35 protein-coding genes, 1 pseudogene and 1 riboswitch are annotated in these 43,385 nt (G+C 54.0%); of the genes and pseudogenes, 6 read left to right on the top strand and 30 right to left on the bottom strand.

What is annotated here, in order from left to right; all coding sequences use genetic code 11:
* Positions 1–44 precede the first annotated feature (44 nt).
* From VE009_RS14035 to VE009_RS14065, 7 genes are all read right to left on the bottom strand, one after another.
* Positions 45–1,877, bottom strand: a complete 1,833-nt coding sequence (locus VE009_RS14035; RefSeq protein WP_325008604.1) for a DUF2264 domain-containing protein — start codon at positions 1,875–1,877, stop codon at positions 45–47.
* A 14-nt stretch (positions 1,878–1,891) separates the two neighbouring features.
* A complete protein-coding gene (locus VE009_RS14040; RefSeq protein WP_414694856.1) occupies positions 1,892–3,034 on the bottom strand; it encodes a glycoside hydrolase family 88 protein in 1,143 nt (380 codons plus the stop codon).
* Positions 3,031–4,878, bottom strand: a complete 1,848-nt coding sequence (locus VE009_RS14045) for a heparinase II/III domain-containing protein (RefSeq protein ID WP_325008606.1) — start codon at positions 4,876–4,878, stop codon at positions 3,031–3,033. Before VE009_RS14045 ends, VE009_RS14040 begins: the two co-directional genes overlap by 4 nt.
* A 16-nt stretch (positions 4,879–4,894) precedes the next feature.
* Entirely contained in the window at positions 4,895–6,514 is a 1,620-nt protein-coding gene (locus tag VE009_RS14050) for a response regulator transcription factor (RefSeq protein WP_325008607.1), read from the bottom strand.
* A 105-nt stretch (positions 6,515–6,619) separates the two neighbouring features.
* Entirely contained in the window at positions 6,620–8,014 is a 1,395-nt protein-coding gene (locus VE009_RS14055; protein ID WP_325008609.1) for a sugar ABC transporter substrate-binding protein, read from the bottom strand.
* 112 nt (positions 8,015–8,126) lie between these two features.
* Positions 8,127–8,960, bottom strand: coding sequence for a carbohydrate ABC transporter permease (locus VE009_RS14060; RefSeq protein ID WP_325008611.1), 834 nt, complete (start codon positions 8,958–8,960; stop codon positions 8,127–8,129).
* A complete protein-coding gene (locus tag VE009_RS14065) occupies positions 8,960–9,835 on the bottom strand; it encodes a sugar ABC transporter permease (protein ID WP_325008691.1) in 876 nt (291 codons plus the stop codon). Before VE009_RS14065 ends, VE009_RS14060 begins: the two co-directional genes overlap by 1 nt.
* 384 nt (positions 9,836–10,219) lie before the next feature.
* Here VE009_RS14065 and VE009_RS14070 point away from each other — a divergent pair, with 384 nt between their 5' ends.
* Positions 10,220–11,377, top strand: coding sequence for an MFS transporter (locus tag VE009_RS14070; RefSeq protein ID WP_325008613.1), 1,158 nt, complete (start codon positions 10,220–10,222; stop codon positions 11,375–11,377).
* A 75-nt stretch (positions 11,378–11,452) separates the two neighbouring features.
* Here the strand turns inward: VE009_RS14070 and VE009_RS14075 are convergent, their stop codons facing one another.
* The 5 genes and pseudogenes from VE009_RS14075 to VE009_RS14095 all read right to left on the bottom strand — a co-directional run.
* Positions 11,453–12,214, bottom strand: a complete 762-nt coding sequence (locus VE009_RS14075) for a GTP cyclohydrolase II (protein ID WP_325008614.1) — start codon at positions 12,212–12,214, stop codon at positions 11,453–11,455.
* 99 nt (positions 12,215–12,313) lie between these two features.
* Entirely contained in the window at positions 12,314–13,609 is a 1,296-nt protein-coding gene (locus tag VE009_RS14080) for a hypothetical protein (protein ID WP_325008616.1), read from the bottom strand.
* A gap of 115 nt (positions 13,610–13,724) precedes the next feature.
* Entirely contained in the window at positions 13,725–14,495 is a 771-nt protein-coding gene (locus VE009_RS14085) for a class III extradiol ring-cleavage dioxygenase (RefSeq protein WP_325008618.1), read from the bottom strand.
* Positions 14,492–15,163 (bottom strand): alpha/beta hydrolase, encoded by a 672-nt coding sequence (locus VE009_RS14090; RefSeq protein WP_325008620.1) that lies wholly within the window; start codon positions 15,161–15,163, stop codon positions 14,492–14,494. The genes VE009_RS14085 and VE009_RS14090 overlap by 4 nt, the downstream gene beginning before the upstream one ends.
* 25 nt (positions 15,164–15,188) lie before the next feature.
* Positions 15,189–15,518, bottom strand: a pseudogene (locus VE009_RS14095) (DoxX family protein); the annotation flags it as partial.
* Positions 15,519–15,615: 97 nt separating this feature from the next.
* On the opposite strand from VE009_RS14095, the gene VE009_RS14100 reads away from it, so the two are divergent.
* A complete protein-coding gene (locus VE009_RS14100; RefSeq protein ID WP_325008622.1) occupies positions 15,616–16,167 on the top strand; it encodes a helix-turn-helix domain-containing protein in 552 nt (183 codons plus the stop codon).
* A gap of 55 nt (positions 16,168–16,222) precedes the next feature.
* Here the strand turns inward: VE009_RS14100 and VE009_RS14105 are convergent, their stop codons facing one another.
* The 5 genes from VE009_RS14105 to VE009_RS14125 form a co-directional block, all read right to left on the bottom strand.
* Entirely contained in the window at positions 16,223–17,056 is an 834-nt protein-coding gene (locus VE009_RS14105) for an SPL family radical SAM protein (protein WP_325008624.1), read from the bottom strand.
* Between the two features lie 130 nt (positions 17,057–17,186).
* The gene (gene uidA / locus VE009_RS14110; protein WP_325008626.1) at positions 17,187–18,983 is read right to left on the bottom strand and encodes a beta-glucuronidase; all 1,797 of its coding nucleotides are present in this window, start codon (positions 18,981–18,983) and stop codon (positions 17,187–17,189) included.
* Positions 18,984–19,056: 73 nt separating this feature from the next.
* On the bottom strand, positions 19,057–20,427 hold the full coding sequence (locus VE009_RS14115) for an extracellular solute-binding protein (RefSeq protein ID WP_325008628.1): 1,371 nt from the start codon (positions 20,425–20,427) through the stop codon (positions 19,057–19,059).
* A 27-nt stretch (positions 20,428–20,454) separates the two neighbouring features.
* On the bottom strand, positions 20,455–21,285 hold the full coding sequence (locus VE009_RS14120) for a carbohydrate ABC transporter permease (RefSeq protein ID WP_325008630.1): 831 nt from the start codon (positions 21,283–21,285) through the stop codon (positions 20,455–20,457).
* Between the two features lie 12 nt (positions 21,286–21,297).
* On the bottom strand, positions 21,298–22,242 hold the full coding sequence (locus tag VE009_RS14125) for a carbohydrate ABC transporter permease (protein WP_414694859.1): 945 nt from the start codon (positions 22,240–22,242) through the stop codon (positions 21,298–21,300).
* A 332-nt stretch (positions 22,243–22,574) separates the two neighbouring features.
* On the opposite strand from VE009_RS14125, the gene VE009_RS14130 reads away from it, so the two are divergent.
* The 3 genes from VE009_RS14130 to VE009_RS14140 all read left to right on the top strand — a co-directional run bounded on the left by VE009_RS14130 (position 22,575) and on the right by VE009_RS14140 (position 27,228).
* Positions 22,575–24,233: a cache domain-containing sensor histidine kinase gene (locus VE009_RS14130; RefSeq protein ID WP_325008634.1), complete on the top strand. Its 1,659-nt coding sequence runs from the start codon at positions 22,575–22,577 to the stop codon at positions 24,231–24,233.
* Complete coding sequence (locus VE009_RS14135) at positions 24,226–25,830, top strand: response regulator transcription factor (protein WP_325008636.1); 1,605 nt, start codon at positions 24,226–24,228, stop codon at positions 25,828–25,830. The genes VE009_RS14130 and VE009_RS14135 overlap by 8 nt, the downstream gene beginning before the upstream one ends.
* A 120-nt stretch (positions 25,831–25,950) precedes the next feature.
* On the top strand, positions 25,951–27,228 hold the full coding sequence (locus tag VE009_RS14140; protein ID WP_325008638.1) for an acyltransferase: 1,278 nt from the start codon (positions 25,951–25,953) through the stop codon (positions 27,226–27,228).
* A 14-nt stretch (positions 27,229–27,242) separates the two neighbouring features.
* Here the strand turns inward: VE009_RS14140 and VE009_RS14145 are convergent, their stop codons facing one another.
* A complete protein-coding gene (locus tag VE009_RS14145) occupies positions 27,243–28,982 on the bottom strand; it encodes a Rieske (2Fe-2S) protein (protein ID WP_325008693.1) in 1,740 nt (579 codons plus the stop codon).
* A gap of 176 nt (positions 28,983–29,158) precedes the next feature.
* Here VE009_RS14145 and VE009_RS14150 point away from each other — a divergent pair, with 176 nt between their 5' ends.
* Entirely contained in the window at positions 29,159–29,707 is a 549-nt protein-coding gene (locus tag VE009_RS14150; RefSeq protein ID WP_325008639.1) for a TetR/AcrR family transcriptional regulator, read from the top strand.
* Here VE009_RS14150 and VE009_RS14155 read toward each other — a convergent pair.
* From VE009_RS14155 to VE009_RS14210, 12 genes are all read right to left on the bottom strand, one after another.
* Positions 29,702–29,971 carry an SDR family NAD(P)-dependent oxidoreductase gene (locus VE009_RS14155; protein ID WP_325008641.1) on the bottom strand — a complete coding sequence of 90 codons (270 nt, stop codon included), beginning with the start codon at positions 29,969–29,971 and terminating at the stop codon, positions 29,702–29,704. The genes VE009_RS14150 and VE009_RS14155 overlap by 6 nt on opposite strands.
* A 14-nt stretch (positions 29,972–29,985) precedes the next feature.
* A complete protein-coding gene (locus tag VE009_RS14160) occupies positions 29,986–31,035 on the bottom strand; it encodes an NAD(P)-dependent alcohol dehydrogenase (protein WP_325008643.1) in 1,050 nt (349 codons plus the stop codon).
* A gap of 253 nt (positions 31,036–31,288) precedes the next feature.
* Positions 31,289–32,302: a biotin-dependent carboxyltransferase family protein gene (locus VE009_RS14165; protein ID WP_325008645.1), complete on the bottom strand. Its 1,014-nt coding sequence runs from the start codon at positions 32,300–32,302 to the stop codon at positions 31,289–31,291.
* The gene (gene pxpB / locus VE009_RS14170) at positions 32,303–33,037 is read right to left on the bottom strand and encodes a 5-oxoprolinase subunit PxpB (RefSeq protein ID WP_325008647.1); all 735 of its coding nucleotides are present in this window, start codon (positions 33,035–33,037) and stop codon (positions 32,303–32,305) included.
* A gap of 34 nt (positions 33,038–33,071) precedes the next feature.
* The gene (locus VE009_RS14175; protein WP_325008649.1) at positions 33,072–33,494 is read right to left on the bottom strand and encodes a gamma-glutamylcyclotransferase family protein; all 423 of its coding nucleotides are present in this window, start codon (positions 33,492–33,494) and stop codon (positions 33,072–33,074) included.
* A gap of 45 nt (positions 33,495–33,539) precedes the next feature.
* A complete protein-coding gene (locus tag VE009_RS14180) occupies positions 33,540–34,754 on the bottom strand; it encodes an MFS transporter (protein WP_325008651.1) in 1,215 nt (404 codons plus the stop codon).
* Positions 34,755–34,898: 144 nt separating this feature from the next.
* Positions 34,899–34,994: riboswitch (cyclic di-GMP riboswitch) on the bottom strand.
* Between the two features lie 269 nt (positions 34,995–35,263).
* Positions 35,264–36,760 (bottom strand): SH3 domain-containing protein, encoded by a 1,497-nt coding sequence (locus tag VE009_RS14185; RefSeq protein WP_325008653.1) that lies wholly within the window; start codon positions 36,758–36,760, stop codon positions 35,264–35,266.
* Positions 36,761–36,890: 130 nt separating this feature from the next.
* On the bottom strand, positions 36,891–38,192 hold the full coding sequence (locus VE009_RS14190; protein WP_325008654.1) for a glycoside hydrolase family 1 protein: 1,302 nt from the start codon (positions 38,190–38,192) through the stop codon (positions 36,891–36,893).
* A gap of 447 nt (positions 38,193–38,639) precedes the next feature.
* The gene (gene uidA / locus VE009_RS14195; RefSeq protein WP_325008656.1) at positions 38,640–40,460 is read right to left on the bottom strand and encodes a beta-glucuronidase; all 1,821 of its coding nucleotides are present in this window, start codon (positions 40,458–40,460) and stop codon (positions 38,640–38,642) included.
* A gap of 29 nt (positions 40,461–40,489) precedes the next feature.
* Complete coding sequence (locus VE009_RS14200) at positions 40,490–41,374, bottom strand: carbohydrate ABC transporter permease (protein WP_325008658.1); 885 nt, start codon at positions 41,372–41,374, stop codon at positions 40,490–40,492.
* Positions 41,375–41,386: 12 nt separating this feature from the next.
* Positions 41,387–42,352 carry an ABC transporter permease gene (locus VE009_RS14205; protein WP_325008660.1) on the bottom strand — a complete coding sequence of 322 codons (966 nt, stop codon included), beginning with the start codon at positions 42,350–42,352 and terminating at the stop codon, positions 41,387–41,389.
* A gap of 198 nt (positions 42,353–42,550) precedes the next feature.
* Positions 42,551–43,385 (bottom strand): ABC transporter substrate-binding protein (locus VE009_RS14210; protein WP_325008662.1); only part of this gene is annotated, 835 nt, incomplete at its 5' end.

The raw sequence follows: 43,385 nt of genomic DNA on the forward strand, positions 1-43,385 counted from the left end.
TGTCGCTCGCGACTAGGATCGGCTTTTTTATTCGCCCGCCAAGTTTACGGCACTCTCACTTCAGACGCGGAAGGACTCATTTTCACGACCCATTCGTTCCCTTCGGCCCGAAGGACGGGAACGCGGCTCCACTCCGTCAAGCAGTCCTCGCCGCCGGGCTGACCGTAAACCGCGCTTGCCAGCCAGTGAATCCCAGGATCGATCTTTGTCATGACCGTCGGAATGACCGTCCGGGCGTGGATCAAATTCGTGTTGGCCTGCGGATACACCAGCTTCGCTTCGCCGCCAAGCAGCGGGACGATCCCGCTCGCGCCGTGCGGGGATATCGCTGCGACCCCGGGCTGCGCCGCCGCCGTCGAGGCGCGGTCCTCGATGCCGAGCGCGAAGCCCCCGTCGGCGAGGTGCAGCTCCCGCTCCGAGCGGATGCAGTGCAGGCGAACATGCCAAGGCGTTCCGACGATCAGCCAGGTTTGAACTTCGACGTCGCGCCACGGCTCCCACTTGATGTAGATCATATTGTCGCGGACGTGCCGCTCTTTCGCAATTCTTTTCGCCCGGTATAAATTATCGCCTTCGCTGAGCGCTAGCATCGAATCGAAAGCACCCTGCGCGAGGCCCCATTCCGCGCGAGGCACGCTGAAGCCGAAAGCGTTCGAGTAGACGAATTTCTCGTACTTCGCGGCCGCATGCGTATGATCGTTCGTCGCTTCGTGGCCTGCGTTGAATACCGCTACGTGATCCCGGTCGCCTTGCCGGCGAACGATCATGCCAGGCTCGCGTTGAACGACGGATTCGGGCAATGGGGGCAGCGGCAGCTCCTCCGCCTGCCAGAACGGATGCTCCGGCGGGAGCGCCAGCGGCAAGAATGCCTTCAACGCCCAATACGGCGAACCGGGAGCATTATAATTCTCGGCCATAATCAGGTTCGGATACGTATATCCGATCGTCAGGGTGCCGTCCGCTTGGAAGATCGGCTGCCGCACCCACCAGCGCAAATTGCGCAGAACGATTCCCTTGATCACGCCCATCGGGAACGGCTCCACGCCCGCGTAAGCCAAAGCGCTCCAGAACGCCGATTGGGAAAACCGGTACGTAAGACTTCGCCCATAGGGCAAAGCGCTCCCGTCCGCGGCGAACCAATGGATGAACGACTTCGCGAAGATCGCCGCCCTTTCCTTATATAACCGGGCGCGGTCCGGATCCTCGGTTTCCATTAGCACTGCATAAATCAACCCGCAATAATGGATTGCGAATGCGCCGTAATAATCGCAGTGACCCTTCACCCCGTCCGCGTACCACCCGTCCGACAAATACATGTCGTCGATTCGATCCAGGCAACGATTCATCGCTTCCCGATCCCAAGGGAGACCTACCCGCTTAAAACCTAAATTCACAAGGACGCGGAACAGCAGCCAGTTGCAGTCGTGGAGCGATTTTTCGTTGATTTGACGAAGCCATCGCGCGAAGCGCTCCCGTTCCCGTTCGCTCAGCGGCGTCCATACGTTCCCGGGCGCGTGCGCCAGCGCAAACCCCATGGCGGCCATTTCGACCAGTTTTTGATCGTAATCCTCCGCATCCCCCCAATATTCCTCGTGTTCGGGATCGGTTCCGTTCCTAATGCCCTGCCGGATAGTTTCCCACAGCTCGCTGTCCGCGCCGCCGGCGGCATGCGGAACGAGTCCCCACAGCAGTCTCGAGAAACCTTCCAATTCGGAAGTATGATCCGGACAGCCTGAACTCGTCGCCCCGAGCCGCACTCTCGTCTTGCCCGGCGTAACGTACGGCAGCAGCGGCCGGCATAGCTGCTCGACCGCAAGCTGAACATCCTCTCTCGTCCGCAGCGGATTTTGTTGAATCGGCAACGTCCATCGATGCATGCGGCGCTCCTCCTCTACCAAAACAATTCGCCGTGTCCCAACAACTGCGAGAGCCCTTCCGCGAAATAATAGTCCCCGTAGATTAGCGGCACGTCGATATTTTTGCCCTCCGGCACGTGGCTTGTGCCGCTCAGCACCAGACCTTCCTCGTCACGATCCCATGCGCCGTAGTTCGTATATAAAGAATGAAGCATCCGCGCTGCCGCAGACCGGTACCCCTCGGATCGCTCGCCCTCGACATGCTTCGCCAACAGCAACAAGCCGCAGGCGGCGATGGCGCCGGCCGACGAATCCCTGTATTTCGGCGCGTCCTCCGGGAGGCGGAAATCCCAATGCGGCACGCTATCCGCCGGGAGGCTGGCCAGGAAGAAACGCGCCACCCGCTCAGCCGCCTCGAGATGCCGTTCGTCGCCCGCATTCATGTAACTCAATGCCATGCCGTACAGCGCCCAAGCGGCGCCGCGGGACCATGCCGAGTCCGCGGAATAGCCCTGCCCTCCGTGATAGCCGACTCTTTCGCCGGTACCCGGATCGAAGATGACGATATGCCGGACCGAACCGTCCGGGCGGATGAAATGCTCCAGCACCGTATCCGCATGCGCGGCCGCGATATGCGCAAACCGCGGGTCGCCGGTAACGGATGAGGCCCAATGGAGCAGCGGCAAATTCATCATGCAGTCGATGATGGCCCAGCCCGAGTTGTTCTCGCCCGGCTTCCAAGGGTTCCACGCCCGGATGAATCGGCCCTTCGCATTAAACCGCGCGGCCAGCAAATTGGCGGCGAGAAGCGCGCGGCGCTTGGCATCCTCGGCCCCCGTCAGCTTGTAACGCGCGACGCTGGTCAGCGTCCACATAAAGCCGATATCATGGTCTAATTTGTAATAATCCATAACGACTTGATCGAGCTGCGCTTCGCACGATTCGGCGATCGCACGGAACTTGTCTTCTTTGGTGTCGCGGTACAACAGCCATAGAAGTCCTGGCCAAAATCCGGCCGTCCACCAATGCGACGGCTCCAACGTATACCGTCCATTCACGCTGGCGTGCGGGAAGCGATCCCCTATGCGCTCGCTGGTGACGGATATTTTCGCCGCAATGCGATCCCAAGCTTCCTGCGTCCAGTCTGCACGCCAATCCGGAGAAGCCATCTTCATCATCCTTTCTTCTTCAGTTTATAGCACTCGAACCGCGCATGCATCGTGAAAGAGAGCCGGGCGGCAGGCTGCCTGAGCCCTAAATCTATGGCATATACGGTAACGCGCTCCGAGTGTTTGTTCACGAATTCGAACCGCCGCGCGACCGGCCGCCACGCTTCGTCGTCGAACGCGATCCGCACGCCGCTTTGTTCTCCTTCGATCTGCACGATGCCGTCGATGAACCGCGGCTCATATAACGTGATCCACCGGCTCGTCACGCTCGACGGCGCCGTTCGAAACTCGTACGCGTCCTCGATGTCCAAGACGAAATTTCTTTCCAGACGAACCGTAAACTCGCGCACCAACGACACCAATTTCGGAACGTCGTATGCTTTCGTCAAATCTACGGCGAACGAACGGTGTCGCTCCCCTTCCTCGACCCTGAGAATTTGCGCGCGAAACGAGTCGCCGGTTCCTTGAAAGCAGCCTTCGACGATCGGAACGGAGTGTCCTTGCGAACCGTTGCATAAGTACGAGAACCGTTCCTCCCCGAAATACCCTTTCGTATACTCGCCGGAACCGAGGTCGCACAACAACGACTCCCCGTCGATATGCAGCACGAAACTGCCGATATCGTTGTGGTTGTGCGGCTCGCCGTTATGCCCGCCTTTCGCGGCCAAAGCCAGTCTCGAGCCGTCCGACGTCATCCTCGCAACGAACCACTGGGCGTCCGGCAAAACATACGTCGCGTCGGGCCAATCCTCGCCCTGCCAAGCGGCTTCGCTCCAGACGAAGTCGCGAATGAACGGCCCCCATCGGCCGATCGGATCGGATGCGATATCGGAGCGTTGCGCGTAAGGCGGCACGTGCACGTCCGGGAACCTTCGCTTTAATGCATGGATCAGCCCGGGGGAATATCGAGCCGTCGTTTCGCAGTCGGAGAAAGGAACCGTGAACATGCCGCTTAAGTAACAAGCCTCATGGAACAGCGCGATCGGCTTCGCCTTCTCATGGCTCATCAGATCGATCGTACCCGCCGTGCGTTGTCTCAGCAGCTCGGCAAAGTACATATAAAACCCGAACCCGTACATCCAGTAGCCTACGCCTTCCGTGCAGGCGCCGTCGTCGCCGAATCCTTCCAAATAGCTGTCGAACGTGCCGAGGAGTCTGTGCACGATCGGGGCCAGTTCGTCCGCGTTCGGGATCAAGTATAACGCCGAAGCGCCGACGGAGGCCGCGCAGACGCTCGCCCAGTTGTTGTCCGCCGTTTCCCACCAGAACGCGGAGCCCAAAGCGCAGTACGGCTCTAATACGCGCTCTCGAATTTCGTTCTCGGCCCGGTGCGCGACCGCGGCGCTCAACCGTTCTCTTAATAGAGAAACGATTTCCGCCAAAGCGAAGGCGGTTTCCGCTGCGAACAAATCGATCGTACACCGATGCCGCTTCGCTTCCGGGGGCAGCAGCGACGTACCTCCCAAATGCGCCGGAAGCGCCCACGCATATTCGTCGCAGATCGCCCAGATCGCATCTTCGACGGCTTCCAGCCACTTCGGTTCCCCGTCGAGCAAAGCCAGGAACGCCAAGACGGACAGCCGCTTCCGGCGCGAGAAATACTGCCGCTCGAACTCGATGCGAGAGCCCTTCGTGTCGAAAAGCTTATAGGCGGAGAACGTCAACGCCTCGATCGGCTCCGTTACGAGCCGTTCCCCTTCCGCTCGCACGTCCTCGATCCATGGGCGATACGCGGACGACGTTCTCAGCTCGTTCCATTTCCGCTCGTCTCGAGCTTCCGAAAACAACCGGTCGCCGAACGCTCCGGCGGCATCGCCGTTGCGCAGCGCGCGTTTTACTTCTGCGTAATGCAAACTCGGTACGCCTCCCTTAGCCCGCGTCTCCTCCCCGATTCCGGTAATCCATCGGGGTCATGCCGGTGTACCCTTTAAACAACTTAATGAAATAGCTTTGGCTGTCGTATCCGAGCAGTTCGCATATTTTCAAGACCGGGTACGCGGTTTCGTCCAGCAGCTGTTTGGCGCGCTCCATTTTCGTACGAATGACGTATTCGATGAATGTCTCGCCGGTCTCCCTCTTAAACAGTCTGCTGAAATAGCTGGCGTTCAGGTGCAGATGCTCGGCGACTTCTTCGAGGCCGATTCGCTGGTCTAAACGAAGGGACACGTATTCGTACGCGTCCACCACTTCCTTGCGAACCGTTCGTCCTCCGGTCTCTTGAACGGAAGCGACCGCCGAAAGCAAATGTTCGATCAACCAGTCTTTCAATTCAACGAGCGAACCGATCTCGGCAACATCTTTATGCAGGCTGTCCGCCGACTGCGTCGTTCGGAAATAGTGGAGCGATTGGTGCTTCAGCCGGATATCCAGCAGCAGCTTTAACGCCCAATCTTTTACGGACTCCGGCGCGTACCTTCGATCGTTGAACGCTTTCATCCATTCCTCCGCTTTCGCCTTAACCCCTTCCGCATCCCGTTTGATAACGCCCTCGCGGAACGCTTCGATCGCCTCATCGTACAGCGCGAACGGATCGCCGTCCCCGGACGACGACGGCCGGGCGGCGGCGATCTCGCCCGGCAGCATGTAAAACCGCTGCCGATGGCTGGACAGCAGCGTTCGTACGCAGTGTTTTACGGCCTCGCCGGATATGCAGCGTTCCCCGACGAGGAAAGACATCGTGAGCTTCAAGGCGCGGCGGAGCTCTGCCTGCATGCGCTCCACCAACCGGCGGGCTTCCTCGTGCCCGTTCACGGACAGCGTCGGACGGTAGGAATGAAGCAGCACCCATTCTTTCACGCTATAAGGGAACACAACCGCTTCCGCCCCGGTTTGTTCCATCACCTCGTCCAGCACGTTGGTAACGGCGAATCGAAGCACATCGTCCGATACGTAACGGCCGCGAGCCCCCCGCAGATCGTCTAAGAATGCAACGACCGGCAGGATCACCCTGCCTTCCATAGGCAATCCGTATCCTTCCAATTCGGACTGCCAGACTTCGCTCCGCAGCAGCGGCTGCTGGACGAAGCCGTGAATCCACGTCTCGCGCATCGCGTTGTGTGATCGGTCCACGATGCGGCGAAGCCGGTGCTGCTCCATATCGAGCTGACGCTCCGCGGTAAGCCCCGCCGCCATTCGCTGCAGCACCGCCGCAAGATCGTCCGGGTGCAGCGTATCCTTGACGATATAGTCTTGCACGTGAAGCTGCATCGCCCGCTTCGCATACTCGAACTCGCTGTGACAAGACAAGATGACGGTACGCAGGTTGGACTTTCGTTCCCGCAGCCGACGAATGAGCTCGAGTCCGTCCATCTTCGGCATGCCGATATCCGTTACAAGAATGTCCGGCGCTTCCCGTTCCGCCGCTTCCAGAGCGGCGAGCCCGTTCTCGCAGCACCCGGAGAGGGTAAGACCGAGGCTCTCCCAGTCGATCGCTTCCGACAACAGCTCCAACACCGGATAATCGTCATCCACCAACAACACTTTATACATGGGGCTCGTCAACCTCCTGCAGCGGAGCTCGCATGATGGTCCTCGCGGGAAGACGGAAAGAGGCGCGGAAAATCCGCCGCCTCTTTCTCCCCATGCATCCGCTGCTTATTTATTGTTATCGATGATCTCTTGCACGGCAGCCTGCATATTGGCAAGTGTCGTATCCAGATCCTGTGAGCCGAGAATGAGGAGCTCGTATTGCTCGTTCAGCGCTTTATACACTTCTGCTTGGTACGTGACGGGCGGTATGATTTTGCCGGACTTCGAATTTTTCAGCACATTGATCAAGGAAGCCTTGTCGACGTTCTCCGGCTTTTGCGTACCGCTTAGAATCGAATCGACGATTGTTTCGAGGTCGTTCTCGGAAACCTTGTTCCAGGACGGGATATTGCGTCCGTATTTCGCAAGTCCTTCCGTCGTATACCAACGGATGAACTGGTAGGCTTCCTTCTGATGCTTGGACTTCGCCGCGACCGCCATGAAGTCGGTCGTGACCGGCGTGTACCCGATTTGGTCGGATTCGCCGTTCTTCGGATACGGCGCGATCGCTACGTTAAAGTTCAACGGATTTTGCTCCGTCCCTCCCAGCTCGCTGTTCATCCAGCTGCCGATCAACACCATGCTGGCCGATTGGTTAAAGAACTGCGTCCGGTAATGGAGCTTCTGCGACAGCATATCCGCGTACGGCGTGGAAGAGCCGTCTTCCCGTTCCATCTGGAGCCGCAATTCGAGCGTCCGTCTGAACATCGGATCGTCGAGATTCGACGTACCGTCCGCCTTCAGAAAGTCCGTGTTTTCCGAGCGATTCGCAAGCGCGAGTCGAAGGAATTCCATCCATCCCCCGTTCTGCGGGCCGTGGAAATACGTGCCGTACCGCTTCGACGCGCCTTCGCCCGTTGTAAGCGCCTTCGCGTAAGCCATGAAGTCGTCCCACGTCCAATCCGTCGGCACTTCCAGCCCGGCGGCATCCAAATGATCCTTGTTCAGCATGACGTACCACGGATTGAACTTGCCGGGCAGCGCGTAATACTGACCGTTCATCTGCGTGTCGACCTTATATTCCTCGGCGACCTTGAACCCGTCCTCACCGATGAACGAATCGATCGGCGCCACCATGCCGAGACCGACGCGCTGCGCGTACGAAGCGGGGTCGCTGAACATCAGCACGTCCAGCTGCTCGCCGGACGCTGCGGCCAGGTCGAGCTTCTGCGTCGCTTCGTTCGTATCGCCCTTCTCGCTGAGCGGAACGAGCTCGACACGGATGTTCGGGTACGCTTCTTCGAACGCCGCGATGGTCGCTTCCCAGTTGTACTGCGCTTCCGTGCCGTGCGTATGGAATTTAATTGTAACCTTCTCGGCCGCGGCCGGCTCCTCGGCGCCGTTGTTCGTCGGGGTCGGCGTTTGGGCTGCAGGCGCATCCGCGCTTCCGCCGGAGCATCCGGCCAATAAACTGAGCGTCAATCCGATTGCGGCGAAGCTTCCAAACCCATATTTTCTCATTGTGCCCCTCCATGTGTAACCGTTTTATTTTTGGTTCGTGTCGATTGTAACAAGAGGGCCAAGGCCCATTATACGCCTAATTTTACTTTTCTTATCATTATTTTTACTTTTTCTACCCTTTCACCCCGCCCATGGCGATGCCCTCGATGACGCGTCTCTGCCCGGCGATGAACATAATAAGCAGCGGAACGATCGCCGAAACGGCGGCCGCCATAATTAAGGACCAAAACTCGCCGTTAATCGATGTAAACTTTTGCATCGCAAGCTGGATCGTAAAGAGCGAATCCGTACGCAAAAAGATAAGCGGATTTTGGTAATCGTTCCACGTCCAGATGAAGCGAAGAATCGCGTACGTGGCGATCGCGGGCTTCACAAGCGGCAGCGCAATCATGGTAAAAATGCGAAAATGCCCCGCGCCGTCCATTTTGGCCGATTCGATGAATTCGTTGTGCACGCCCATGAAAAATTGACGCAGCATGAAAGTTCCCAATACGCTGAAGCTATTTAACAAAATGAGGCCCCAGTGGCTGTCGAACAAGCCGATCAAGCGGTACAAAATGAACTGCGGCACCAAGATCGCCTGCTGCGGAACCATGAACGTAGCAAGAACGATGAAGAACAACCATTTCCCCGCGGGGAACTGAATTTTCGAAAACCCGTACGCCGCCATGGCGGAAACCGTACAAGAGATCAACGTCGTCGCCGCGGTCACCTTGATCGTATTCCAATAATACACCCAAAACGGGTGATCCCCGAACCACACTTCGCGGTAGTTGCTGAACCCGACCCCGTTCTCCGGAATCCATTGAATGGGATACGCGAATACGTCGCCCTCCAGCTTGAAGGAAGCGGAAATCATCCATGCGAACGGCAGCACGAACAAGACGCCGACAACCAACAAAGCGATCGTCGTTATCGATTTTCTTAGATCGAACGCCTTCGGCATCAGTAATTCACCCACTTTCTTTGACCGATCCATTGAAGGAACGTTATCGCCATTACGCATAGGAACAAGATCATCGCTTGCGCCGAAGCGTATCCGATTTTCAAATTCAGGAACGCCGTATCGTACATATAGTACACGATCACGTTCGTGGAGCCCGCCGGGCCTCCCTGCGTCAGCACGGCAATAAGATCGAACACTTTGAACGTATAAATAATACCCGTAATCATCAGGAAGAAGGTCGTCGGCGAAAGCATGGGCAACGTAATGCGGAAGAAGCGCACCAGTCCGTTCGCCCCGTCGATTTCGGCCGCCTCGTACAAATCTCTCGGAATCGACTGCAGCCCCGCCATGTATACGATCATGTTGTACCCTATGGAGATCCAGACCGAAATCATCATGACGGAGATCAAAGCGAACTCCGGATCCGCGATCCAAGCGGGCGGGCGATCGACGCCGATCGATCGTAAAAACTGATTGACCGGCCCCATCGACGGATGAAACAATACGCGCCAGACGGTCGCTACCGCGACGACGCTCGAAATATAAGGCAAGAAGTAAATGACTTTGAAGAAATCTTTCATATATACGAATTTATTGATCAACACGGCCAGGACGAGCGAGATCGCGAGGTACGCGGGAACCGTCAGCAAAAATATGGCGTTGTTCCCTAGCGTTTTGATGAATTTAGCGTCTTGAAAAAGTTTATCGTAGTTTTCCAACCCGATCCATTTCACGCCTGCCAGCCCCGTAATCATGCTCCATTCCGTGAAACTGAGGTACGCGGCCGCGCAAATCGGCAGCAGTACCATCACCCCGACGCCAAGCAGCATCGGCAGAACGAAGATGAAGCCGGCGATCGTTTCGCTTCGCTGCATGCTGCCGGCGCGGCGAAGCTTTGGCTTCGATACTTGTTTCGTTAATCCGGACACGGATTGCACCTGAACCACCCCATCGGTTTTTCTAAACTTAAGTTCGTGTCCTTATTCTAAAAGAAAATACCGTTACTTCCGTAACGGTATTTTGATCAATATAAAATTATTTTGACTTTTTGTTTCAGGACGGTCAATTGCGAGAATGCACCTTCTCCCCCTGTGGAAAATGTCGTACAGCGGCGGTTCATCGTCCTCATAGATAGGAAATTTCGCGTTGGATGATGCGGTCGTATCGATAATCTTAAAAAAGATTGGCAAACTCGGACGCAATGCCCCATAATTATGTTCGCACGTATGCGTTTCCAACCTAGGCAAAGAGGGAGAGCCATGTTCCGAATCAGCTTGTTTATGTTTCTGTTATTTTCCACGTACAGCATCGTCGGGTTCTTCCTGCCGCCTTACCTTCTAAGTAAGGGCTTAGACGCAAGTCAGATTGGAACCTTGCTTGCCGTCGGATCGTTCGTAACGATCATCGCCCAGCCGATCTGGGGGTACGTCAGCGATAAGAAACAGGCGGTAAAGCCTGTGATAACGCTCCTTCTGTTTTGCGGCTTGCTAATCAGTTCAGGCTTCTTCTCGGCGACGGCGTTCGGACTCATCCTATTCTTTTACGGCTTGTTCGCCTTCTTTAACAGCGCTACGGGCCCCCTTTCCGAGGCGCTTTGTATCTCCTACGCGCAGGACAATAATAAAAATTTCGGGCGTATTCGTCTTTGGGGAGAAATCGGGGTCGGCTCCTCCGCGTTGATCCTCGGGATCGTCGTCGACCGCATCGGAATTCAATCCCTTGGCTTCCTCTATGCGGGAACGATGAGCGTCGCGTTAGCCGCTACGTTCTTGCTGCCGAAATCCAAATCCACGGCTCCGTCCGTTCGCCTGTCCGATTTCGGCAGGTTGTTTACGAAGCGCAAGCTGCTATGGTGTTTGCTGCTCGCCTTGATCATCGGCATCCCGCATAAGATGAACGACGGCATGCTTGCCATCCACCTGCAAGGGTTGGGCGGGACCGATACGCAGCTAGGCATGGCCTGGCTCGCCGCGACGTTCAGCACGGTACCGGCCTTCTTCTTCATCAGCAGGCTGATCGCGAAATGGAACGAGCTCGGCATCTTATTCGTCGCCGCGACGGCATACGCCGTCCGCTGGCTATTGTACAGCCAAGCGGATCGTCCTGAGCTCCTGATCGCTGCCCAAGTCCTCCACAGCCTAACGTTCCCGCTGTTTTTCGTAGCCTCTATCCAATATTTGTCTAGAGTCGTTCCGACCGAGCTGCGCGCGTCCGGACAATCGCTGTTCGCCGTTACGTTCAGCGGCCTCGGCGGCATCATCGGCAGTTCCGGAGGCGGCTTCGCCATCGAACGAATCGGAGTGCAATGGACGTACTTAAGCGGCGCTTTCCTCGCGTTTCTCGGAGCTGTCGCCGTGTTCGTCATTTATGTGGCGGAGAAGAGGAAGGATGGCGGCGCGATGTCGCACACGATGTAATTCCTGGGTTTTCACATATTCGCACGAGGTACAAATAAGAGGGGACATAGGTCCCCCCTTTTTGCCATTTCATCGTTAATCGTTGTCGCAGCAGCCTTCGCCTTCGTTCAAGTGTCCGGACCGCTCGATTTTCGTTTTTAAATAGTTTTCGTTGTACTCGGAAACGTCGCCCCAAAGCTGCACCCGATCCTTAACATCCAATCCTGCGTTACGAAGCGCATCCAATTTTCTTGGATTGTTCGTGACCAGGGTGACCGGCTTCGTCCGAAGCGCCTTCAACACCTTGATCGCATCGCTGTAATCGCGCGAATCGTCGACGAATCCGAGCTGCAAATTGGCGTCTACGGTATCGTAACCGTTCTCTTGAAGAATGTAAGCGAGCGCTTTGCTGAAGAGCCCGATCCCTCGCCCTTCGTGATTCGCCAAGTAAAACAACGCGCCGCTTCCGTGCTCGGCGATATGCTTCATCGACTGTTTGAGCTGGTATCCGCAGTCGCAGCGCTTGCTTCCGAAAATATCCCCGGTGTGACAAATGGAATGAAACCGAATCAAGGCATTCTCGGCATGTTGAAAGTCTCCGTGAACGAGGACGCTCGACTGTTGAAGTTCCGCTAAATTCGCGGACGATAACTTGGCTACGATGCGTTCGAAATCTTCCGTCACCTCGCTGCAATTTAACCAGCAGTACCACTGAAACTCGACGGTTTCCCCAAGTAAATTTACTGGCAGCTTGATCGGGCCGACCAAATAAATAGCCCCTTCATCGCTCTTGATGAGTTGTATTTTTTTCTCCAGAATCGATATGACTTGGGGATCGAAGCTTTTCGTCGCGGGCATAAGGTTCATCTCCTTGTGGGTTGGCAAAACAGACAAAAGTTGTATGTCTTATATTGCGCAAAAGCCGTTCTCCTTATCGGCGGCGACGCCGGTAACGAATTACCGTCCCGAACCTGCGATGCTTGACCCGGCGGTAACATAAATCAGCAGAGCGATCGCCATCCAGCCGGCAAACCTGTAGTTCCGAGACGCCAGCTCCAGCACCGGTTTCTGAAACAGGCCCGCCAGAAGATTATTCACGGCCGACGCCGGCGAAATAGGATTGGATAACCCCCAGCTTCCAAGCAAAAGCACCGCAAAGTACGTCGGGCTCATGCCGACGGCCGGCGGATCGATCCCGCTCGCCAGGATGGCGACCGGCACGATCGGATGAAGTCCGATGAGGGAAGATCCTGCGATCAACGCCACCGCGAATAGCGAAAATGCGAAAGAAATCGGCAGCAGCGGGATATGCTCCAGCAGTGCCGGGACGGCGGCCCCGAAGCCGGTCGTGCCGATGGCGCCGCTAAAGAAGCCTGCGGCCAAAAACAGCGTCATTTCTTTCTGCAGAGCCGGCACCGTGACGGTCAGATGGGTTTTCAAGCCGCTCCGGTATACCGGCAAAGCCCTCTTCCCTACGCACCAGATCAACGGGAATACGACTGCGGCGAGGCAGATCAAGATCGCCATCGGCAGCTCGACCGCCCGCTCCAACGCCAAGACGACGATCATCGCAGCGGCCAAATAAGCCGCGAGTCCGAACGGGAACGCAGCGTTCCGGTCCCGCGCTGCCGACTCCCGTTCGGCGGGCTCCCGCTCAGCGGGCTCATGTTCCGCGGGCTCCGTTTCCGCAAGGGACAGCTCCCGAACGTCGACCGCCCAGCTGACAACCAGGCTAAGTACCGCCAAACCGAGCAAGGAAGGAAGAACGGACGACCAAGGCAGCGCCAGCGCCGTCGTTACGAGCGCCATGGCAGCGAAATACGGCGACCATAAAATCGCCCCCGCGAATCCGCGATTCAGCGCATTGGCGAGCAGCCGAGACATGCCTTGCCTCGGTCTTACGAAGACCAACTCATAGACGACTGGGATCGATCCGACGTTAATGAATACGCCCATGATTTGCGTAAGAAGCTGCGTCCCTACGAACAACTCCGTCTTGCTTCGAAGTTTCTGTTGATAGAACCTTTTTAATGACGCCACGTAGTCGGGAATTCGAACCGGAATGCCGAACAGCGGAGCGAACAGAAACAAGGTTACGATCGTCACGTTCATCCCGGCCGCCTCGAACCATTGCCAAGCCGTCGCCTTTTGGAACGCAAGGAGAATCGCCCCGATCGCGGCGAAGCCGGTCGTCAGCCACCGCGTCATTCCCCTCAGCTTCGGCAGCTGCATGGCGATGAAAATAAAAACCAAGCTCCCTCCTAAAGGAGTAAGCTCCAGCGGAGTCAACTGCTGTGCAACGTAAACCGCGGCAATAGAGAATAATAACGCCTTCTCCATTGCCGCCTTCATCGCGGACGTCATCGAACTAATGAAACTGCCAGCAGCTGAGGCTCAAGCTGCCGTATTGGTAGCTGCGATGCAGCAGCTTCGCCCGACGGTTCGCATCCCCGGTCCCCATCGCGAGAAGCAGCGGAATGAAATGCTCGTTCGTCGGTACCGCCTCCTGAGCGTGCGGAGCCAATTCGCGGTATTGAAAGAGCGCCTCCGTATCCCACGCTTCGAGCTTGCTCTGGAGCCAATCGTCGAATTCCTCCGCCCAGTCGTCGACGCCTTCGGACCGCCAGTTCAGCCTTCTCAAGTTGTGGACCGTTCCCCCGCTTCCGATGATGAGCACGTCCTGCTCCCGAAGCTCCGACAACGCCGCGCCGATGTTGTACTGCTGCTCGTTCGACAGCGTCCGGTTCACCGACAATGCGGCGACCGGAATGTCCGCTTCCGGATACAGCAGCTTCAAAATTGCCCAGGCCCCATGATCAAGACCCCGCTTCACGTTCAGCACGCTCGGAATCCCGTGCTTCGAAAACGTCGACTGCACATACTCGCTTAGCATGCGATCGCTTTTAGCCGGATACGTCATGCGGTATAGCTCGTCTTGGAAGCCTCCGAAATCGTATATCGTTTCGTACGATTCGGCAGCGCCGATGTGCTGCACCGGCTCCTCCCAATGCGCGGAGAAGAGCAAGATGGCTTTCGGCCGAGGCGTATGATCTTTAAAGCTTTTCAACAGCCGCGTATATTCGTTATCCTCGAGCACGATCGACGGGGCGCCATGCGCGAAAAAGTAGGATGGCATCATTTCGTTTCCCCCTCCTCCTTTGGGTTCAACCCGGCATCCTGCCTCACCCAGTTCAGGACGTCGCGCTGATTTTCTTCCGATACGCCATGGTCGGTCGGGTACAATCGGAACGTCAGGCGGGGCGTAAGCTGCTTGAAGTAAGCCGCCGTTTCATGGCCGATCCGAACCGGAAATACCGAGTCGTATTCCCCATGGGAGACGAATACCGAGACGTCGCCGACGCTGCGCAGCGGATACTCCGTCTTCACGAATTCGGGCACGTACCCGTTCAATGCGACGATCCCTTTCAGCCGATCCCCCATCGTGAGCGCAAGCGTCATGGACAAAATGGCGCCTTGGCTGAAGCCGAGCACATACCGCTTGTTCGGATCGATCGGATATTTCTCTGTAGCGTATTGGATAAACGCTTCAAGCTGCTTCGCCGCTTCGTCGAACATGTCCCGAATCGGATGGCCGATGCTCTTCAGATCGTAATACTGATACCCCGCGCCGAGCGGCAAATTGCCGCGAATGCCGATAATAATGAACGAATCGGAGAGCGGAGCGACCAAACCGAACATATTTTTTTCGTTGGAGCCTTTGCCATGCAGCGTAAATACGACCGGGTATTTTCGATTCGGGTCCATCTCGGCCGGCAAGTGAACGTCGTACGGGTATACAGGGTTCATGATTTTCTCATCCCTTCGTCGTAACTTAGGCGCTGCGCTTGTTATTCATTAGACGGTCGATAGAGAGCGAAGTGTCGTTCGCCGCCGCAAGATACAACGTGATCAGGATAAACGCAAGGTCCAGCTCGTAGCCCGCCATTTGCCCGTTGCCGAGAAGTCCCACGGAAAGCTTCGCCGTAACGATCGCGCCGACGAGCATGACGACGAACAAAGCCGAAACATAACGAGTAAACAAACCGACGATCAGCATGATGCCGCCTGCAAGTTCAAGCACCGCCACGACATAAGCCAAAAATCCCGGTACCCCGATCGAGCTGAACCATGCGTCGACATTGCTTAAACCCATTTTAAACTTATAAGTAATTTAAAGTAAGTTGCGCTGGCGTGTCAACAGAAATATTGCTAATATAAAATTATATTCAGTATTACAAATATTCGAAGAGGTGTAATCGATGGACATCGGCTCCACGATCCGGGCGATACGAAAGCGCAAAAACATCACCATCGCCCAAATTTGCGAAGAAACCGGCTTGTCTCAGGGCTTCATGAGCCAGGTCGAAACCAATAAAACGTCCCCTTCCATCTCGACGCTGGAGAGCATTGCGCAAGCGTTGAAAGTGCCTTTGGCTTATTTGCTCCTGAAGAAAGAGGACCGCATGAGGATCGTGCGGAAAAATGAGCGGAAAATAACGACAAGCGGCCCGGAGCAATTAAAAGTGGAACACTTGGGCTCGACGAAGAACGTCCGAATGATGCTGGTGGAGCTGCCCCCCGGCGCTTCGACAGGGGACGAACCTCATGCGCATGAAGGCGAGGAGGTACATGTCGTCATGAAAGGACGGATTTACGCGGAGCAAGGGGAAGACGCGGCCGAATTGGAAGAAGGAGATTCGTTCAGCTGGAACGCTTGCACGCCCCACTTGGTGCGGAACATCGGGGAAGAAACGGCCATCGTGCTCATCTCTATCTACACCGAGGACGATAAGGCGCGTGAGTATCTGTAAACGGAATAAGGGCAGACTGACGCCGCTTGCTCGGTCGGTTCTGCCCTTGCATGGTTTATATCGGAAACGCTTCCTCTTTGGAAACGCGAACCATGTCGCCGGGGAAAAATTTCTTGAAATGCTTCTCCACCTGAAGATGCAAATCTTCGCGATACCACTTCGATACATCATGTTCTTCGAACAACCGAGGCATTCCTAATCGCGCGGAGCGCTTTCCTTTCGAGCCGTCTCCGATATTCAGCGTGTCGATCCAAATTCGGTCCACGATCCCTTCCAGAAGCTTAGGAAAATCCGGGGTGAACGGTAAAACGGGAGAAATCGCGGCTTGGGTGGCGATCCCCGCATGATGCACCTCTTTCAAGACTTTCAACCGCAATCCGATGCCTGGCGCGGCGGGAGCGAAAATTCGCTTCATATCTTCCCGGTCGGTTTCGATCGTCATCGAGACGAGCAAGCCGCACCGTTCCTTCAATTTCGTCAACAAATCGATATCCCTCGCGATCAGCGGACCGCGCGTTTGAATTTGCAGCATGTCCGGCGGATGTTCGATCATCTCCTCTAATAGACTTCGGGTTACCTTGGCCTCCCGCTCCACCGGTTGATAGGGATCCGTTGCGGAGGACATAAATAGGTTCGCCGGCTTCCCGCTCTTCCGCAGCTTCATGATTTCTTTGCGATAAATATCGGCTGCGTTCGTTTTGACGTCTACCCATTCTCCCCAAGGCATGCCCTTAAACTTTTGGATCGGCATCTCCCTGACGTAACAGTACCTGCAAGCGAACGCGCAGCCGCTGTACGGATTCAAGGAATGCGTAAATCCGATATCTAAGTACCCCTTCGCTTCCGTAAGGATGTTCTTCGCAACGATGTCTTTGTACTTGGTGGTCATACGGCTTCATCCCCCCTTACGCAACAATTAAATCATAACGTACATTGTTTCCTTTTTAAAAGTTTACAACAAAACACCCCAATCGGCAGACGATGTCTACGAACGAATTGGGGTGCAAACTTAAGATTCTTTATTTGTAATAAAAATCAGGGATCGAACTCCATCTCGTTCTCAACTCATGCGCGGCGGATTTCGGCTTGCGATCCCGGGTGAAAATCCCTTTCTTGTTCCCTTGAACGCGGATGATGCCTTGACTTGTCTGAAAGTCGGCGAAGTTCCACACGTGTTCCCCGACGAAATTCGGGAACTCGTCGAACACTTGATGGTTCGCCCGCAAGAACTCGACTTGGAATTCCTCGGTGAACATCACGGGATCGACGTCGTGGAAGCCTGCGATCGTATCCGCGCCGTACTCCGTCATGACGATCGGCTTATCGGGGCAGCGTTTGTGCCAACCTTCCAACTCCCGGCGAAGCATCGTTTTGGCAATGTCCCAGTCGCCGCCTTCCACGTACCAACCGTAATATCGGTTTAAGCACAGCACATCTACCAAATCGGATACCTTGCACCCCTCCGGGCTTCCTTCTTGCAAGGTTACCACCGTGACGGGGCGCTTTTGCGGATCGCACTCCTTCGCAAGCCGGAGTAACGGTTCGAAGTACTCGTCAGCCCCGTCCTCGGCCGTCGCCGGTTCGTTCGCGATCGACCACATGACGACGCACGCATGGTTCTTGTCCCTTGCGATTAATTCGCGGATCGCCTCCCGATGCGCTTCGTGCGTCTTGATTTCTTTCCAGGTATTCCTCTTTCGCCCGCCTGAGAAAACGGCCATAAAATTCAAATGCAACCCGACCGCCGCTACCTCGTCGATGACCACGAACCCTTCCCGATCGGCTAACCGCATGAGCTCCTCCGAATACGGATAGTGGGAAGTTCGGAAGGAATTGGCCCCGATCCACTTCATCAAACGGAAATCCATGACGTTCGCCGCTTCGTTAAATCCTCTTCCGTGAATCGGAGAATCTTCGTGTTTCCCGAATCCCTTGAAGTAGAACGGTTTTCCGTTAATCAGGAATTTACCTTCCTTAACTTCGACGGTTCGAATGCCGAAAGGCTGTTCATACTCGTCGATGAACTTGCCGCCTTGCGTTAGCTCGACTTTCAACATATACAAATAAGCGTTCAACGGCTCCCAAAGCTTGGCATCCGAAATCTGCAAACTTCCTTGGGTCCCTTCCCCTTTCGCCACGACGGAACCGGTTTCGTCGATGATGCTCACTCTTGTTTCCGCATCGCCAACAATATCTACTTTGTAATTAACCGATGCGGACCCATCGGGTTGCACATTCGATACGATTTCAATATCCCGAACATACGTCCTGGGCGTCGTGTAAATTTTGACCGGCCGGTGAAGCCCCGCATAGTTAAAGAAATCGAAATTCGGTTTGTTGCGTACGACTTTGCCGAGACCTTCGATTTCACGTTCTGCATAATTCCCGACGGGCAATGTCGATTCGTTCAACACATTATTGACAGCAACGGTCAGGCGGTTTTTCCCTTCGCTCAATAGTCCGTTGATTTCAGCCTCGAACGGGGTAAATCCGCCGACATGTTCAACGGCCAACTTCCCGTTGACGAACACCTTGGCTTCATGCGTAGCCGAACCGAACCGAAGAACGATCCGCTGCGAGACCAATGCATTCGGAACCGTAAATTCCCGCTCGTACCAGACCCACCCGACGTGGTTCCGGATTTCTGCGTTCACGCCTACATCGTTGTACGAAGAAGGCACCGCCATCGGAACGGTGTCGATCAGCGGCCTCTCATACCATGTTTCAATGAATCCTTGGCCGGAATCGAGTTTAAAATTCCATATTCCATGTAAATCGATGACTGCTCGGGAAGCGGTCACGATGGGATAGAGCATATCAATCACTCCGCTTTAAATAAGTTTAAATGAACAGCGCGGAAGTGATCCCGCGCTGTATTGATTCTTATTGTCACTTTTTAGAGTCGATAATTTTTTGAATCCGTTCTTGAGCGGTTTTCACCGTCGTATCGATGTCTTGGCCGGACAGCATCATTTTATCGAATTCTTCTATAAATACTTTTTCTAACTCCGCATGGAACGGGACCGCTACCGCAGGCGTCGTTTGTTTTGTATTCTCAAGAACGTAAAGCAGCGATTCCTTGTCGATCATTTCGGGAGTCTTCGTGCCGGCAATCATTTTATCAACCACTTCGTTCATATTTACCTTCTTCCAGGAAGGGAAGTTTTTCCCTTGGATCACAATGCCCTCTGTCGAAAACCAACGGATAAAGGCGTACGCTTCCTCCTTATGTTTCGACTTGCTGTAGATCCCCAAAATATCGCCGCCTGCATTGCCGGAAATCGGGTCTTCTTTGGCGAATTTCGGAACCGGCGCGAAAACGGTTTTAAACGTGGCCGGCACTTGTTCCGTACCGCCGGTTTCCGGAACCAAGAACGAATGCACGGCAATCATGCTCGTATCTTGGTTGAAATATTGCGGCCGATAGTTCAATTTCTGACTGACGACTTCCGAGTAAGGCGTTGCGGATCCTTCCTTCTCCCCTTGAAGACGAAGCTCCAAAGATTTTCGAACGAACGGGTTACCTACGTTTGCCTTCGTTCCGTCGTCCGTCGATAAATTCGCTCCGGCAGCTTGATTATAAGCCTGAACGAAGTACGCAAACATCGGCCAGCTGTGGAAGTAGGTTCCATACCGGGTTTTGCCGCCTTCGGTTTTCGTCATCGCTTTTGCGTACTGCATGTATTCATCCCATGTCCAATCCTTCGGAAGCTCAAGCCCCGCTTCTTTGAGATGGCTCTCATTGATAAACACCATAGGCATCGTAGATTTCCCCGGGAGGCCGTACGTTTTGCCGCCGATGCGGGTGTCGAATATATACTCGTCTTCAAATACGACTGCCTCTGTCTGGAGGAAGCTGTCGATCTGTTCTAACATGCCCAGCTCCACGCGTTGGTTAAATGCGGTCATGTTGCTGAACATCATGACGTCGAGATCTTCGCCGGAAGCGGCAGCTAGGTCCAGCTTCTTGTAGAATTCGTTGGAATTGTTGTCCTCCGCGGAAACAAACTCCACCTTGATATTCGGATGCTTCTTTTCGAATTCCGCGATCACAATATCCCAATTGTCGGCTTTCTTCGGATACCAGGTGTGTAATTTGATCGTGACCGGATCGGCCGCAGCCGAACCGGATGCCGAGCCGCCGTTCGGCGACGCCGCAGGCGAATCGCTTGCCTTCTGACCCGCGGCGGAGCACCCTGTGCCGACAAGCGCGATCAATGCCGATACAACGAGAAAACGATTCCATTTTTTCGCAAACATTGGACTTCCCCCTTAAGCTTGATAGATTTATCCTTTGACACTTCCCGAGGCCACGCCTTCTATCACCTGTTTTTGGCCTGCGATGAAGATGATCAACAATGGTAAGATCGCGGAGACGGCGCCCGCCATCATCAGCGAATAAAATTCGCCGTTAAAATCCGCAAATTTCCGGATACCGAGCTGCAGCGTGAACAGCGAGTCCGAACGCAGAAACACGAGCGGATTCTGGTAGTCGTTCCATGTCCAAATGAAACGGAGAATCATATAGGTCGCAAGCGCGGGCTTCACCAGGGGCAGCCCGATTCGGAAGAAAATCGTCCAGTGACTCGCCCCGTCCATTCTTGCGGATTCGATTATTTCATTGTGGACTCCCATGAAAAATTGGCGCAACAAGAACGTCCCCAAAACTCCCGATGCAGCCAGTAGTACAAGGCCAAAGTGACTGTCGAATAAACCGAGCCAGCGGTACATGATAAATTGGGGTACAAGAATCGCTTGGTGCGGAATCATATACGTTGCGAGAACTAAGATAAACAGTGCTTCGCGTCCCTTAAACGGTACCTTCGAAAATCCGTACGCGGCCATGGCGGAGACGATCAACGACAAGGCTGTCGCAAGCAACGTTACTTTAATGCTGTTTAGATAGTACAGTGTAAACGGAACCGTTCCCATCCACACTTGGCTGTAATTTTCCACGATTTTCCACGTACTTGGGATCCATTGAATCGGATATGTCATGACTTCAAGCTCAGGTTTAAACGACGCCGACAACATCCACAGGAATGGCATGATAAAGAAAATGCCTGCGCCTCCCATTAGCGCCGTGATGATGACACGGTCCAGACGAACGGATTTCATGGTTTCATCCTCCTAATAATTTACCCACTTCTTCTGCCCGACCCATTGGATTAACGTCAGGACCAGAATCAAGACCAGCAGAACAATGCCCATAGCGGAGGCGAATCCCGATTCCAAATTGACGAACGCTGCCTCGTACAGATAGAAGACAATGACGGAAGTCGATCCGGCCGGTCCGCCGTTCGTCAACACCATGATTAAGTCAAACACTTTAAAGGACCCTACGACCCCCGTAATCAACAAGAAGAAGGTGGTCGGCGATAACATCGGCAGCGTGATGCCGAAAAACTGCCTCAACGGGGAAGCGCCGTCCACATCGGCAGCCTCGTACAAATCTTTAGGAATCCCCTGTAATCCCGCGAGATAGATGACCATGTTAAATCCGAGCGAAGTCCATACCATTATAATCATTACGGCTAGCAGCGCATAATTCGGATCCGCCAACCAAAGAGGAGGGTTTTCGAAGCCGATGGCCCTAAGAAACCCGTTAATCGGTCCGCTGTTCGGATGAAACAGAACTCTCCACAGCAAAGCGATCGCCACAAAACTGGAGATGAAAGGCATGAAATAAATGACCTTAAAGAAATCTTTAAAATAGGTTGCCTTGTTAATGAGAGCGGCCAAAACTAACGCAATGAACATAGCCACCGGGACGACCGCGATCATCACGATGTTGTTTCGCAAAGAGCGATGGAACGCTTCATCTTGAAACAGGTCGATGTAATTCTCAAAACCTACGAATTGCAGTCCGCCGATGCCCGCGATAAAATTCCAGTTCGTAAAACTGATCACGCCTGAAAGCAAAATCGGGATGATGACCAACGTTAACGTCAACAACAGCATCGGTAAAATAAATAAATACCCGGCGATCGTATTGTAAAACGCTTGTTTCTTGGCCCATCTGAGAACGGAGCGGTTCATTCCTCGCTCCAATTTGCCTCCCGCCGCTTGCTCCACTCGAATCACCTCATCGTCCTCTGTGTAAGTTTCATTATAGGCAGGACGTACTCGCAACACATGAAACGAATTTTTCTAAAAGAAAAGGATTTTGCGATATTTTTTCCCTGTTTGCAAAAAATGTTGAATGAATCAATCAGCAAAATGCTATAGTATTGCCTTATAACATGCATGATTCTTTCCTCTAAGGTGGCGGGGACCAAATGGGCATAAGACATATGTCATTACGGCAAAAACTGATTCTTACGTCGATCGCTTGCCTTGTGTTGCCTACGATTTGCATGCTCTACATTACCAGCGTTTACTCCAAGTTAATCATACGGGAACATTCGTTGGGAAAAGCGACGCAGTCTCTCATGATTGTGCAATCCCAAGCGAACGCAATCCTAGAGGAAATGGTGTTCATTTCGAATTTTGTGCAATTCGACCCTGAGATTAAAACACTATTAGAAGAAGCAATAACAAACCCGGTCGCGGCTCGACAGCTTACAACGCGCCTGGAGCAAATTGCCGGAGAAAAAAGCGATTTGCGGCTGACGCTGCTGACTCGGGACGGTCGGGCGTATTCCGACTATTCATTTTACGATTTTAAACCGCAGCGTTTTGTCCAACAGGACTGGTTTCCTGCGGCGAATAAACTATCCGCCTACGAGACCCTGTTTTTAGGCGGTTTGGAAAATTACTTGCCGCCGCAATACCCGGACCAGAAATACGTTTACATGACGGCTCGGGCGTTAACCGAAGCCATCGGTCGCCCGCCTTTCGCTTACTTGATCGTCAGCCGTACGGAAGATTCCTTCCGGAAGCTCTTCGCCGACTTGGAGGAGGAAGTGTTCCTGCTGGATGAGAGTAACAGAATTATATCGAATCGCAATACGCGCTTGATCGGTTCCCGTTTCGAAGACGTGCTGTCCCAAGAACCGCTCGCGTCGCCGAGCATCATTCAACTCCAAGGAGAAAACCAGCTGTACCTTTCCCTCCCCCTCCGTTACGCGAAATGGCGGCTGGTCAGTTTAGCTCCTTATGAACAACTGACGGGAAAATTGAACGGAATTTATCGCTCGGGGCTGTTTCTTCAAGCTCTTTTCGCGGGATGTTTTTTACTCGCGCTAACCTATTTGTTAAGGCGCTTCACGAAACCGGTGCGCGAATTGGGGGAAGCGGCCAAGAAAGTCGAATCGGGTGATTTGAGCGTTCGGTCGAACATCCGCGGCCGCGACGAAATCGGCAGGCTCGGCCGTTCGTTCGACCTTATGCTCGATCGCATTGAGCAAATGCTCAACCAGGTTGAAATGGAGCAAGAATTGAAGCGGCAGGCGGAATTAGCGATGCTGCAAGCTCAAGTCCATCCGCATTTTTTATTTAATGTACTAAGCTCGATCCGATTGAAGTTGTTGATGAAGGGCGACGAAGAAACCGCCTTCATCGTGGAATCCTTGTCCTCGCTGCTTCGCGCCAGCATCTCGAAACAGGAGGAGTTCGTGACGCTCTTCGCGGAAATCGAATCAGCGAAACAATACATGGATTTAATGAGATTTACGCTTCGGTTTCCTGCTGAAACCCGGTTGGAGATTCACGCGGATTTGTTCTCCGTGACGGTTCCGCGGTTCATCCTGCAACCCATTATCGAAAATGCTTACAAGCACGGATTTACTCAGCACGGCGGGATTGTATTCATAAGGGTAGAGAAAACCGATGAATCCCTGAAAATTACGGTCGAAGATAACGGTTTGGGCATGACTGCCGAAACGTTAGCCGAATTAAACAAACGATTGAGATACCGAAAGCGCCAAGTTATCGAGCACATGTCCTCCAATGAACGCGGTCGGATCTCGCCATCCGGCATAGGTCTTTATAATGTCTTTAGCAGGTTGAAGCTGTTATACGGAGATCGTTTTGAGATGAACATTCAAAGCGCCCAAGGCCAACGGACCACCGTTGAACTGCTTTTGCCCGTTGAGCGTACGGAGGAGGGGGAAAATCATGTATAAAGTCGTCGTCGCCGATGACCATTTCCCGGTCTTGGATTATTTAAGTACACGCATCCCTTGGGGGCAGCTTGGGCTTGAATTGACGGCTGTCTGTTCGAACGGAGGGGAAGCTTGGGAAGCTTGTCAAATGAACCGTCCGGATATTCTCGTCACGGATATCGGCATGCCCCTTATGGACGGGCTGGATTTAATCGAGAAGGCGCGCGAGATGAACCCTCAGCTGAAGGCTGTGATCTTATCCTGTCACGAAGATTTTCAATACGCGCAGCGAGCCGTAAAATTAAATGTAAGCGATTATATTCTAAAGGAGAGCCTTCGAATCGAGCAGGTCGTTTCCGTATTGGATCACCTGACGAAACGATTAACTGAAGAGAGACAAGCGGAAGATAACCGCCTCAGCTTACAAAACGTAGTGCTGCAAAATCTCTCCGCCATTCGCACCCGGTTTATCCGGAAGTTACTTGAACAGCCGGTTTGGAACGAAGCGGAATGGGCCGATGAAGCGGAGCGAATGGGGATACGGCTCCGAGACGGAATTCCTTACCTGCCGATCGCCGTATTTCCGGAACGCGCGGCCGAACTGGAGGAAAGATTCGGCGGGGCGATGAACATGCAGTTCGTCATCGATAACGCCCTGCAGGAATCGGTTCGTTACGAGGGACACGTATTATTCGTACCGAACGAGCATCGATATCTCTTTCTATTCCCCTTCCCTCCAACGTTAAAACGGAATCTGCATGAAGAGATTCGGACGGAACTGCTGCGCGTCCAACAACTGATGCACCGGCATCTGCGTATCGCCGTCTCCTTTTACTGCGGCGAAGTCAGCAACGATTTAGTCCAGTTGAAAAAACAAATCCAAGAGCTGTTTGAAGCGAAAACGTTCCGCTTTTATGCGGGCGAAGGAGTGTATACGAAACTGTTCCCCGCGGCCGCCGCGAAAGAAGATATTTTCCTGCACTACTCCAGAGCTTTCCAAGAGTTGAAAGACTGTGTGCTGCACGGCGATTCGGAGCTGATTGCCCGTACGGTTACGGAATGGGGAAAGTTTATTAAAAGCCGATTGTATCCGGTGGAAGCTGTGAAAAGTTGGGTTCTAAAAATAGCCATGGAGATTGAACTGAAATATACGGTCATGCAAAATTTTGTAACCAACTTCAATACCGAACTGCAGCAGCGTACGATCGCCTCGATCGAAACCTTAGATCACCTGCTGGAATGGCTGCACATCTTTGTCAAAGAAAAAGCGGATATTATCAAAAACTTGAGGAATCATTCCGTACGCAGGGAGGTCGCCGAAGCGCAACGGTACGTGCAAACTCATGTGGGGGAGAAGGTCTCCATGGAGGAAATGGCGCTTCGCTTGAATCTGAATCCATCCCATTTCAGCCGAATTTTTAGGCAAGAGACGGGAGTAACGTTCGTCGAATTCGTCACGCGAACGAAAATGGAAAAGGCGCGAGAGCTGCTTAGCCATTCCGACTTGACCGTTGCGGAAATTGCGGAGCAACTCGGGTATGAGCACGTCAGCTATTTCATTAAACTATTCCGGAATCATTCCCGGATGTCTCCGAACGAGTTCCGGAAATCGATGTAAGTTGCGGTTTCCCAAAGTTGTGAAAGAAACACAAAGAAACGGAGAATCCGACAAAAACGCGCACTCGGCGCTATGGTAAGATCAAGCTACATCCACAGGATAAGGCAGGGATCTTAGCCGATGCGAACCCATTTAGCCGGCGCGGACGGACTCCGCGCGATCGCTTGCTTGGCTGTAATCGGCCACCACTTCTCGCAGCGGCTGGCCATGCCGCAGCAGCCGGCATGGCTGCAGGAGCTGCAGGCCTTCGCGCTGCTCGGCAACGTCGGAGTCAGCGTCTTTTTTGTATTGAGCGGTTTTTTGCTGTCCTACCCGTTCTGGAGGAGCTATGTGGAGAACGAGGCATACCCGAGTCTCCGCGCCTACGCGCTTCGTCGGGCTGCCCGCATTATCCCGGGTTACTATGTCTCGCTGTTGTTTTGCGCGGCGGTCGCGGCCGCGATGAATATTCCGGTGGAGGCCTTCTGGACAAGGCTCATTGCGGGCCTTACCTTCACGGCCGGTTTTCACTATACGACGTTCTTTCCATCCGAGCTGAATGGGCCCCTCTGGTCTATTAGCTTCGAAGTGTTCTGCTATTTGCTGATGCCGCTGTTCATGTGGGGACTTTTCCGCGCGTTCGGCCGGCGCCGCTCGTTCCGGACAGCGTTCTTGTACTGGGGCGGTGCACTGACCTTCGTCTTTATCGCCAATCAAGGGGTGCACGCTTGGCTGACGCCGGAGGAGGAGGGGCGCGGCTGGCAGCACGGGCTCATCGGCGGGGCGAAATATTGGATGCCGAATTACAATCCAATAGGGTTCTTTGGCCATTTTGCCTTGGGCATTCTTTCCGCGGGCGCGGCCATCCGTCTAGGCAGGCAAACAACCGAGCGTATGCGGCTGTTTCGGGATCGGGGCGGGATGGATTGGATCGCCGGCGGCGCACTCCTTGCGGCAGGAGCGCTGCTGTGGCTCCTCCGTCGCGAACCTGAATTCAGCTTCAGCCTGCAGCAGCAGCCTTATTACTTTCCGCTGTTCCCAGGACTGGTAGCACTCTTTCTGGCGGCCGCCCCTCATTCGAAACGTGTCGGCGGTTTCCTCGACAATGCTTTTTTCCGGTTTACGGCAAAGCTATCCTTCGGTTTGTATATATGGCATTACACGCTGATCACGCTCGTCGAGCGGTATGCGATGACGGATTACCGGTACATGGGAGTCGTAGAGTGGCACACCTGGCTCGAGGTTTCCCTAGCACTCCTCGGAGTGTCGTATGCGGTTGCCGCTGTATCGTTTTATGCCCTGGAACAGCCATGTATCCGGATCGCCCGCAGATGGGAACATCGTATGCGGCCATTCCGTAAGGATTCGACGGAGAATGCCATGATGCGTACGTCGACAAAGGAGTCAGCCCAAGGCTGACTCCTCCGTAAAATCTACTCCTGCTGCTCTTCCTCGAACAACCGCTCGCCGCGGTACAAGCGCCAGGCGATCTTGGCCGTATGCGGGAGCTCCCGCGCGCTCGGCGCATGCGCGGCCAAATAGCGGGCGCACGCGATCAGGCACGTCTCCTTCGCCTGCGCCGCGAAGGCGTCGGAACGCGTATCCCAATGATCATATTCGGCAACCGCGGCCTCGTAAAGCTGGAACGTATGGAAATCGGCGTCCTCGCGCAGCAGACAGAGCCCCAGCGTGCCGAGCAGCCCCTGCGGGTCCCGCCCTTCGGCGAGGTAGCCCGCGACCCAGCTTGCCGCTTCGTCCACCTGCTGCCTGCGGTCCATCAAGTCGAGCAGCTCCTCCGTTTCGAATCGGCCGACGGCCGGCTTCGGCCTCGGAGCCCGCGGAACGTTGAGGAACCGGTCATGGTAGATCGCCATGGCCCCGTAATATAACGCTCGATTCAGCAGCGGCTCCTTCGTGCGGCGAAGTCGTTCGTGTACCGCATGCGCATAGGTGAAAGTATGCAGCACGGAGACCCAGTCGCCGAACTCGTTTTGCGTGTGGAAGCGGACGATCCGCTCGGCCGCCGCCAAACAAATCAGCTGCGCGAGCCGCACCGGCGATATTCCCTGCTGCAGATGCCGAGTGAGCCGATCGATGGTTTCGAGCGGACGATCGCCGAGAAGCAAGTCGATGAACTCCCGCTCATCCAGCGGGTCGGCCGGCGCCGCAGTCGCAGTCGGAAGCTCCAATTGTTCGAATGCTTGTTTGATGGGGGAGACGAGATCGAGCGGCGCCTGCCAATGATGAAGCTCTTCGCTGCGCGTCGGCGAACCGATGAGCGGAACAAGCGAGGCGAGAATCGGCTCCGCGAGCTCGCCGCTCAGACGTTCCAGCGCTTCGAACGCCTTATTGTGAAAATCGAAGGTATGCCCGCCGTCCAAGTAGAAATGGTCCGTCACCGAAATCAGCATCATATCCGCCAGTTGTTCGGACGAGGTGCCGCACGCGATCGCCGTCGACAGCACCTTCTCCGCCCCTTGGGTGTCGCGCACCTCGACGCAGCCGCGGTACCATTCCTTGAGTCTGTCCATTGGCGCGGCCCGGGAGGGCAGCGTGCCGAGCGAATGGCGCGGCGCACGGCCGGCGCTGGCCCTTGCGACGTGAACCAACCCGTGGTACAGCGCAAGAATACGTCCGGTTCGATCCAGCTTAGGCAGCACGTTCCGCATCGCCGTTAAGATCGTTAATCCCGCACCCCAGCCGTTGCCTTGCGATACGCCGAACGCGACGCCGATCCGAACGATGTCGTCCGCCGACACGCCGGCTTCGATTAAGCCGACGACCGCTTTCGCAATGACGATGCCGATATTTTGCTCCAACCCTTCCCGCAGCCGCCGCTTCAAATTATCCGCATCCCGAACGTTTCTCGGTTTAGAGCTGACCCAGACGTCCTCGTTCTCCACTTTCACGTCGTACGCGGGCACATCGTCCGCCCAAGGATCCAGCGTCCCCCCGCTGCAAATATCGAATCGCGCGTGATGCCAATGGCATGTGAGCAGTCCGTTGCAAACGCTTCCCAAATGAAGCGGAAAGCCAAGATGAGGGCATCGATTGTCGATCGCTCTTACCTGCCCCTCGTGATAAAATACCGCGATCCCGCCTTTCACCACTTTGGAGCCTGCCTGCTTCAACTCGTCCAACGTCCCTGCGCGAACCCATTCCGTCGAACTTATGACCGTCTCCCCCCATCCAAGTTTTTCCTACTTCATAAGTATACAATATTTTCCCGAAATCGGGGCCAAATGCAACGAACGCAACAGAGGAGCGGTAAACAAAATAAATTGTTTATTCGACATCCGTCGATTATTATATAGTAATAATTTGTACTGAATGCGGGGGAATATCTTCGATGACCAAAGTGGATCGGCGCATTCTTAAGACGCAGGAAGCATTGAAGCGAGCGGTTCTTGAACTGATGGCCGAAAAAAATTTCGACGACATTACCATACAGGATATCGCGGATCGGGCCAACGTAAACCGCGGGACCATTTATCTTCATTATCAGGATAAATACGATCTGTTGGATAAGCTCATCGAAGCGCACTTGAACGAATTAGGGGAGATGGACGAGTGGGCATGTAAAATGGATTGGGTCGACGCCCTTATCCCTTATTTTGAATATTTCGAGAAGCATTATTTATTTTTCTCGACGATGCTGGCAAGCAAAGGGGCCCCCTTCTCCTTCAGAACGCGTCTTCTTTCTTCTTTTATGGAAGGATTCAAAGCAGAGATCGACAGAGAGAGCGGAAAAAACGCGGATGTAAGCGATGACGTGTTGCTGCAGTTCGCCGGGACAGCTTACGTCGGGGCGATCGAATGGTGGATCAGAAACGGAATGCCCCACCCGCCGCAAGCGATGGCCAAACAAGTCGGAATTTTATTAGGAAGAACTTTATAATCCAGAAAATAGACCGGTCCGTCGAACGGTCCATAGCTGGACGAAAGAAACATCTAACGTCGACTCTCTAAGCTTTTTTGCTGCTTCATGACCTTTTCCCGGATCCCGGCTTCCCAAGACGACCTCATACCCATTCGAAGCCAATTGCTTGACCGATTCGTATCCGATTCCTCGATTCCCGCCGGTGACGTGCGCCCCATTCCGCTTTAGATCGGCGCAGCCGCTCCAACGAAAGAGGCACACCGGTGTAGGCGTGCCCCACATATTTACTAGGATCGTTACTCGTTCTCCATCGTGCTGATGTCGATCACGAAACGATACCGGACATCCGAAGCCAATACGCGTTCCCAAGCTTCGTCGATTTGGCTCGCGGCGATCACTTCGATCTCTGGAGCGATGTTGTGTTCGGCGCAAAAATCCAACATCTCCTGCGTCTCGCGTATACCGCCGATCATCGATCCGGCGAAAGACCGGCGATGAGGGATCAGCGAGAATACCTGAACAGGCAGCGGTTCCGACGGCGCGCCGACGTTGACCAGCGTACCATCCAGCGCCAGCAGCGATAAGAAGGCGTTGATATCGATCTTCGCGCTCACGGTATTTACGATCAGGTCGAACGAACCGGCCAGTTTCTTGAACGTCTCCGGATCGTTCGTCGCATAATAATGATCCGCGCCAAGCCGCAAACCGTCTTCTTTCTTCTTCAAGGTTTGAGATAACGCCGTAACCTCCGCCCCCATGGCGCGAGCGAACTTAACTGCCATATGGCCAAGCCCGCCGAGCCCCACGACGGCTACCTTTTTGCCCGGAGCGGCTCCCCAATGCCGCAGCGGCGAGTACGTCGTGATGCCGGCGCACAGCAGCGGCGCAGCGGCGTCAAGCTCGATTCCGTCAGGAATCCGAACCACGAAGTCTTCGGTTACGACGATGCGGGTGGAGTAGCCGCCCTGCGTATACTGCCCGTACCGGTCGATGGCCCCGTAAGTGCCGGTCATTCCGTTCAGGCAATACTGCTCTTCTCCATCACGGCAGTGGACGCACTCCCTGCAGGAGTCGACCATGCAGCCTACCCCTACGCGATCGCCGACGGCAAACTTGGTCACTTCCGAACCGACCTGGGCGACGATTCCGGCGATCTCGTGCCCCGGCACGAGGGGGTATTGCACCGGGCCCCAGTCGCCGCGAGCGGTATGGATGTCGGAGTGGCAAATACCGGCGTATTTAATCTCAATGAGGACGTCGTACGGTTGTAGGTCTCTGCGCTCGATTACGGTCTGTTCGAACGGGCCATGAGCGTTGAAAACGGCGCGAGCATTGGCAGTAATCATATTGATCCCCCTGTGAATGAAATTTCAAATAACGAACCCTAAATGAATAAACAAAAGTGATTGTCTATTCAACTAATGTCTATTATATAATTAGACCATCGGCAATCAATGGTTAAAACAACGCGATTTGTTGATATTTCAACGTAAGAAGCAAAAGTGTCGATTATCTCGATACGAAGAGTTGATTGTCTGCTGCCTTGACATCGCGAACAGGAGCCCTGCGCATATTGCACAGGGCCCCTTAAAGAACCGTCTAATCCGACTCAACAAGATTCACGAGCAATCGGAGAACCTCTAGCTTTCGTTCGCGGGCGATCCATAGGGCTTCGGCTTCTTGCGTACTGATCAACCGGAAACGCGCTCGCTCGCCGGGACGCATCTGGGCAATGACAGGAAGGTCCACGGACGCCACCTGCGCGATCCTAGGGTAGCCTCCCGTCGTCTGGCGATCCGCCATAAGCACGATCGGCCGACCGTCAGGAGGCACCTGCACAGTGCCCATCGTGACCGCTTCCGAGAGCATATCCGTCCTAGACTCTAAGTGTATAGGCGGTCCACTGAACCGTGCACCCATACGATCCGATTCAGCCAGCATCACGAACGGCTGCAGCAAGAATCGGTCCCGGCTTTCGCCAGTGAATCGCTCCCACTCGCATCCTTGCATGACGCGCACTTCGGCAGCGCCATTCCCGAGCTTCGCCATGCCCGGAGTTCTCCATTCGGCACCGAGAAACCAGGCTCCGGCATGGTAACGGTCTATGTCGCCCTTCTCCTCCGGGTTCGTGCGCCGCCGCGGCATGTTCGAAACGATCTCCAACCGATCTCCTGCCCGCAGCGTTCTTCCCTCTAAGCCGCCGAAGCCGTTGCGCACAGCCGTCGAACGGCTTCCCAGCACCTGCGGAACCGAGATTCCGCCGCGGAACGCAACGACTGTGTGGTAACCTTCCGACGCCGTCCCGAACGTGATCGTGCATCCCTTCGGAATCGTTACCGGCCTCCACATCGGCAGAGGATCGCCGTCGACGCGCGCATGCATGTCCGCTCCGCATACCGCCGCAACGACTTCTTCCTCCGTCACCATTTCAGCTCCCGATAGAGTCATTTCCAATGCGGCCGCATCGTCGGGATTGCCTACCAGGATGTTGGCTAACCGCAGCGACAATTCGTCGACCGCCCCGCCGACGGAGACCCCGAACCGCTGCCACCCCGTTCTTCCTCGATCCTGCACTGTAGTGAACAGACCAGGCTTCATGATCGTCAATGTCAATTACATGCCCCCGCTTCCATCCCCATGAGAGACTGGTTTGAAATAAACCGTGTCCCCTGCAGTCAAAACACTCGGAGGCGTCCGATCCGGTTGAAACAGCGGCAGCGGCGTGCGCCCGATCAAACGCCACCCGCCGGGCGATGCGAACGGATATACGCCCGTCTGGCTTCCGGCGATTCCGACGCTTCCTGCCGGGACGCGTTCTCGCGGAGTCGACAGGCGCGGCGCCGATATGCGCTCGGACATCCCGCCGAGATACGGAAACCCGGGCATAAAACCGATCATATACACCTTATACGACCGTGACGTGTGGATGCTTACGACGTCCTCGGCGGAAAGTTGATTGCGCTCGGCTACGAACGGCAAATCCGGTCCGCACTCCGAGCAGTAACAGACGGGAATTTCCACCGCGTTCTCGGTAAGCGCGCCTGCGCCTGCACCTGCGACAGCCGCCGCTCGAGCGCGGACGCGCTCCGAGCGCTCCTCTAACCACCGCACCACTTGCGACTGCGCATCTCTTACCTTCCAACTCGTTTTAACGACAGCGATCGGATCGTAATATACGGCCGCCGCTCCATAAGACGGGACCGCTTCTACAAAACCGGGAAACGGTTGTTCCTCCAGAATGCGCGTGAATTCTAACACCTTACGATGCGTATCCGGATCGATGCCGCCTCCGTAATGGACAATGAACGCCCGCTCCCCCAATGGAACGATCCTCACACCATTTTCCAATCCCTATGCCCCCTTCCATGCCCCGCAGGAGCTTTTAGACAGGCGCCCAAGCCGTCAGCAAATCGCCTCTCGGACGTTCCGCGACGCTTCTCCACGACCCGGACGCGATTTCCGGGAAGCTCTTCGGGTCTTGCCTTACATATAAATAAACCCAGCCTTCGCGATTTCCGTCGATATCGACGACGCGCACGCGCTCATATTCGTTGCGGAGGTCTCCCGGTCCGTAAAATTGCTCCAATCGGTCCAACGCCGGCAGACCGGCTTCGCGGATGATCATCCATTCGCCGACGATCATGCCGTCAGCGCGGCTCTCGGACAGCATGAGCGCGGGATACGGTCCGACATTGTACAGCTTCCCTCGGATCGCGCCAGGTTCGGCAGCTAACAAATAAGGAGCGATAATATGATGGTTGGCTTCCCCTGTTAACAACGTGCCATATACAAAAAGGCTAATCATGGCCAAAACCCCTCTCGTAAAGTTGTCCTTGGGCCGACAAGGCCGTCAGGCCTCCGTCGCATTGCGGCGTTCATTCGGAAGCAGCAAAGCCAACACGCCTAGCAAAGGAAGGTACGCGCACAGCCGCATAACGAATTCAATGCCTCTCGCATCGGCCGCCCAACCGAGCACGGCCGAGCCGAGACCTCCGAGACCGAACGCCAGACCGAAAAACAATCCGGAAATGAGTCCGACATTCCCCGGAATCATCTCTTGCGCATAGACGACGATAATCGAAAACGCCGACGACATCACGAACCCCGCGCAAATGACAAGCACGCCGGAAGCGAACAAATTTGCGTACGGCATCAACAGACAAAACGGCGCCGCCCCGAAAATAGATAGGAAAATGACGTTCCGGCGGCCGAACCGGTCCGCAATCGGCCCTCCGACCAGCATCCCGATCGCCGACGCGAACAAAAACGCAAACAGCAGCAACTGCGCATGCGCGATCGGCAAACCGAAGCGATGAATCAAATAAAACGAATAGTAGCTAGTAATGCTGGAAACATATACATACTTGGAAAAAAGCAAAAATACGAGGATCGCGACCGTCCAAGCGATCTGGCGCCGAGATAATGCCGCGGAGCGGCTTGCGCGCTGCGCCCCGCGCTTGGCATGCATCGTCATGTGATTGCGATACCAGCTTGCCACGTACATCTGGATCACGATGCAGGCCGATGCCGCTATCGAAAACCAGATGACGCCGAACTGCCCCAATGGGACGAACACCACCGCCGTCATTATCGGTCCTAGGGAGGTACCGATCGTGCCGCCGACTTGAAATATCGACTGCGCGAGTCCTCGCCTGTTCCCGGCGGCCATATAAGCGACCCGGGAAGACTCCGGGTGAAAGACGGCGGATCCGATGCCGATGGCGATCACGGCGAGCAAAATGACGCCGAAGCTCGACGCCAAGGATAGAGTAACGATACCGGTCAACGTGAAGACGACCCCGATCGGCAATACATTTGGCCGGGGATGCGCATCCGCCGCTTTCCCGACCACCGGTTGCAGCAATGCGGCGGTCGTGCTCATGCAGAAGGCGATCAGCCCGATCTGCTTATACGTCAGTTGCAGAGATTCTTTCAAAATCGGAAATAGCGCCGAAACGGTCGACTGCATCGCATCGTTCAATAAATGTACGATACTGATGGCGATCAGAATCGGAAAAGCGGTCGGCGTTACGGCAGGCATCGATTTCGTTTGAATGCCGGACATTCGTTTGCGATCTTCCTCCTCTCATAAAGTCTTTTTTAAAGCGAAAATTGGTTCCCCTGCATCCCCCCTTTCCCAAAAAAAGCGCGCAAAAAGCCCCCATCCAGCTTACGAGACATAGAAAGATAGACGGAGGCTTCCGTCGTATTCGGCAACTGGCTGGCATCGCGGTCTTTAGGCAAATCCGCATTAGCCCCTGTAGCTTTGCGTCGCCACTTTTCAGTGGGTTTGCTATTGTCGTACGAAGTATGAAATTGTCAAAAAAGGCAATATTGTGTATGTGATATACACTATACTAAGATATTAAATCATTTTCAATAGAGAATTAATATAACGTTTTGTAAATTGCCCAATCTCCGCGAGCCAAGGGGATCGCAAGTCCGACGTTCATGAGCCGGTCGCCGCCGGTAAGCATGGCCAAACAAAAAGACAGGAGCATCCTGTTTCGCTCCTGTCCTTGCATTCTCCGCCACATCGAATTTGTCGCAGTTCTATTGCGGGTGCCCGTATTCTTAAAATACGCTCCCGCCGAAGAGGAATCGGTATTCCCAATGCCTGCCCTCAAAGGAGTCTACCCGGACGCCGCCGGCATCTTCGGAGTACGTATGAAGCACTTTGCCGTTCCCGATGTAGATTCCGTCGTGCGTGATCCGTTGGCTGCTTTTGTTGATCCCGCTATAATTTGATGCCCTTGATCCTTTGTACGACATGAAGAACATGATGTCCCCCGGCTTCAATTGTCTCCAGTCGGACGTTGTTTTTCCGATTCTACGTACGTAATCCCCCTGTGTTCGGGAGTTTGAAGGCAGCGTGATTCCTGCCCCGTCAATATAGGCTTGTCTAACAAAATCGGAACAGTCGAACGTCCTTGTGTTACTGCGGCTCGAGCCGAATTCATAGGGCGTCCCCAAATACTTCATGCCGGCGTCGATGACATTCCTTACAGCTGCGTTAGTCGCCGGTGCCGGCGCTGTCGGGGCCGGGGTTGCCGGGGCGGGGGTTGTCGGTGCCGGGGTTCCCGCATTTGCATTATTCCCCGTAATATTTACGTATTTGCTCGAAGAAGATACGTACCCGACTCGGCCGTTCGCATCCCGCACTTTCAACCAGTAGCGGTTGACGTTCTCGAGAATTTGAAGCCTTTCCCCTTCTCTTGCGTATCGGATTTTGTCCCCCTGCACCGACGGCCTCTCGCGCAGCGTCACGGATCGTTTGACTTCGGCAACCGCTGCATTGGCATTCGAGGAGGGTGGATTTGTCGCCGGTGCCGGCGCTGTTTTAATATCTACGTATTTACTTGAAGAAGATACGTACCCGACCCGGCCGTTCGCATCCCTTACTTTCAACCAATACCGATTGACGTTCTCGAGAACATCGAGTCTTTCCCCTTGTCTTGCGTACCGGATTTTGTCCCCTTGTACCGACGGCCTCTCGCGCAGTGTCACCGTTCGTTTGACTTCGGCCACCGCTGCGTTGGCATTCGTCGTATGCAGCATTCCGACGGATGACCCTTCTTCCGATGCCATTTGGTTCGTAGTCGCCCCGTCATTCGTAACGGGATGAACGACTACATGATTGTCTTGTACGGAGTACCGAATCTCCCGCTGGAAGAGCTCCGAAAGTGCGGAAACGGGGACATGCGGTTTCCCGTTGATCAGCACCGGACGGCCTGATAGCTGAACCGGCTTTTCATCGATTTCCGCACGCGATTGATTCATGGCGATTTCGAAAATGACATCGGTATCCCCAATGCTAAGTACTTGCGCATTCGGGTTCCAGTTCGTACGATACCCGATCGCTTCCGACAAGTCCTGGATCGGGACATATTCATTGTTAACTAATGGGATGCGGCCGCTGTCTTCCGATGCAAGTGGAAGCTGCTGTCCTCCCCCTCCCCTTTCCGCACTTTGGATTTCCATATTGTCATTGGTATTGCCATTGCAAGCTGTCTGCAGGAGTAATGCCGCCATTAGCAGGCTTAACACATAACAGCGCATATCTTTGCGCATCAACTTCTACCCCTTTGTCAATTGGTTTTAGGGATAGGTTGAGTAAATAATGCAAAACTATGCAACATTTCCACGAATACACTCCTAAGAAAAAGGAGTACCCGATTCGTCGCGGGTACTCCATCCTCGATCACAATATAGATTCCGAAAAACCTACCCTTATATTGCCTAAAACGGACAAACTTTCCTTAGGATATCTGGTTTGCGTCGCTCGATCGACGGCGATCAAACCAAACTTTTGGTCATAACCGAGCTGCCATTCGAAGTTATCCAATAAGGACCAATGCATATATCCGATGACGCGAATGCCCTCTTCCACGCATTCGTGGACACCCTTCAACGCCCGCTTGATGAACTCTACGCGGTCCGCATCTTGATCGGTCGATATACCGTTCTCCGTAATCATAATCGGTTTATCCCAATGCTTCGATACGAATCGCAGCACGCCGGCCAACGCTTCCGGGTAATACTCGTAGCCCATTTTCGTTTTCCTGGCGGCCGGATCCAATGGAACAACGCCGTTCGGGCCATGGATTTTCCGGGAATAATTTTGGACTCCTAAGAAGTCGTCCTCTTGAAGATAAGGCAGGTAATGAAGGAAGTCGTCATGCTGCTCCGCTTTCACAAATTCCTCCCCGCCCGGAAGCGCCTGATGGTCATACAGCGAGAACGTAATGCCGACCTTGATATGGGGCTGCGCTTCTTTAATCGCTTGCCGCGCTCGCACATGGCATTTCATGATGAGCAGATCGCCATCGTCCGTTCGGTGAGATAGAAACGGATGGACCATCCTCGGGTCCATGCCGAACGACTGGCCCAGTGCCCTGTAGTACGTCTCCATCTTTACTTTCATATCCATATTCAGACCAACCTGAATGTCCCCGTCGGCAGCCGAATCCGCCTTGTCCTCTTTCGCCCCCGTCATCCTTTTCATAATTTTGGCGATTTGCTTCCCCATATTCGCTTCATTGATGGTACAAACGTAAGGAATGAGGCCGCCCAGCTCCGACACGACGAATGTACAGTAATTGGCGAAATATTCCGCTGTCGCTTCGCTCTCCCAACCGCCTTCTGCGATCAACCATTTCGGCGAGGAGAAATGATGCAAAGTCACTATAGGCGTTACGCTCAAGCGATGGCAAAATTCAAGAACGTCTCGATAATGCTCGATTTCCTCCCGGTCAAAGTACCCTTTGGAGGGTTCGATTCTAGCCCACTCGATAGAAAACCTGTATGCATTGAGGCCCGCATCCGCCAATAGTTGGATATCCTCCCGAAAGCGGCGGTAATGATCGACAGCATCCAATGATGGCTCTTTGAACGTAGTGCCAGGGAGGTGTTCCATCAGCCAAAAATCGCTGTTTACATTATTCCCTTCTACTTGATGCGCGGCGGTAGCGGCCCCGATCAAAAAATCGTCATGAAACTTCACTGAAACTCCTCCTTCATCGGCAATTAATTACTTTCCGCTCCCGGTAATCCGCTGTCGCTTCCTTATAATAGGGAGTGGGAACAGGACCTTGCAAAATCGGGTCCCCGACTTGTTCGAGCCAATCCCATAGCAATCCGTTCAATTCCGAATAAGCCTCTGCATACGCCGGGGTCGTCCGCGACGTTATGAAACTCGTTCGGATCTTTCGTTAGATCGAACAACTGAACGACAGGCATTTTGTCTTTATATTCCGGCTTGGCGAGGTTAACCGGCGCTTCGACCTTCCGAGTCGGCCAAAAATTGCGGATCAGCTTATAACGTTCCGTCCGAACGGAACGGCAAATAATTCGCGAACAGAGCGCCATGCCGGCTAATCCGTCGATATTCGGCGTATGAACGTATCCACTCCATAGCACCCAGGTCGTCTCACGGGAGCACACCTACATTTTACTGGTTTACCAGCGCTGTCTTGCTTTGCTTATAGCTGAAATCCGGAATGGACGTCCATCTTCTGCGCAATTCATGCGCTGCGGCCTTCGGTTTTCGATCTCGAGTAAAGATCCCCTTCTTATTGCCTTGTACCCGGATAATGCCCTGGCTCGTTTGGAAATCCGCGAAGTTCCATACCTGCTCGCCTACGAAATGCTCGAATTCGTCGAACACCTCATGATTCGCTCGCAAATATTCGACCTGGTACTCCTCTGTAAACATAACCGGATCGACGTCGTGCAGCCCGGCGATCGTATCGGCGCCGTACTCCGTCATCATGATCGGCTTGCCGGGACAACGCTGGATCCAGCCGTTCAGCTCTTTGCGAAGCGCCATCTTGGCCATCTCGAATTCCCCGCCGAGCGCGTACCAGCCGTAGTAGCGGTTTAGGCAAATGACATCGACCAACTCCGCCACCTTGTCGCGGTCGGGAGTAGCCATCATGATGTTCACGATCGTCACCGGCCGCTTCTGTGGGTCAAGCTCCTTCGTCAATTCGACGAGCGGCCGGAAATATTCCACGGCTCCCTCCTCCTCGGAAGCGGGCTCGTTCGCGACGCACCACATCACGACTGAAGGATGGTTTTTATCGCGAGCGACAAGCTCCCGAATCGCCTCCGCATGACAATCCTGGGTTTTCAATACTTCCCAAGTGTTTCTCTTCGGTCCGCGAGTCGGCGTGACATTAAAGCTCAGATGCAGGCCGACGGCAGGCGTTTCGTCGATGACGACGATGCCTTCGCGATCGGCGAGCCGCATCATTTCCTCCGAATACGGATAATGCGCGGTGCGGAACGAGTTGGCGCCGATCCACTTCATTAATCGGAAGTCCATCACGTTGGCCGCCTCATTGATGCCTCTTCCGTTCATCGGAGTATCCTCATGCTTGCCGAAGCCCTTGAAGTAGAACGGCTTGTTGTTGATCAAAAATTGGCCGTTCTTCACTTCCACGGTCCGAACGCCAAAAGGTTGTTCATAGACGTCTACGACATTTCCGTCATCGAGAAGCTCCAATCGAAGCTGATACAAGTATGCGTTCAATGGCTCCCAAAGCTTCGCCTGATCGATCGTAAGCGTACCTGCAGCGCCTAAGCTTTCCGCAACTCGATTCCCGTCTTCGTCGATGACGGCAACCTTCACCTGCACATCGCCTTCGATATCGGTTTCATAGCGAACGATGCCTTCCGAACCGCGAAGATCGGTGACGATCGTAACGTCCTTCAGGTAGCTCTTCGGCGTCGTATAAATCTTGACCGGGCGATGAAGTCCCGCGTAATTAAAGAAGTCGAAGTACGGACTGTTTTTGACGACCTTCCCGATTCCGGGCACCTCCGTCTCGCTATAGGAACCCATAGGAAGCGTCGTTTCGTCGACGATGTTGTTCACGGCGACCGTCACCCGGTTTTTCCCCGCATGTAAATACGCATTCACTTCGGCTTCGAACGGCGTAAAGCCGCCCGTATGCTCAGTGACGAGCACGCCGTTGACATATACTTTGGCTTTATGCGTAGCGCATCCGAAGCGCAGCACGATGCGCTGCGAGAACAGCATGCTCGGCACAGCAAAGTCTCTCTCGTACCACACCCAGCCGACATGGTTCCGAATGTCGGCCGTCACCCCCGCATCATTAAACGAGGCCGGTACAGCCATGCTGATCGAATCCGTAAGCGGAGCGTTCATCCACTCTTCTTCAAAGCCTTGTCCTGCGTCAAGTTTGAATCTCCAAATGCCCCCTAAATCAATGACGTTGCGCGTTTCCGTTACGATTGGATATAGCATCCTGTTTCGCTCCTTATACGTAAATTTCTTTACCCTTTCACAGCGCCGATCATGATCCCTTTGACGAAATACTTCTGGAAGAACGGGTACGCAACGAGTATTGGTAAAGCCCCGATGACCGCAATCGCCATTTTCACCGAATCTGAAGGCATTTCCGCTAATGCGGCGCCGGCTTCCGCACCCATGGAATCTTTAATGAAGTTCATATCTTCCATAATTCGCTTCAATAAATTTTGAATGCTGAATAACTCCGGCTTCGTGATATAAATCATGCCGTTCTGCCAATCGTTCCAATACATGATGGAAATGAACATTCCGATGGTCGCCATGATCGGCGTCGATAATGGAAGAACGATCGACCAGAGCGTTCGGAACTCCCCGGCGCCGTCAAGCTGCGCGGACTCGAGCAGCGCGGCCGGAATCGTCGTCTGGAAGAAGGTCCGCATGAGCATGACGTAAAATCCGTTGGTCAACAACCCAGGAATGATGAGCGCCCAAATGGTATTTTTCAATTCGAAAAATTGCGTGTATACCAAGTAGCTAGGGACAAGTCCGCCATGAAACAGCATGGTGAAAAACACCAGAAACATAATGAGATTGCGATGCGGCGTCACGCTTCTGGATAGCGGGTAGGCAAGAAGGGCCGTAATCGTTACGCCAAGCAACGTTCCAAAGATCGTGATGAAGAGCGTGACTCCGTAAGCGCGGATAATATCCGCTCCCCTGTCGAACAAATACGTATACGCGTCAGCGCTAAATACCGTTGGATAGAAGGAATACCCGTTGGCGATAATGCTGTCCTGATCCGTTAACGATGCGGAAATTAACAGTACGAACGGGGCAATGCATGCTGCAGCAAACAAAAACAAAGCGATGTGACTAACATACGTTATTCCTTTGCCATCTTGTTTCAAGGGAATCACCTCCTAGAATAATGCATTTTCTTTGCTGTACACTCTTACCGTGTAGTTCGCTAGAAGGACGAGTATAAACCCGACGATCGATTGGTATACGCCTGCCGCCGTAGACATGCCGATGTCGCCGTGGCCTAGTAACCCGTTAAACACGTAGGTATCGATGGTAGACGTCGTTTCGAACAAAGCGCCGGAGTTCAACGGTACTTGGTAGAACAACCCGAAATCGGAGTAGAAAATCCGTCCAACGGCAAGCAACGTCAAAATGATGATGACCGGCATCAGCATCGGCAGGGTGATATGTAAAATTTGCTGCCAACGATTCGCTCCGTCCAGTCTCGCCGCTTCGAAGTACTCTTCATCGATGCCGACCAAGGCGGCAAAGAATACGATGCTGGAGAAGCCTACTCCTTTCCAAAAATGCACCAGCGTCAGAATCGTCGGCCAATAGCTTGCTTCCGTATACCAGGAAATTCCCTCCTCGTTCCCGAACCACGGCAGCACCGTCCGATTCAAGAAACCGGTTTCCGGACCCAGCACGGCAAACACCAGATAGCTGACGATAACCATTGAGATTAAGTGCGGAAGCGTAATAATAGCCTGATAGGTTTTCATTAACACTTTCTGTTTGATCTCGTTCAGCATAATGGCGGTGGCTAATGACAGGACCGTTCCGACTACGATGAAGAACACGTTGTATAGGATTGTATTTCTCGTAATGATGTACGCATCCGATGTTTTAAACAAATACTCGAAATTGGCGAGGCCGATCCAATCGCTGTTCAAGATGCCTTTCGCGAAATTGATGTCCTTGAATGCGATGACGATTCCCAGCATCGGCAAGTAATTGTTAAATAGAAAATAAAGCAGTCCGGGGATCATCATCAGTAAAAGCGGTGCATACTTTCGGTATTCGCTGGTTCGTTTCCTTACTTTCGGCTGAGCCAGCACTACGGCTGTCGGTGCGGCTTGCTTCATCGCTGCATCCCTTCCTTTGTCCAGTACTTATCTCTTATCTCCATCATAAAGGAGAGCTCGTCGGCAGGCTTTCCGCGACACGACTTATTCATTTGCAGTTTCACGACTTTCTGACGGATGCACGCCCACCCGAGGCAGTTCAACTTGCGGTTGAATAGGAAATGCCGAGTGATCGCTCACCCGGCACGGTGTGTTGAACTACTGCTTTCCAGCCGCCCATTCGTCCAATTGCTTCTGCTTCTCTGCGATGACTTTCTCGATGCCGGCCTTCTTCAGCTTGTCGATAAACTCGGGGAGCTTGTCGGCAGGGTCCACCGAGCCTGTTTCCAATACCCGCTTATACTGCTCGACCACATTACTGAGCGCTGCCGTTTCGTTTTTAAGCGCGCTTGCATTATACGAAAAGCCTAGCGCCTTGGACTTTTCCGTCGTTTGGTTAAATTCCTTCACATTCTGCCACAGGTTCGGATCTTCCGACTTCATCGTGTAGCCGATGAAGTGGTTAGGAATGATTAACGTGTTCAATGAGTAACCGACATTGGCGGCTGTCACTCCCGCCGGGTAATCGATCACATTGTCCGACACCTTCACGTAATGCTTACCTTCGACGCCCCACTTGAACAGGTTCAATACCTCTTTATCCGTGTACAGCAGATTGAGGAACATCATGGCCCGCTCGGGATCCTCGGACTGCTGGGCGATCGTCCACATGCCGGAGAGAATATGATTCGTCTCCGTGTAAGCGGGAGTCAATTGCGCATACACCAATTCCATGCCTACGGCACGGGATTCGTTCTCAACATTTCCCGGAGCGTAGTTATGCATATAGGAGAAAGCTTTTTTCGCTTTGAGGAATTCAGTCGGAACGCTTTGCGTCGTCGCTGCATCCTTGTTGATGTAGCCAGCCTTATACCACGCGCGAACTTTGTTCAATAAGTCGGCATACTCGGGCCGCTCGTAATGGTTCTCTACCTTCATCCCGTTGTCGAAGCCGGGCAGCACCCCATAGCTGTCTCCGAGACGGTCGAACGTT

The sequence above is a fragment of the Paenibacillus sp. genome, from assembly GCF_035645195.1.
Taxonomy (GTDB): domain Bacteria; phylum Bacillota; class Bacilli; order Paenibacillales; family YIM-B00363; genus Paenibacillus_AE.

What these genes read in the sequence shown, in the direction of transcription:
- VE009_RS14035 (WP_325008604.1), bottom strand. Translation starts at nt 1,877, where the DNA reads ATGCATCGATGGACGTTGCCGATTCAACAAAATCCGCTGCGGACGAGA.
- VE009_RS14040 (WP_414694856.1), bottom strand. Translation starts at nt 3,034, where the DNA reads ATGATGAAGATGGCTTCTCCGGATTGGCGTGCAGACTGGACGCAGGAA.
- VE009_RS14050 (WP_325008607.1), bottom strand. Translation starts at nt 6,514, where the DNA reads ATGTATAAAGTGTTGTTGGTGGATGACGATTATCCGGTGTTGGAGCTG.
- VE009_RS14055 (WP_325008609.1), bottom strand. Translation starts at nt 8,014, where the DNA reads ATGAGAAAATATGGGTTTGGAAGCTTCGCCGCAATCGGATTGACGCTC.
- VE009_RS14060 (WP_325008611.1), bottom strand. Translation starts at nt 8,960, where the DNA reads ATGCCGAAGGCGTTCGATCTAAGAAAATCGATAACGACGATCGCTTTG.
- VE009_RS14065 (WP_325008691.1), bottom strand. Translation starts at nt 9,835, where the DNA reads ATGCAGCGAAGCGAAACGATCGCCGGCTTCATCTTCGTTCTGCCGATG.
- VE009_RS14070 (WP_325008613.1), top strand. Translation starts at nt 10,220, where the DNA reads ATGTTCCGAATCAGCTTGTTTATGTTTCTGTTATTTTCCACGTACAGC.
- VE009_RS14075 (WP_325008614.1), bottom strand. Translation starts at nt 12,214, where the DNA reads ATGCCCGCGACGAAAAGCTTCGATCCCCAAGTCATATCGATTCTGGAG.
- VE009_RS14085 (WP_325008618.1), bottom strand. Translation starts at nt 14,495, where the DNA reads ATGATGCCATCCTACTTTTTCGCGCATGGCGCCCCGTCGATCGTGCTC.
- VE009_RS14090 (WP_325008620.1), bottom strand. Translation starts at nt 15,163, where the DNA reads ATGAACCCTGTATACCCGTACGACGTTCACTTGCCGGCCGAGATGGAC.
- VE009_RS14100 (WP_325008622.1), top strand. Translation starts at nt 15,616, where the DNA reads ATGGACATCGGCTCCACGATCCGGGCGATACGAAAGCGCAAAAACATC.
- VE009_RS14105 (WP_325008624.1), bottom strand. Translation starts at nt 17,056, where the DNA reads ATGACCACCAAGTACAAAGACATCGTTGCGAAGAACATCCTTACGGAA.
- uidA (WP_325008626.1), bottom strand. Translation starts at nt 18,983, where the DNA reads ATGCTCTATCCCATCGTGACCGCTTCCCGAGCAGTCATCGATTTACAT.
- VE009_RS14115 (WP_325008628.1), bottom strand. Translation starts at nt 20,427, where the DNA reads ATGTTTGCGAAAAAATGGAATCGTTTTCTCGTTGTATCGGCATTGATC.
- VE009_RS14120 (WP_325008630.1), bottom strand. Translation starts at nt 21,285, where the DNA reads ATGAAATCCGTTCGTCTGGACCGTGTCATCATCACGGCGCTAATGGGA.
- VE009_RS14135 (WP_325008636.1), top strand. Translation starts at nt 24,226, where the DNA reads ATGTATAAAGTCGTCGTCGCCGATGACCATTTCCCGGTCTTGGATTAT.
- VE009_RS14140 (WP_325008638.1), top strand. Translation starts at nt 25,951, where the DNA reads ATGCGAACCCATTTAGCCGGCGCGGACGGACTCCGCGCGATCGCTTGC.
- VE009_RS14150 (WP_325008639.1), top strand. Translation starts at nt 29,159, where the DNA reads ATGACCAAAGTGGATCGGCGCATTCTTAAGACGCAGGAAGCATTGAAG.
- VE009_RS14155 (WP_325008641.1), bottom strand. Translation starts at nt 29,971, where the DNA reads ATGTGGGGCACGCCTACACCGGTGTGCCTCTTTCGTTGGAGCGGCTGC.
- VE009_RS14160 (WP_325008643.1), bottom strand. Translation starts at nt 31,035, where the DNA reads ATGATTACTGCCAATGCTCGCGCCGTTTTCAACGCTCATGGCCCGTTC.
- VE009_RS14175 (WP_325008649.1), bottom strand. Translation starts at nt 33,494, where the DNA reads ATGATTAGCCTTTTTGTATATGGCACGTTGTTAACAGGGGAAGCCAAC.
- VE009_RS14180 (WP_325008651.1), bottom strand. Translation starts at nt 34,754, where the DNA reads ATGTCCGGCATTCAAACGAAATCGATGCCTGCCGTAACGCCGACCGCT.
- VE009_RS14185 (WP_325008653.1), bottom strand. Translation starts at nt 36,760, where the DNA reads ATGCGCAAAGATATGCGCTGTTATGTGTTAAGCCTGCTAATGGCGGCA.
- uidA (WP_325008656.1), bottom strand. Translation starts at nt 40,460, where the DNA reads ATGCTATATCCAATCGTAACGGAAACGCGCAACGTCATTGATTTAGGG.
- VE009_RS14205 (WP_325008660.1), bottom strand. Translation starts at nt 42,352, where the DNA reads ATGAAGCAAGCCGCACCGACAGCCGTAGTGCTGGCTCAGCCGAAAGTA.